We start from the raw sequence: 57,092 nt of genomic DNA, 5'->3' as shown, positions 1-57,092 counted from the left end.
ATGAACGCGGCTGGACATCCATGTACCTGGACCAGGTGACGCAGGCGGATGAGGGCTGCGACCTCCGCTTCCTCGAAGCCGGGGCGCCCACGCCGGAGCCCGACATCTACTGAGGGGCGGATCCGGGCGACCATCGCGGCGCCCGGTCCGCGCGGCGCCTCACGCCCCGGCCCATAGGCGCCGGATGCCGCCCGCGACGGTGTTGCGCGGCGGGGGCGCCGCCGGGGGCGGGCCGCCGGCCATCAGGTTGCGCGGATTCTCCCGCAGCGCGATGCGCGACAGGATGGCGAGCGCGGCGGAATAGTAGTCCGGGCTGCGCGCCACGCTCGGCAATGGCCGGGCGATGCCCCGGTGCCAGCCCGTCGCCGTCGTCACCTCCGCCACCGCATTGATGCCCGAGGGCGCGGAGTAGGGCGCGACCTGGCCGGTGCGGAGGTCGGTCCAGGCAGGGCGCAGGGAGAAGGCAGGGTCGTTCCAGAAATTGTTGGCCGCGCGCACCGCGGGCTCGTCCGTCATGCCCGCCCAGGCCATGTGGAGCGGAACCCGGACGGCGTCGTAGCTGAAGCGCGTCGGCCAGCCCGCTGCCGGCCGGGCCTGGCCGCCACCGCCGCGGGCGATCTCCACCCAATCTGCCGGCAGGCCCCAGCGGCCGAAGCGCATGCCGCGCAGCATCTGCACGCCATCGCCCATCACCCGCTGCCAGGCCCGGTCGGGCACGGCGCGGCTCAGCGCGAACAGGGCGGGGAAGGCGTAGTAGGACGGGTTCACCACCACGCGGTCATTGTGGTTGAAGCCCTGCATCGCCGGCAGCAGCACCATCCGGCCATTCACCTCCACCACCAGGCGGGACAGCACGGCCTGGCCGATCGCGATGCCGTCGCGCCGGTATTCCGCATCCCGCCAGCGATCGGCGGCGCGCAGCAGCGCCCAGGCGATGTAGAGGTCGCCATCCGTCGCATTGTTCGGGTCATCCACCCGCACCCGCTGGTCCGGGCGGAAGCGCCAGGAATGCAGCCCGTCCGGCCGCCGCAGGGTCCGTCGCGTCCACTGGTAGACGCGGTCGAAGGTCGGGCGGTCGTCGAAGACCTCGGCGAAGAGCATGGCGTAGCCCTGGCCTTCGCTGTGGGAGATGCCCTGGTTGCCGGTATCCACCACGCGCCCGTCATTCAGCACGTAGCGGTCGCGGAAGGCGCGGTACTGCGCCGCGGGGTCGTCCGGCCCCGTGGCTTCCTCCCCCCCGCTGGTCGCGGCGCCGCAGGCGGGCGTCAGCACCAGCGCGGCGGTGGCGCCGGCCAGGACCAGGCGGCGCGTGAGGCGGGAGAGGGGCGCGGCGGGCGCGGCATCCTGGGCAGGCAGGGTCAGGGCTTCGCTGAGCATGGCATCGATCCTCGGAATGGCGTGTGTCGGATGCGTCTGTGGGGCGGCGCGTCAGGCGACGCGGAAGGTGATGCGGGCGCGGAGCCCGGTGCCGGGCGGGGCCCAGATGTCGATCCGGTGGCCCTGCGCCTGGATGAGGCGGCGGCCGATCGCCATCGGCAGTTCGCGGATGAGGCGGGACCGGTGGCCCTGTTGCAGCGTGCCGACCGAGACGCGCTGGATGACCAGGTCCATCACCGTCTCCTCCCGGCCGGCGGTGACGCAGAGTTCTGCCCGCGCGGGGCCGGCGCAGTTCGCCTGGCCGTGCAGGGCCAGCATCTCCAGCGCCCGCAGCAGGCGGGTGGCATCGACCAGGCAGGTCTGTTCCGCCGGCGCCAGGTTGCGCAGCCCGCAGCGGATGCCCTGGTCCGCAAGGCCGGCCACCACATCCCAGGCCAGGACGCGGAGCAGGGTCGGCACCACTGCCAGGGGCGTTTCGGCCGCGGCGCCGACGGCGGCGCTCAGCAGGCCCTCGACCAGGGAGAAGAGGCTGGGGCGCGGGGCCTCATGGTCCCATTCCGTCATCGTGAGCGGCGCGGCTTCCTCCCGCCCTGCCGCGTCCAGCACTGCCGCCATCTCGCCCCGCAGCCGCTGCATCATCGCCTGCAGGCCGGGTTCCGACCCCGCGCGGGGCATGGGCAGCTGCACGCGGCGATCGCCGGGCGGCGGTTCCGCCCAGCCGAGGCGAGGCCCGTCGGACCGGCGGCGTCCATAGGTCGGACGACCGGGGTGCATCGCCTGGCGCGGCAGGAGGCCGGGCTGGGCCAGGGGCGCGCTGTCGGCGGCCAGCGGGGACGGCGCAGCCTGGGCCAGCGGGGCGGTCGCCAGGGCAGTGGGCGAGGCAGGCATGGAAAGGGCGTCGGCGAACATGGGTGTTCTCCCTCGTCGTCATCGATGCGGGTGTGGGGGGGGGCGGCCCCGGGCGGGGCTGCCGGCTATTCGGCGTGGAGCAGCAGCCGCGCGCGCAGCCCGCCGGTCGGGATGGTCCAGGCATCCAGCCGGCCGCCGAGTGCGGCAACCAGGCGGCGCGCCACGGCGACGGGCAGGCCGCGTTCGGGCCGCGGCTCCGGCTCCGCCGCGTCGGGCCGGAGCAGGAGGTCGAGCCTCGCCTGCCCGGCCCCGGCATCCAGGGAGAGCGTCGCCGTGCCCGGCTGGCTGCCGAGGGCGCGGCGGCCCAGCAGGTCGATCACGCGCAGCAGCCGGGCGCTGTCGATGTAGAAGGCCGGGTCGGCATCGGGCTGCAGCGTGATGCGGCGCGAGCAGGTAGCGCCGAGGCTGCGAAGCTGCGCCGCCACCGCCCCCATCAGGGCATGGGCGGAAACCGGATCCCGCCGCGGGGCCTCCCGCCCATCCTCCAGGGCCCGCGCATCGGCCAGGTCTTCGGCGAGCCCATCCGCCAGCCGGTCATCCATCCGGCTGTCCACGGGTGGGCGGGGCGTGGCCCGGCGCTCCGACGGGTGGCAGGGACGGGCTGCAGCCAGCGGCAGGGCGGGGAAGGGCTCCGGGGCGGAAAGGTGGACCAGCGGCAGGCCGGTCATCGACGCCGTGAGGGGCGCGGCCGGCAGGCTGCGCGGCTGCGGTGGCTGATGGGGTTGGTCGGCGCCGCGGCGCTGGGCGGCGCTGGCCAGCGCCTCCGACACCAGCTGCGCCAAATCGGCGCCCCGCATCGGCTTCCGCAGCACCCCGAAGGCGCCGATCCGGGTGGCGGCCAGGCCCTGGGCGACCGATGCGTAGCCCGTCACCAGCAGCACCTCCAGCGCCTCCGCATCCCGCCTTCCGGCCAGGGCGGCCTCCGCCAGCGCGATGCCATCCATGCCCGGCATCCGGATATCGGTGACCAGCGCGCCCACATCCGGCCGGCTGGCGAGGATGGAGAGCGCCATGCGCGCCGATCCCGCCGACAGCACCGACAGGCCGCGCCGCCCAAGCGCCACCGTCAGCTCCTCCAGCACCTCCGCCTCGTCATCCACCACCAGCACGGACAGCGCTTCCCGGGCAGGCATGGGGAAGTGGAACCGGAGGCTGACGCCAGGCGCGAAGTCCTGTTGTCCAAGGGCGCTGGATGGTCCCATCGGCATGGTCATGGTGCGGCTCCGTTCTTCATCGGGTGGGCCGGGGTACCGGTGGTCCGGCGCCGTCCCGTGGTGTCGGACCGATGAATGAGACAGCGCCGCGTCGTCGTGTTGTCGCCTTTCGTGTTAACTAATCGCCCACTGATTGAGACGGTCTCTCGACGTCAGCCGCCGTCTTCCGGTAAACCTCAATGTCGAGGAGGGTCTCCATCGGCGGAGACATCCTGCGTCTGGGGAGACGAAGGATGACGTCGCAGACTGGAGGGCGGGCAGGAGGCCCAGGGCGCGGTGTGCCGGGCCGGGGCTTCGCCGAAGGCCAGGCAGCCTTTGCGGAAGCGACCCCCGCGATGACGGAAGCGCCGGGTTCCGCGCTGACGCCGCTGGTGCTGCTGGCCGACGACGAACGCGAACTCACGGATGAAATGGCGGCCTATCTGCAGCGCTACGGGTTGCGCACGCTGGTCGCCAATTCCTTCCAGGCGGCGCTCGCCATCCTCGACACGCACCGGCCGGACGCGATCATCCTGGACCAGCGGCTGGGCCCGGTGGACACGCTGCCGCATCTGCCGGAATTGCGCGCGCGCACCGATGCGCCGATCCTGATCGTGACCGGCAACCGGGAGGAGACGGATCGTGTGCTGGGGCTCGAACTCGGCGCCGACGATTTCCTGGTGAAGCCGGTCTCCGGCCGCGAACTGGTGGCGCGGCTGCGCGCGCGGATCCGCCGGCCCGGCAACGCCGCCGCCGCCCCGCCGCGGCGGGACCGTTGGCGCCTGCAGCCCGTGGAGCGCCGCCTGCTGCGCCCCGACGGCACCGTGCTGGACCTGACGACGGCGGAATTCGACCTGCTGGCGGTCATGGCATCCCAGCCCGGGGAGGTGCAGACGCGGGAGGCGCTGACCCAACTGGTGTTCCGCCGTCCCTGGCGGCCCGGCGACCGGGCGGTGGACAATGCGGTCCTGCATCTCCGCCAGAAGCTGGCGCCGGAGCTGGGGGAACGCTGCATCGTCACCATTCGTCAGGTCGGCTACGTCTTCATCGGCTTCCCGAATTCCTGATTTTTCTTCGGCATATCAATAAGTTGATGCTCGCCGTGGGGTTGTGCGGCGTCGCGCCGGCGGCGACACGGCGCGACATAACCGGCTGATCGGGGGCGCGTGGCCGGGACAGGCGGCGACAAAGCCCCCGGCATGGCGCCCCGCCCTGGCCCGGCGACGACAAATCCCCCGCCAGGCCCCTGGTTCCGCCCCGGCGACGACATTCGCCGGGCGCGGCGACAATCCGGTCAACACTTCGGCGATAATCCTGGTGATGATGAACGCCCCTTCCGGTGGCGCGGGCGCCCCCGCAGCCGGAACGGCATGGCGCCAGCGGCGTTGGCCCCCCCGACCGAAGGGGGTTCTGGATGCCGAGGCGACGCAGGAAGCAGGGCGAGGAGGCGGTGCGGGAGCCCCTCTGGTGGCGCGACGCCGTCATCTACCAGCTGCACCCGAAGTCCTTCATGGATGGGAATGACGACGGCGTCGGCGATTTCGCGGGGCTGATCGCGCGGCTGGACCACGCCGCCGGCCTTGGCGTGGATGCGATCTGGCTGCTGCCCTTCTATCCGTCACCCCGCAGGGACGACGGCTACGACATCAGCAACTACCGCGCGGTCCACCCGGACTACGGGTCGCTCGCCGATTTCAAGCGGCTGATCCGGGAAGCCCATGCCCGCGGCCTCAAGGTCATCACCGAACTCGTCATCAACCACACCAGCGACGAGCATCCCTGGTTCCGCCGCGCCCGGCGGTCCCCGCCCGGGTCCTGGCAGCGGGACTTCTATGTCTGGTCCGATGACGACCGGCGCTACGACGGCACGCGCATCATCTTCCTGGATACGGAGAAGTCGAACTGGACCTGGGACCCGGTCGCGAAGGCCTATTTCTGGCATCGCTTCTACAGCCACCAGCCCGACCTGAACTTCGACAACCCGCGGGTGCTGGAGGCGGTGCTGCGCGTGATGCGCTTCTGGCTCGACCTCGGCGTTGATGGCCTGCGGCTCGATGCCGTGCCCTACCTGGTGGAACGCGACGGCACGAACAATGAGAACCTGCCCGAGACGCATGACATCCTGAAGCGCATCCGCGCGGCGCTCGACGCCGACTACCCCAACCGGATGCTGCTGGCGGAGGCGAACCAGTGGCCGGAGGATGTGCAGGCCTATTTCGGCACCGGCGACGAATGCCACATGTGCTTCCACTTCCCGCTGATGCCGCGGATGTACATGGGCGTCGCGCAGGAAGACCGCTTCCCCATCACCGACATCCTGCGCCAGACGCCCGACATCCCGGAGGGATGCCAATGGGCGGTGTTCCTGCGCAACCACGATGAACTGACGCTGGAGATGGTGACGGATGCGGAGCGCGACACGCTCTGGTCCGTCTATGCCGCGGATCGCCGCGCGCGCATCAACCTCGGCATCCGCCGTCGCCTCGCCCCGCTGATGGAGCGCGACCGAAGGCGCATCGAACTGATGAACGGCCTCCTGCTCTCCATGCCCGGCACGCCTGTCATCTACTATGGCGATGAGATCGGGATGGGCGACAACGTCTATCTGCGGGACCGCGACGGCGTGCGCACGCCGATGCAATGGTCGCCTGACCGCAATGGCGGCTTCTCCCGCGCCGATCCGGCGGCGCTGGTGCTGCCTGTCATCCAGGACGCCACCTATGGCTACCAGGCCGTCAATGTGGAGACGCAGGCGCGGGACGCGCATAGCCTGCTGAACTGGACACGCCGGATGCTGGCGGTGCGCCGCCGCACCCGTGCCTTCGGCCGCGGCGCGATGCGGCTGCTCTATCCCGGCAACCGCAAGGTGCTGGCCTATGTCAGGGAGTGGGAGGGGGAGGCGGTGCTCTGCGTCTTCAACCTCTCCCGCGCCGCGCAGGCGGTGGAACTGGACCTGGCCGCTCACATCGGCCGCGTGCCGGTGGAGATGCTGGGCGGCACGCCCTTCCCGCCGATCGGGCCGCTGCCCTACGTCCTGACCCTGCCGCCCTATGCCTTCCACTGGTTCCTGCTGGCGGAGGGGGCCGCACTGCCGGCCTGGCACGTCCCGCCGCCGGAGCCGCTGCCCGAACTCCGCACCCTGGTCGGCCGCCCGGGCGGCGACTGGCTACCCGGCGAGGCCCGGCAGGTGCTGGAGAGGGAGGTCCTGCCCGCCTGGCTGCCGCGCCGCCGCTGGTTCGGATCGAAGGATGCGCAGCCCGGCGGCCTGGCCGCCCGCTTCGCCTATGCGGTGCCGATGCAGGCGGGCCCGGAACCGCTGCTGCTGGCGGAGGTGGAGGCTGCGGGGGAACGCTGGTCCCTGCCGCTGGCCCGGATCGGGGAGGAGGATGCGGCCAAGCCCGCGGGGCAGCTTGCCCTGTCGCGCCTGCGGCACGGATCGCGCATCGGGCTGCTGACCGATGCCGTCGCCACCGATGGCTTCGCCCGCGCCGTGCTGGCGGCCTGCCAGGCTGGCCGCGTGCTGGCGACGCCGGAAGGGGAGCTGCGCTTCCAGCCGACCCCGGCCCTGGCCGAGCTGGTGCTGCCGGACACGCCGGAGGTCCGGCGCCTCGGTGTCGAGCAATCCAACACGACGGTGATCCTGGGGGAGGCGGTGGTGCTGAAGCTCCTGCGCCGCATCCAGCCGGGCCAGCATCCGGAAGCGGAAATGGCGCGGCACCTGACGGAAGCGGCCTATCCCGGCACCCCCGCCTTGCTCGGCCAGGTGGTGCGGGTGGCGCCGGACGGCACGCCGCATACGCTGATGCTGCTGCAGGCCTTCGCCCGCAACCAGGGCGATGCCTGGGCCTGGACGCTGGATTGGCTGGCCCGCAGCGTGGACGACGCCGCGCTGACGGAAGCCGAGCCGGAAGACCCGCTGGCGGGCTACCTGCCAGTGGCGGAGGCCATCGGCCGGCGGCTTGCCCAGCTTCACCTGGTGCTGGCCCGGCCCAGCGAGGATCCGGATTTCGCGCCCGTGCCCCTGGATGCCGCGATGGCGCGCGGCATCGCAGCCGAAGCGGCCAGCGGGCTCGATCGCGCGCTCGGGCGGCTCGACCGTCCCGGCCTGCTGCCACCCGGCCCGGCGGCCGATGCCGCGCGGCGGCTGGTGGCGGATCGCGCCCGCCTGGTGGAGGCCATCCGCGCCTTGGTGCCCGACCCGGCCGGGCTTCTGGCCACGCGCTGCCATGGCGATTTCCACCTGGGCCAGGTGCTGGTGGCGACCGGCGATGCGGTGATCCTGGATTTCGAGGGCGAGCCCGCACGGCCCCTCGCCGCCCGGCGCGCCAAGTCCAGCCCCTGGCGGGACGTGGCGGGCCTGCTGCGCAGCCTGGACTATGCGGCGGCGGTGGCGGCGGCGACGGAGGAAAGCGGGACGGCGACCGCCGCGTCCTCCACCCGGCGGGCGGCGCTGATCACGCGCTGGCGCGGCGCGGCGGAGGCCGCCTTCCTCGCCGCCTACCGCGCGGCGTGGGAGGGGGAGGCCGGGGTGGCGACGGCGGGTGCCGCGACGCTGCTCGACCTCTTCCTGGTGGAAAAGGCGGCCTATGAGGTCGGCTACGAACTGGCGAACCGCCCGGCCTGGCTGCCGGTGCCGGTGCTCGGGTTGGCGGCGGTTCTCGACCGGCTGGTGCCGGCGGCGGAAGGCTTGCAACCCTGACGGGAAAACTCACCTTGACGTGATTAAAGTATACACTTAGACGTGAGCGCGCTGCCTCTCATTCCCGTGAGGCGCTGGCGCCGCTCCCGTCCCGCGGCGTCCCTGCATCCAGGCCGGGAGCCCGCCATGAACATCAACCTGCTCGTCCGCGGCCAGTCCAACGCGATCCTGCTGATGGAAAGCAATGGCTGGTCCGGTGCCGGGACCATCACCCGGGAAGTCCAGCGACTGCTGGGCTTCGATGGGGTGAAGGACACGGTGTCGCTGGTCTATGACCGGTTCGACGCCAACAGCAGCACCGCCTTCGGCGGCACCGCGCTGATCGGGGATTGGCTGAAGCCGGCCGGCACGGGCTGGCAACTGGGGTCGCAGGAACAGGCCCTGCTGAACGAGATCGCGGACATGTCCGTCGCCCAGCGCGCCGACCCGACCGCGGTGCTGTGGCTGCACAGCGAATACGACAGCGCGAATGCGTCCCTGACGACGGAGCAATGGGTCTCCGCCCTGCGCTACGACGCGGCGCTGGTGCGGGCCGCGCTGGGGCAGGGAGCTGCCACCGTCCCCTACAACTTCGTCTCCGCGATGCCGTACTGGGGCACGGAGGAAGGCCACCAGGCGATCCGGCGCGGCATGGAACAGCTGGCCGCCGATGCGTCCTTCAATGCCAGCATCGCGGCGCGCATGCAGGACATCAACGCGACGACGGATGACTGGGACAGCAACCCGAACACCATCGAGTATGGTGGCGGCCACATCGACGCGGGCGACGCCGCGCAGACCGTGCTGCGCGCGGCGCGCGGCATCGCCGAAAGCCTGGCGGAGTACGCGAAGGCGGGCTCCATCGTCGCGCAATCCGGTGGCGATATCGCCGACAAGGGGCCGCAGGTGGTTCGCGCGACCCTCACCGCCGCTGACCAACTGCGCATCGACGTCGCACATGATCACGCCGCGGGCTTCCAGGCCCTGGATGCCGATGCGGCGACGGGGCTGGGCTGGTGCGTGCAGGGCGCGGGCGGCACGGTCTGGGGCAAGGCGGCGACGCTGGTGGATGGGGACACGCTGCTGGTCGCCTTCTCCGGCCCCGTGCCCGCCGGCGGCACGCTGTTCTACGGCTATGGCTATGGCCGCCTGGCGGGGGCGGATGGGTCGGGCCGCGGCAACGCGGTCTACGACGACCAGGGCATGCCGATCTGGGTCGCCGCTGAGGGGCTGAGGATCGGCGCGACAGTGACGCCCCCGCCCGCTGTCACCAACCTCACCCTCACCGGCACGGCGGGCGATGATGCGCTGGCGGGCGGCGCGGGCGCGGACACCATCGGCGGCGGCGCTGGCAGCGACGACCTCCAGGGCGGCGCCGGCGATGACCGGCTGGCGGGCGGGGCGGGCGATGATGGCCTGACGCTCGGTGCCGGCGCGGATGTCGTCGTCTTCACCAAGGGCGATGGTGTCGATTGGGTGGTGGATTTCACGCCCGGCACGGACAGGCTGGAACTGCACGGCTTCGCCGCCGCGCAGGTTTTCACCAAGGCGGCCAGCTACTGGGGCATGGCGGGGCTCGATGTCCTGCTGCCGAACGGGGAGAAGCTGTTCCTCCAGGGCGTCACCGCGCTGGGCGCCAGTGACCTGGTGCTGAAGGACGTGCCGGTGGTGGTGCCGGCGGGCCTGGTGCTGGCCGGCACGGCGGGGAATGACACGCTGAAGGGTGGTGCGCTGGCGGACAGCCTCTCCGGCGGGGCGGGCCATGACTACCTCCAGGGCTTCGCCGGGCACGACACGCTGGCCGGTGGTGCGGGGAATGACGTGCTGCTGGGCAATGATGGCAATGATCTGCTGCTGGGCGGCGATGGCGACGACCAGCTGCGCGGCCACGCCGGCAGCGACATCCTGACCACCGGCTTGGGCGTGGACCGCGTCTACATCGCGAAGGGCGATGGGCAGGACCGCGTGACGGACTTCACGCTGGGCACCGACAAGGTCGTGCTATCCGGCATCACGGCGGCGGACGTGACGGCGAAGGTCGCGGTGGTGTCCGGCATCGCCGGCCTGCAACTGACGCTGTCCGACGGCACCTCGCTGTTCCTGGAGGGGCTCAGCGCCGTGACGGCGAAGCAACTGGGCCTGTCCGGCAGCTTCGCGGCGGGCAGCACCGCGCTGCCGGCGACGACGGCGACGGTCCTGGGCACGGCGGGGGATGACTGGCTGAAGGGCGGCACCGGGGCGGATTACCTCCAGGGCGGCGCCGGGTCGGACGATTTGCAAGGGCTGGGCGGCAATGACGTGCTGCGGGGCGGGCTTGGCGATGATGGGCTGACGGGCGGGGCGGGGGCGGATCTGTTCGTCTTCGCGAAGGGCGATGGGCAGGATTGGGTGGTGGATTTCGCCCGCGGCACGGACAGGCTGCGGCTGGAGGGCTACGCGGCGGGCGACCTGACCCAGGCGGTTGAGACGCGCTGGGGGATGGTCGGCCTGGCCATCGACCTCGGCACCGGGGGGGATGAGGTGTTCCTCCAGGGCGTCACCGCGGTGCTGGGGGCGAACGACCTGATTTTCGCCTGACCCTTACGCCCGGCCCGGGGTTTGCTTAACTGCAAGCCATGATCGGGACCTCACTCGCCTTCATCCTCAATGGCCGGCCGGTCGCGCTGCCGGCCGGCACCTCCCCCACCACCTCCGTGCTCGACTGGCTGCGCGCCAGCGGCATGACCGGCACGAAGGAGGGCTGCGCGGAGGGCGATTGCGGCGCCTGCACCATTGTCCTGGAGGATGCGGACGGCACCCGCACCCCCATCAATGCCTGCCTGGCCATGCTCGGCCAGATGCAGGGCCGCGCGATCCGCACGGTGGAGGGCCTGCGCGCCCCCGATGGCGGCGCCCACCCCATCCAGCGCGCCATGGCCGAAAGCGACGGCACGCAATGCGGCTTCTGCACCCCCGGCATCGTCATGACCGCCTGGGCGCATGCCCGCGAAGGCGGGGAGGTGCATGAGGCCCTGGCCGGCAACCTCTGCCGTTGCACCGGCTACCGCCCGATCCTGGATGTCTTCGCGACCCTGGCCGATGACGGCGCCGCCCCGCCGGCCCTGCCCGAACCCGCCCCCGCGCGCTTCGACGCCCCCGGCCAGGTCTTCCACCTGCCCGCCACCCTGCCCGAATTGCTGGCCCTTCGCGCCGCCCATCCGCGGGCCTGGCTGCTGGCTGGCGGCACCGATCTCGGCCTTCGTGTCTCCGACCACCGTGAACAGCCGCCCGCCATCATCTGCCTGCTGAACGTGCCGGAGCTGCACCGTCTGGAAGCGACGCCCGACGCCATCGAGGCCGGCGCCGCCGTGCCCTATGCCCGGCTGCTGGCCCTGTTCCGCCGCGAAGCCGGCTTCGGCCCCTATGCCGGGCTGCTCGCCCGGCTGGGATCGCGCCAGATCCGCGGCCTCGGCACGCTCGGCGGCAATCTCGGCACCGCGTCGCCCATCGGCGATGCGCTGCCGCCGCTGCTGGCGCTCGGCGCCTCTGTCACGCTGGCGTCGCAGGCCGGCACGCGGACGCTGCCCGTGGCCGACTTCCTGCTGGGCTATCGCAAGAACGCGCTCGCGCCCGGGGAGGTCATCCTCTCCGTCACGCTCCCGCGTCCCGACCCCGCCGCGCTCTTCGCCTGCGAGAAGATCAGCAAGCGCCATGACCAGGACATCGCGACGGTCGGCGCCGCGATGCTGCTGCTTCTCGATGCCGGGCTGGTCGTGGAAGCGCGCCTGGCCTTCGGCGGCGTCGGCCCCATCGCCGCCCGCGCATCGCGGACGGAGGCCGCGCTGCTCGGCCGCCCCTTCGACGAAGCCGCCGTCAACGATGCCGCGGAGGCGCTGATGCAGGATATCGCCCCCCTGTCCGACTGGCGCGGCACCGCCGATTACCGCCGCCTGGTCGCGCAGGGCGTGCTGCGACGCCTCCATCTCCGCGCCACCCAGCCGGGCCTGCCCGCCGACATCATGGAGGTGGTGTGATGGACGGCACGCTCCCCCGCCGCGGCGCCGGCGCCGCGCTGCGCCATGACAGCGCCCTGAAGCACACCACGGGCGAGGCCCGCTTCGCCGATGACGCGGCGGAAGCCCCCGGCACGCTGCATGGCGCGCTGGTGCTGTCCGATGTCCCGCACGGCCATGTCACGGCGCTGCACCTCGATGCCGCCCGCGCCATGGAGGGTGTCGTCGCCATCATCGGCCCCCGGGATATCCCGGGGAAGAACGACATTGCGGCGGTGGGCTCGGGCGAGCCGCTTTTCGCCGATCCGCTGGTGGAATTCGCGGGCCAGCCTTTGGCCCTTGTCCTCGCCACCACGCGCGACCAGGCGCTGCGCGCCGCCGCGGCCGTGCGCGCCGATATCGCGCCGCTGGACCCCGTGCTGTCCATCGAGGCCGGGCTGGACCGCGCGCAATACGTCATCGCGCCGCAGACCATGAAGCGCGGCGACGCCGCCGCCGCCATCGCCGCCGCACCCCGCCGGATGGAGGCGGAGTTCCGCGCCGGCGGGCAGGAGCATTTCTACCTCGAAGGCCAGATCGCCATCGCGACGCCGGGCGAGGATGGCGACATCGCCGTCATCTCCTCCACCCAGCATCCCTCCGAAGGCCAGCATGTCGTCGCCCGCGTGCTGGGCTGCGACTACAACCGCGTCACCGTGATCTGCCGGCGCATGGGTGGCGGCTTCGGCGGCAAGGAGAGCAATGCGAGCTGGGTCGCCGCCGCCGCCGCCCTCGGCGCGCGAGTCAGCGGCCGGCCCGTGAAGCTGCGCCTGGCGCGGCGCGCGGACATGATCGCGACGGGCAAGCGCCATCCCTTCCTGTATCGCTGGACCGCGGGCTTCGATGCCGCGGGCCGCATCCTCGGATTGCAGGCGCTGCTGGCGGCCGATGGGGGCTGGAGCCTCGACATGTCCGGCGGCGTGGTGTTCCGCGCCATCACCCATGCCGTGAATTGCTGCGACGTGCCGGATGTGGAGATCACGGGCTGCGCGGTGAAGACCAACACCGTCTCCCACACCGCCTTCCGCGGCTTCGGCGGCCCGCAGGGCGCGCTGCTGATGGAGGATGTGGTCCATCGCGTCGCCGCCGCCTGCGGCCTGGCCCCGGATGTGGTCCGCGCGCGCAACTTCCTCGGCAGCAACGGCAATTCCGACGAGCTGCCCTATGGCCAGAAGGTGGAAGGCGACCTGATCGCCCGCGTCTGGGCGGAAGCGAAGCAGGACAGCGAATGGGATCGCCGCCGCGGTGAGATCGCGGCCTTCAACGCGCGCCACCCGACGCTGCGCCGCGGCCTCGGTTCCATGGTGCTGAGCTTCGGCATCTCCTTCGGCATCATGCATCTCAACCAGGCCGGCGCGCTGGTGCATGTCTACACCGATGGCTCCATCCGCCTGAACCATGGCGGGACAGAGATGGGGCAGGGGCTGTTCGTGAAGATCGCGCAGGTGGTCTCCGATGTCTTCGGCACGGACCTCGAACGCGTCGCGATCACCGCGACCAGCACGGCGGAGGTGCCGAACACCGCGCCGACGGCGGCCAGCACGGGCAGCGACCTGAATGGCTGGGCCGCGCATAACGCCGCCATGACCATCCGCGACCGCATGGCGAATGTCGCCGCCGCCCGCTGGGGCATCGCGCCCGCCGATGTGGTCTTCGCGGACAACCGTGTCTGGGCGGAGCGTGCGGGATCGAACCGCTTCCTCGAATTCGGGGAGTTGGCAAAACTCTGCTTCCTGGCACGGGTGTCGCTGTCCTCGACCGGCTACTACCGCACGCCTGACATCCACTGGGACCCCAAGGCGATGCGGGGGAATCCCTTCTTCTACTTCTCCTATGGCGCCGCGGTGTCCGAGGTGATCGTCGATACGCTGACGGGGGAACACCGGTGCCTGCGGACCGACATCGTCCAGGATTGCGGCCGCAGCCTGAACCCCGCCGTCGATCGCGGCCAGATCGAGGGCGCCTTCGTCCAGGGCATGGGCTGGCTGACCTGCGAGGAACTCTGGTGGGACCAGGCCGGGCGGCTGCGCACCGTCGGCCCCTCCACCTACAAGATCCCCGGCAGCCGGGACGTCCCGCCCGCCTTCAGCGTCCGCCTGCTGGAAGGGGTGCCCGCGCGCAGCGAGACCATCTTCCGCTCCAAGGCCGTGGGCGAGCCGCCGCTGCTGCTGGCCATCAGCGTCGCCAACGCCATCAAGGACGCGATCGGGGTGGAGGGCCTCGACCTGCCCGCCACGCCCGAACGGGTGCTGATGGCGATCCGCGCGAAGGGCTAGGGACGCGGGGGCGGAGAGGGTTATGCTCCCTGCGCTACAGCAGGGAGGAAGCCATGGCCGAGGACAGCGCTGCCGCGATCCGTCCCTTCTTCGACGGGGCGACCAACACCGTCACCTACCTGGTCTGGGACCCCGCCACGAAGCGCGGCGCCGTGGTGGACCCCGTGCTGGACTGGGACAACCGGAGCGGGGAGGCCGATACCGCCTCCGCCGCCGCCGTACTCGCCGCCGCCGAGACGGAGGGCGTGACCATCGACTGGGTGCTGGAGACCCATGTCCATGCGGACCACCTCACCGCCGCCCCCTGGATCAAGGCCCGCACCGCCGCGCGCATCGGCATCGGCGCGGGCGTGAAGCAGGTGCAGACCATCTTCCGCCCCGTCTTCGCGCTGTCGGATGTCCTGCCGGAGGGTGGCGATTTCGACCACCTCTTCACGGATGGGGACCGTTTCGCGCTGGGCGACCTCCAGGTGGAGGTGCTGCACGTGCCCGGCCATACGCCCGCCTGCGTCGCCTACAAAATCGGCGTCGCGCCGGAAGCCCGGTCCAACCAGCCCGCCGATGTTTTCGTGGGCGACACGCTCTTCATGCATGATGCCGGGACGGCGCGGGCTGATTTCCCCGGGGGCGATGCCCGCACGCTCTACCGCTCCATCCGCCGCATCCTCGCCCTGCCGCCGGAAACCCGGCTCTGGATCTGCCATGACTACAAGGCGCCGGGCCGTGACGCCTTCGCCTGGCAGTCCAGCGTCGCCGCCCAGCGCGCGAACAACCCGCATGTGAAGGACGGGATGAGCGAGGAGGATTTCATCGCCTTCCGCACCGCCCGCGACGCGACGCTGGCCGCGCCAACGCTGCTGCTGCCCTCCATCCAGGTGAACATCCGTGCGGGGCGGTTCCCGGCGGCGGAGGCGAATGGCGTCCGCTACCTGAAGATCCCCGTGACCGCGAAGCGGGGCGCCAGCCTGGGGTAGGGGCGGCTTGCCGAGGGCGGACCGCACCCGCATCCTTCGCCGCCACACCCAGGGAGGACTCCCCAGAATGCGTCTCGGCATGGTCGGCCTCGGCCGCATGGGCGCCAACCTCGTCCGCCGCCTCGCCCGCGCCGGCATTTCCTCGGTCGTCTGGGACCGGGACCCCACCGCCGTCGCCGCACTGGCCGCCGAGGGTGCGGAGGCGGCCACCGACCTTGCCGACCTCGTCCGGCGCCTGGAAGGCCCGCGCGCCGTCTGGGTGATGCTGCCCGCCGGCGCGGCGACCGAGGACGCCATTGCCCAGCTTGCCACGCTGCTTTCCCCCGGCGATGTCGCCATCGATGGCGGCAACGGGATGTGGAAGGACGCCATCCGCCGCGCCGCCCTGTTGCGGGAACGGGGCATCGACATGCTGGATATCGGTACCTCCGGCGGCGTCTGGGGCCTGGCGCGAGGCTACTGCCTGATGATCGGCGGGCCGGAGGCGCCCGTCCGGCGCCTGGACCCGATCTTCGCCGCGTTGGCCCCCGGCGAGGCCGCCGCTTCCCCCACCCCTGGCCGCGCTGCGGGCGCCGACCCGCGCCCGCCGCACGGCTATGTCCATGCCGGCCCCAACGGCGCGGGGCACTTCACGAAGATGGTCCACAACGCCATCGAATACGGGATGATGCAGGCCATGGCGGAGGGCCTGGAACTGCTGGAACAGGCGGGCAGCGAGACGCTGCCGCCGGAACACCGCCTCGACCTCGACGTGCCGGAAATCACGGAAGCCTGGCGCCGCGGCTCCGTCGTCGCCTCCTGGCTGCTGGATTTGACGGCGCAGGCCCTGGCGGCGGATGGGGCGCTGTCCTCCTATTCCGGCCGCGTCGGCGACAGTGGCGAAGGGCGCTGGGCGGTGCAGGCCGCGCTCGACTCCGCCGTGCCCGCGCCGGTGCTCTCCGCCGCGGTCTATGCCCGGTTCCGCAGCCGCCAGTCCGGCCCCTTCGCGGACCGAGCCCTGTCGGCGATGCGCAACGCCTTCGGCGGCCACCTGGAGCCGAAATGACCCCTCTGGTCGTCCTCATGGGCGTCTCCGGCGCGGGGAAATCCACGGTCGGCCAGGCCATCGCCGATGCGTTGGGACTGCCCTTCGCCGATGCCGATGATTTCCACCCCGAAGCCAACATCGCGAAGATGAGCCGGGGCGAATCATTGAACGACGACGACCGTTGGCCCTGGCTGGCCGCCATCGGCGCGCATCTGGCCGCGCATCGGGGCCGGGGCTGCGTCGTCACCTGTTCCGCCCTCAAGCGCGTCTATCGCGATGCGCTGCGCCAGGCGGCGCCCGACTTGCGGCTGGTCTTCCTGACCGGCGATGCCGCCCTCGTCGCCGCCCGCCAGGCCGCACGCCAGGGCCATTTCATGCCGGCAAGCCTGGTCGCCAGCCAGTTCGCCACGCTGGAACCGCCGGCGGCCGACGAAGCCGCCATCACCCTCGATGTCGGCGCCACGCCCGCCGCCCTCGCCACCGCCGCCATCAACGCCCTGCAAGAGGCCACGACGCCATGAACGGCATCTACCCCATCCTCTACGCCTATTTCACCGCGGATGGCCGGCTGGACGAGGCCGCGATGCGCAAGCAGGTGCGCTGCTGCCTGGCCGGCGGCGCGCATGGCATCGCGGTGCTGGGCCTGGCGACCGAGGTCAACAAACTCTCCGCGGCGGAAAAGCGCGACGTGGTCCGCTGGTCGGCAGAGGAGATCGCCGGCCGCGTGCCCCTCGCCGTCACGGTCGCGGAAGCCACGGCGCGGGAGGCCGCGGATTTCGTGGTGGAAGCCGCTGATCTGGGCGCCGCCTGGTGCATCCTCCAGCCGCCCCCCGTGCGCGGCCTGCCGGAAGCCGAATACATCGCCTGGTACGGGGAGGTCGCGGCGATGGTCGCGCGCCGCAGCGCCATCCCGATCGGCATCCAGAATGCCGCCGCCTATATCGGCGTGGGTCTCTCGGCCAATGGCGTCGCGACGCTGGCGCGCAACCACGTCAACGTCACGCTCATCAAGGCGGAGGACAGCGCCGTCGATGTCCAGCGGCTGATCGAGGTGACGGGCGGCGGCCTGACGGTCTTCAACGGCCGCGCGGGCATGGAACTGGTGGATTGCCTTCGCGCGGGATGCGCGGGGCTGATCCCGGCCCCGGAATGTGCCGACATCCAGGCCGCCATCTACAACCATTTCGTCTCTGGCAATGAGGCGGCGGCGGAGCGGGAGTACCAGCGCATCCTGCCGCTGATCGCCTTTGCCATGCAGGGGGTCGCCATGTTCCTCTGCTACGGCAAGCGCGTCACCGCCTGGCGCATGGGGCTGGGGGAGGTGATCGAGCGCACGCCCGCCCTCGCCCCCACGGCCTTCGGCCTGGCCTGCGCCCGCCGCTTCGCCGATTCACTGGGCCCCTATCCCGGCGCCTGAAGCCGTGGTCTGATCGGCACCGAGGAAGCAAGCTGCCAGGGCGTCCGCCGCGGGAATGATCCCCGGGGCCGGAGGAACTTCCCATGCGTATCGCGCTGCTCGCCGACATCCACGCCAACCGGGAGGCCTTCGAGGCCTGCCTCGACGACATCGCCCGCCGGGATGTCGATCGCCTCGTGCTGCTGGGGGACCTTGTCGGCTATGGCGCCGATCCCGCCTGGGTGGTGGCGAAGGCGCGCGCATTGCTGTCGCAAGGCGCCGTCATCCTCCGCGGCAACCATGACGAGGCCACCGCCTTCGCGCGCGGCGGGATGACGGCCGATGCCGCCGCCGCCATCGCCTGGACCCGCCACGCCGTGAGCGCGGAGGACGCGGCCTTCCTCGGCGCCCTGCCGATGGAGGTGGAGGAGGATGACCGCCTCTATGTCCATGCCGATGCCTCCGCCCCCGATCGCTGGATCTATGTGCGGGATGCCGATGATGCGCGCCGCAGCCTGGAAGCCTGCACCGCGCGGCTCATCTTCTGCGGTCATGTCCATGCGCCGGCGCTCTATGGCCTGACGGCGACCGCGAAGCTCGTCCCCTTCAAGCCTGTCACCGGCGTCTCCGTGCCGCTTCCCCGCCCGCGTCGCTGGCTGGCGGTCTGCGGCGCTGTCGGCCAGCCGCGGGATGGCGACCCCGCCGCCGCCTGGCATCTGTTCGATGTCATCAGCGGGGAGATCACGCTGCACCGCGTGCCCTATGACGTTGCCACGGCCAGCGACAAGGTGCGCCAGGCCGGCCTGCCGGAAAGCCTCGCCACCCGCCTGCTGCGGGGACGCTGAGATGATCCGCCTCGTGGAAGGCGAGGTGCTTGATGGCTTCACCATCGGGCGCCTGCTGCATGTCGGCGGCATGGCCGCGCTATGGCAGGTGACGCACCCGGACCACGATTCCGACCTGCTGATGAAGGTGCCCCGCCTGGCGGAGGGGGAGGATCCCGCCGCCATCGTCAGCTTCGAGATGGAGCAGATGATCCTGCCCCGCCTCGGCGGGCCGCATGTGCCGCGCTTCATCGCCAGCGGCGGCTTCGACCGCCAGCCCTATCTGGTGATGGAACGCATCCCCGGCCGCAGCCTGCTGCCGCTGATCGACGACTTGCCCCGCCCCATCGAGGAAGTCGCCGATATCGGCGCACGGGTGGCGGAGGCGCTGGACGCGCTGCATCGCCAGCACGTGGTGCACCTGGACGTGAAGCCCTCCAACATCCTGATGCGCGACAGCGGAGAGGCCGTACTGGTCGATTTCGGCCTGTCGCGCCACGCGCAACTGCCCGATCTGATGGAGGAGGAGTTCCGCCTGCCCTATGGCACCGCGCCCTACATGGCGCCGGAACAGGTCATGGGCATCCGGTCCGACCCGCGCAGCGATCTGTTTGCGCTGGGGGCCATGCTGTATTTCCTGGTGACAGGCACGCGCCCCTTCGGCGATCCGCAGCGTTTGAAGGGCCTGCAGCGCCGGCTGTGGCGGGACCCGGTGCCGCCCCGCGCCCGGCGCGCGGAATGCCCGGAATGGATGCAGGAGATCATCCTGCGCTGCCTGGAAGTGCGCCCCGAGCGCCGCCACCCCACCGCCGCGCAACTGGCCTTCGACCTGCGGCACCCCGATCAGGTGGCGCTGACCGCGCGGGCCACGAAGCGGCGCCAGGATGGCTGGGCCGCCACGCTGCGCCGACGCTTCCACCCCGACCATCGCGTGCGCTTCGACCGTGCCGTTGCGGTGATGGTGGAGGATGCACCGATCCTGGCCGTCGCGGTTGATGTGACAGAGCAGGATGAAGCACTGTCGGCGACGCTGCGCGGCACATTGGAGAAACTGCTGGCCACCATGCCGGGCGCGCGCCTCGCCTGCCTCAACGTGCTGCGGCAGAACCGCATCGCGCTGGACAGCACGCTGGATGATTTCGGCCGCAACAAGCATGTGCAGCGCCTGGTCGAGTTGAAGCACTGGGCCGCGCCGCTCGGCCTGCCGGAAGGGCGCATCACCTTCCATGTGCTGGAGGCCGTGAACCCCGCCCACGCCCTGCTGGATTATGTCCGCATGAATGGCGTGGACCATCTGGTGATGGGCGCGCGCGCCGTGTCGCTGAAGCGCAAGCTGCTCGGCAGCGTGAGCGCGGAGCTGGCGGCGGAGGCGCCTTGCAGCGTGACGGTGGTGCGGGCGCGGAGTTAACGCGGAGCGCCGAACTTCCGCACCAGCGCCACCCAGGCGGCGAAGCCATCCGGCATCGCGCTCTCCCGCCAATTCTCGTCGGGCGCGTGGAAATCCTCATCCGCCGTGGCGAAGGAGAACATGACGGTGTCGATGCCGAGCACCCGCTGCACGATATCCGTCAGTGGCAGCGTGGCGCCCATGCGCACGCGCAGCGGCCTGCGTCCTGTCGTCGCCTCCAGCGCTGCCTCCGCCGCCAGCAGCAAAGGATGGTCGCCCGGCACGGCGGTGGCCAGCGATCCGTCGCGCGCGGAGGTCACGGTCAGCGTCGCGCCCGGCGGGCAGTGCCGGCGCAGATGCGCCTCCACGGCCGCCGCCACGCGCTTCGGCTGCTGGCCGGGCACGATCCGCATGGAGAGTTTCGCGAATGCCTCCGCGGGGATCACCGTCTTGCCGCCGGCGCCGGTATAGCCGCCCCACATCCCGTTCACGTCGAGCGTCGGCTTCAGCCAGAGCCGTTCGAGAAACCCCGCGACATCGCGCCCGCTTGGCGCGATGCCGATCGAGGCGTCATGCGCCGCCACATCGTACGGAATCGCGGACAGCGCGGCGCGGTCGCCCTCCGTCACCGGCGCCGCGCCGTCACCGAAGCCCTCGACCAGGATCGTGCCCTGTTCGTCGTGCAAGGTCGCGACCAGCCGCGCCATCGCGTGCAGCGCGTTCGGTGCGACGCCGCCGTAGCGGCCGCTATGCAGATCCTTCGCCGCCGTGCGCAGCGAAATCTCCATCGCCATGTTGCCGCGCGTCGCCACCGTCATCGTCGGCAAATCCGCCCGCCAGCGCGCGCCATCGGCGGAGAGCACCGCATCCGCCCGCAGCCAATCGCGATTCTCATCGAGGATGCGCGCCAGGGACGCGGAGCCGCATTCCTCCTCCCCCTCCAGCAGCACCGTGACGTTGAAGGGCAGCCGCCCTTCCTCCGCCAGGAAGGCGCCGAGCGTCTCCATCGCCAGCAGCGACGGCCCCTTGTCGTCGGAGACCCCGCGCCCGTAGAGCCGCCCGTTGCGCGACGCCAGCACGAAGGCGGCGGAACTCCAGGCCGCCACCGGATCGGGTGGCTGGACGTCGTAATGCCCATAGACAAGCAGCGTCGGCGCCGTGGCCCCCGCGCCATGCCAGCGCGCCGTCACGGCGGGGTGGCCGCCCGCGCCCAATTCCCGCGCGCCCTCGAACCCCATCGCCGTCAGCCGCGCGATCCACCAGGCGCGCGCCTCCGCCATCCCCGCCGCATAGGCGGGATCGGTCGAGACGGATTGGCAGGCCACCAGCGCCGCCAGCCGCGCGACGAACGCTTCCTGCCCGGCCAGCAGCCGGGCCAGCACCGCATCACCCATCAGATCGAATCCAGCAGCGCCTGGAAGGTATCCCGAGACTGTTCGCGGCGGCCTTCCTCGATATCCGCGATCAGCCGGCCAACGGCCGACAGGGCAGGGGTCGGGATGCCGAGTTCCGCGGCCAGGCGCGGCGTGATGTTCAGTTGCGACGCGGCTTCGGTCTTGCGCTTGCGCACCGCCAGGTCGCGCCAGATGCCGCTATGGGTCTTGGCGGATTGGGAGGTGAATTCGCGCAGCCAGGCCACCACCGCGATGCCATCCGCATCGGGCCGCCTCGGTGCGAAGGCCATCGGTTCATAGCCGCCGAAGCCCCGCGGCGTGACGCCGCGTGCCAGCGCCACGGCGACTACTTCCCGCCCCAGCGCCAGCCAGGCCTTCATGCGGGCGGGGTCGGCGAAATTCTCCGTCATGCTGTCATGGGTCAGGGCGGTGGCGAACAGCATCGCGCCATAGCCCATCTTGCCCCAGAGATAGGCCCAGATGTCCTCCGTCAGGATCGCATCGGGCTCGAAGATGCGGCACAGATCGAACATCGCCCGCGTGCGGTCCCGCACGCTGCCATCGATCTCACCGACAACGACCGAGCCGCGGCTGCCATAGAGGATCTCCCCCGGCCCGTGCCAATCCGCGGAGAAGTTGACGAAGCAGCCCATGGTGCGCTCGGCGCCGACCGCTTCCGCGATCTCCACCTCGTTCAACCCGTTCTGGGCGGAGAAGACGTAGCCGCCAGGCGCGACGTGCGGCGCCAGCATCGGCAGCGCATCCTTCGTCGCCTGCGCCTTCACGGCAAGGACGATGCGGGAATAGGTGCCGGTCAGTTCGGCTGGTGTCACCGCCGGGATGACCTGCGTGAATTCGTCCACCGGGCCGAAGATGTGCAGCCCCGTGGTGCGGCAGGCCTCGACATGCTCGGCCACGGTATCGACCAGCAGCACCTCATGCCCCGCCCGCGCCCAGTAGGCGCCGAGCGTCCCGCCGATGGCGCCCGCGCCCCAGATGACTATCGGGTCTGCCATGGTCCCTCCAACGCTTCGCGGGTCTCGGCCACGCCTTCGTCCCAGATGCGCTGGGTCACGTCATCCGGCAGTTGCCACGGCCCGCCGAAGGCTCCGTCGCCCAGGATCTCCCGCACCTTCGCGGGGCCGCTCGCCTTCATCAGCGCGAGATCCGGCCTGGGCTTCACGCCTTCCGGCGCCTTCGCATGGGCCAGGCGCGTCCAGGGAAAATTCTCGAACCAATTGCCATGGCTGGCTGAGGGATCGGCCGCCATCGCCGCCGCCCAGGTGCGTGGCGCGTTGTACCAGTTGTGGAACTTGATGGAGAGCTCCGGCCGCTCCGTCATCATCTCCTGCGCCAGCGCGCCCACCGGCGCATTCCCCCCATGGCCGTTGACCAGCAGGATGCGCTTGAAGCCGACGCGCGCCACGCTCTCGATCAGGTCGCGCGCCACCGCCAGCAGCGTCTCCACCCGCAGGCTCACGCTGCCCGGAAACGCCGCGAAATAGGGCGCCAGCCCGAAGGGCATCGCCGGATAGACCGGCACGCCGAGCGGCGCCGCGGCTTCCACCGCCACCCGCTCCGCCAGGATCGCATCGACGCAGAGCGAGAGCTGCGCATGCTGTTCCGTGCTGCCGAAGGGCAGCACGACGCGGTCATCGAGGCGCAGATACGCCTCGATCTCCATCCAGTTGCAGTCGGCGATCCTCATCGTGTCGCCGGCGTCACGTCCCACGCATAGGTTTCCTCATCCGCCCGGCCCGACGGCATGGAGACGCGGTCCCGCCGCATCGCCCAGGCGGAGCCGACGGAGGCCAGCGGCAGGGAGACGCGTTCGCGGTTGAACAGCGCCCCGATCTGCTGCAGCAGTTCCCGCCGCTTGGCGTCGTCCAGCTCGAACTCCGAGGCCTGGATCAGGCGGTCCATCTCCGGGTTCGAATAGCCGTGCCAGTTGAAGGCGCCGAGCCGCAGCGTCGGGTTGTTGGTGTGGGCGTTGGAGGAATAGGTGTAGCTGGCCTCCCCCGTCAGCGTGCCCCAGCCCGCCATGATGTTGGACAACTCGCCGCGCGCGCGGGCGGGGAAGATCACCGCCGCGGGCTGGCCGGCGGCCTGCACCTCGATCCCGATGCGCGCCAGCATCTGCGCCATGGCGGTGCCGACGCCGCGGTCGCCCGGCAGGCGGTCATTGCTGAAGTTCAGCACCATGCGGAAGCCGTTCGGGAAGCCGGCTTCCGTCAGCAGCTGCCGGGCGCGGGCCAGGTTCGGCGTCGGGATCGGCAGGGCCGGGTTGAAGCCGAAGATGTTCGGCGTAACCATCTGCCCCTGCGGCGTGCCCATGCCCTCCATCGCGATCTCGGCCAGCGCGCGGCGGTCGATCGCCAGGTCGATGGCCTCCCGCACCCGCGGGTCGCGATAGGGGTTGGCGGCCAGGCGGGAGCCATCCCGCGCCGTCACCTGCGGGGTGTTCTCCCGGAAGTCGAACTGGAAGTTGAAGACATAGACGGTGTCGGCCTTCACGACGGAGAGCGTCCGGTCACGCTCCAGCGTCGCGACATCGGCGGCCGGCACGCGGACGATCATGTCCACCTGCCCGGTGCGAAGCTGTGCCACGCGGTTCGCGTCGTTCGGGATCTCCCGACGCACATGCCGCGCCCAGGCCGGGCGGCCGGACCAATGGCCTTCGAACCGGTCGACGATGAACTGTTCCCGCGGCGTCCAGGACACGAAGCGGTAGGGCCCCGTGCCGATCGCGGCGCGGCCCGAATTGAAGGCCTCGTTGCTCGCCTCCGGCGTCAGCCCCGCGGTGGCGCGGGCGGAGACGACGAACAGCCGGATGAAGTCGTTCGGCAGGGTGGGGGAGGGTCCGCCCGTGATGATGTGCAGCGTGTGCGGATCGACGATGCGGACATCGGTGATGCGGCGCACATAGATGCGCGTCGGGTTCGGCCCCGACAGGGTCTGCATCCGCCGGATGGAGGCGACGACATCCTCCGCCGTCATGTCGCTGCCGTCATGGAACTTCACGCCGCGGCGCAGCTTGAATTCCCAGGTCGTCGCATCGATCGGGCGCCAGGATTCCGCCAGCCCCGGCTCGATCTGCAATTGCGGGCCGGAATGGGTCAGCGTGTCGAAGATGTGCTTCAGCGCCTCGCTATGCGTGCCGGTGGCGGTGAAGTGCGGGTCGATCGATTCCGGCCCGGCGCGCACGCCCATGGTCAGGGTCTGCGCGTTCGCCGCGCCCACGAGCATCGCGCCCATGGTGGCGGACAAGGCAAGGTGGACAAATCTGCGGCTCATCGACGTGTCTCCGGGGGCTTCATTCAATCACATGCTAGGAACGGCTTGCGTCCGCTGTCCATGCCCCGATACTGCGAAGGATGCTCGGCTTCATCATTCAGCGGCTGCTCCAGGCCGGCCTCGTCATGCTGGCGATGTCGGCGCTCGTCTTCATCGGCGTATACGCCATCGGCAACCCGATCGACGTCCTGATTTCCCCGGACGCGACGCAGGACATCCGCGCGGCCGCCATCAAGTCGATGGGGCTGGACCTGCCACTGTGGCAGCAATACCTGGCCTTCCTGGGGCGCCTGCTCTCCGGCGATTTCGGGCGATCCTTCGTCTTCGGCACGCCGGTGATCGACCTAGTGCTGGCGCGCCTGCCGGCGACGCTGGAACTGGCGCTCGCCTCCGTGCTGATCGGCGCCTTCATCGGCATCCCGCTCGGCATCTATGCCGGCTACAAGCCGGAAAGCCCGATCGCGCGCGGGATCATGGCGGTCTCCGTCCTCGGCTTCTCGGTCCCCACCTTCTGGGTCGGCCTGATTCTGATCCTGTTCTTCGCCGTCCATCTGGACTGGCTGCCCGCCGGCAACCGCGGCCCCACGGCGGAGTTCCTCGGCGTGCAATGGTCCTTCCTGACGAAGGAGGGGCTGACCTTCCTGATCCTCCCCGCCCTGAACCTCAGCCTGTTCAAGCTGGCGATGATGATCCGCCTGGCACGGGCGGGCACGCGGGAGGTGATGCTGACCGACACCGTGAAATTCGCCCGCGCGGCCGGGCTGTCGGAGATGACGATCCTCCGCCGCCACGTGCTGCGCCTCATCTCCATCCCGCTGGTGACGGTGTTCGGGCTGGAATTCGGATCGACGCTCGCCTTCGCCGTGGTGACGGAGACGATCTTCTCCTGGCCTGGCGTCGGCAAGCTGATCATCGAGAGCATCACCTCCCTCGACCGCCCCGTGATGGTCGCCTACCTGGTGCTGGTGGCGTTCCTGTTCGTGACGATCAACCTGGTGGTGGATTTATCCTACGCGCTGCTCGATCCGCGGTTGCGCCGTGGTGGTCGCGGGGCATGAGGGCTTTCTGGCGGGAATACCGGGAGAACTGGATCGCCGTCGTTGCGCTGGCGGTGGTGGTGGTCATCGTCCTGGCGGCGCTGCTCGCGCCCTGGATCACGCCGCAGAACCCCTATGATCTGGCCTCGCTCGACCTGATGGATGCGCGCAAGCCGCCCGGCTTCGTGGGGTCGGAGGGCTATGTCCACTGGCTCGGCACCGATGCGCAGGGGCGGGACTTGCTGAGCGCGATCATCCACGGGCTGCGCATCTCGCTCCAGATGGGCATCGCCGCGGGGCTCTTCGCCATGACCATCGGCGCGACGCTCGGCATTCTCTCCGCCCATGCCGGCGGCTGGGTGGAGGCCGCGATCATGCGGGTGGTGGACCTCCAGCTCTCCTTCCCGGCCATCCTGCTCGCCCTGGTGCTGGTGGCGGTGCTGGGGCAGGGGAAGTCGCAACTCGTCATCGCGCTGGTGGCCGCGCAATATGCCTATTTCGCCCGCACCGCCTATGGCGCCGCCACCGCGGAACGCCAGAAGGATTATGTGGAGGCGGCCCATGCCACGCCGCTGCCGGGCTGGCGCATCGTGCTGCGCCACATCCTGCCGAACTGCCTGCCGCCGCTGATCGTCGTCGGCACCGTGCAGGTCGCCAACGCCATCGCGCTGGAGGCGACGCTGTCCTTCCTCGGCCTCGGCCTGCCGCCGACGGAGCCTTCGCTCGGCATGCTCATCGCCAACGGCTTCCAGTACATGATGAGCGGCCGCACCTGGATTTCCGTCTATCCCGGCATCGCGCTGATCGTCCTGATCGTCGCCATCAACATCGTGGGCGACCAGATACGCGACCAGTTCAACCCGAGGCTGCGTCGTTGAACCCTCAGACGCCGGGCGCGGCCTCCGGCCGCTTGGCTTCGCGCCTACGCGCGGTTGCGCGGGTTGCCGTGTTCCCCTGTGCGCGCCGGCCGCCGTGCGGCCGGTTGGAGCCAGCTGCATGAGCGCATCTCCACTTCTCGAGGTCCGCGACCTCCGCACCCATTTCTTCACCCGCGCCGGCGTGGTGAAGGCGGTGGAGGGCGTCTCCTTCTCCCTCGAGAAGGGCGAAATATTGGGCCTGGTCGGGGAAAGCGGGTCCGGCAAATCCGTCACCGGCTTCTCCCTCATCGGCCTGGTCGATCCCCCCGGGCGCATCGCTTCCGGCTCGATCAAGTTCGAGGGCCGCGAGCTCGTCGGCCTTCCGCCCGCGGAGATGCGCGCGCTGCGCGGCAAGCGCATCGCCATGGTCTTCCAGGACCCCGCCGCCACGCTGAACCCCGTGCTATCCATCGGCCAGCAGATGACGCTGGCGGTGCAGGCGCATGGCCGTGCCAGCGATGCCGCCGCGCGAGACCTCGCCGCGCGCACCTTGACGCGCGTCGGCATCCCCGACGCCGCGGCGCGGCTCGATGCCTATCCGCATGAATTCTCCGGCGGCATGCGCCAGCGCGTCGCCATCGCCACCGCGCTGCTGCACGGCCCCGACCTCATCATCGCGGATGAACCGACGACGGCGCTCGACGTCTCCATCCAGGCGCAGATACTGGCGGAGATGAAGTCCCTGGCGAAGGAAACCGGCACCGCCCTGGTCTGGATCAGTCATGACCTCGCCACCGTCTCCTCGCTCGCGGACCGCGTGCTGGTCATGTATGCCGGCCGCATCGTGGAGGCAGGCGCCGTCGGCGAAACGCTGCGCGCGCCCCGCCACCCCTACACCCGCGGCCTGCTGGACAGCCTGCCCGCCATGGCGCGGCCGGGCGAGAAGCTGAACCAGATCCCCGGCACCACGCCCTCCCTGTTGTCCCTCCCACCCGGCTGCCCCTTCGCGCCACGCTGCCCGCGTGCCGATGCGGTCTGCGCGACCGATCCGCCGGATGTCGTCACCGCATCCCGCCTGGTGCGCTGCCACCACCCGCTGGAGGCCGCATGAACCAGATTCTGGTGGCCGAGGGCGTCACCAAGCGCTTCTCCCCCAGCCTGTCGCTCGGGGATCGCATCGCCGGCGTGCTCGGCGCCCATGTGGACAAGCGTGCCGTCCATGCCGTGACCGATGTGTCCCTCAGCGTGACAGCGGGGGAGACCCTCGGCCTGGTCGGTGAAAGCGGCTGCGGGAAGTCCACGCTCGGCCGCATGCTGGCCGGCATCATGCCGCCGACGGAAGGCCGCGTGCTGGTCAGCGGCACCGCGCCCATGCGCGGCCGCCACAAGGCCACGACGCGCATCCAGACGGTGTTCCAGGACCCCTTCGCCTCGCTCAACCCGCGCATGCGGATCGGCGACAGCATTGCCGAAGGTCCCGTCACCCATGGCCTGACCAGCCGCGCCGATGCGCCGAGGATGGTGGCGGATTGGCTCGCCCGCGTCGGCCTCGACCCCGCCTTCGCCGCGCGCTTCCCGCACCAATTCTCCGGTGGCCAGCGCCAGCGCGTCGCCATCGCGCGCGCGCTCGCGATGCAGCCGGATGTGCTGGTCTGCGACGAACCCGTCGCCTCGCTCGACGTGTCGATCCAGGCGCAGATCCTGAATCTGTTCCTCGATCTGCGGCGCGACCTCGGCCTGACCTGCCTGTTCATCTCCCACGATCTGTCCGTGGTGCGCCATGTCAGCGACCGCGTCGCCATCATGTATCTTGGCCGCATCGTGGAGGCCGGCAGCGCGGCCAAGGTCTATGCGAGCCCGCGCCACCCCTACACCCAGGGCCTGCTCGACAGCGTGCCGAAGCTGCGGCTTTCCATCGACGATGTCGCTGATTTCAAGCCCATCGCCGGCGAATTGCCCTCGCCCTTGTCACCGCCCAGCGGCTGCGCCTTCCACCCGCGCTGCCCGAAGGCGACGGCGCTGTGCCGTGCCGAACGCCCCGCGCTGACGGCGCGAGAGGATGGGACGCTGGTCGCCTGCCATCACGCCTGAGGCGTGCCGCGCATCCAGGGCAGGACGCTTCGCTGGGCGACCATCGCCCCAAGGAAACCGATCCCCAGCACGACGACCGCGACCGCCGCGGGGTCGGGGCGCTGCTCACCCGCGGCCGGCCCTGCCTGGTGCAGCACGCCCAGGATCACGGCCAGCGCGCAGACCACGCCGAGGCACAGAACCACCAGGTACCGCGGACCGTGGCGATACACCGCCCAGGCCGCGACGGCGAAGGCAGCCCAGGAGAGGTGCCGCTCGTCCAGCCACTCCACGCTCGGGAAGGGCACGACCTGCATCAGCAGCGAACGCCACGCCACAAGCGTGAAGGCCATCACGCTGGCGCCCGCCCAGCCCCACCACACCCGCCCGCGGGCCAGGCCCTGCGCCAGCACCCCCAGTGTCCCGTGCAGCACAATGCTGGCCGCCAGGGGCACGACCCAGCCGATGGAGGGCGTGACGAAGCCCGGGAAGCGGATCGCATTCCCCACCAACTGCCAAAGGCCCCAGCAGGCGGCGAGCGTGCCATAGGCGATGCCGAGCGCGAACCAGCGCCCGGTGTCCCGCCGCAGCAGCCACCACAGCGCCGCCAGCTTGCAGCCCTCCACCAGCGCGCCATCCAGCAGATAGGCCGTGTTGAGCCACCACTCCAGCATGGCCGCGGGCATGAACGCCGGCAGCACGCGCTGCGTCACCATACCCAGCGGGATCAGCAGCCCGAAGGCCAGCAGCGATGCCGCCAGCGCCGCCAGCCATACGCGGCCGGACCGCAATCCGCGCAGCGCCTCCGCGATCACAGCGCCACCGCCGCCACGGCCAGCAGCACGCACGCCACGGGATGCAGCGGCAGGATCTTGCGAAAGCTCTGCACCCGTGTGGCCTCATCCCCGATCAGCGCGACCTGCGGCAGGAAGGACGCGACCACCAGCGTCCAGACGCCGAGATAGACCGGCAGCCGCCAGATGCCCGGGCTGGAAGGTGCGACGACATAGCCCGCCACCAGGCAGAGCACGGCCAGGCCATGCAGCCCGACAGGCCAGAGGATCAGCCGCCGCCCCGCCCCCTGCCGCGGGTCACGCGCCTGCCCCTTCCGCCACGCCAGCAACGCGACCGCAGCGATCGCGACCTGCACTGCCGCGAAGGCCACGCGCCACGCCCAGGGAAAGGGCTCCGGCTCGATCGGCACGGCGCTCCCTCAGAACGCGACCTTGTCGCCGCCCTTGAGGCTCAGGATCTCCCGCGCCTCATCCGGCGTCGCCACCTCCATCCCCAGCCCCTCGATGATCTGCCGCGCGAGTCGCACCTGCTGCGCGTTGCTTTCCGCGAGCCTGCCCGGCCCGGCCCAGAGGCTGTCCTCCAGCCCGACACGCACATTCCCGCCCATCGCCGCCGCCATCGCCGCGATGCGCAACTGCGACGCGCCCGCGCCGAGCACGCTCCACTTGTACTGGTCGCCGAACAGCCGATCGGCCGTGCGCTTCATGTGCAGCACATCCTCGGGATGCGCGCCGATGCCGCCCTGGATGCCGAAGACCGTCTGGATGAACAGCGGCGCCTTTACCAGGCCCTGGTCGAGAAAATACTTCAGATTGTAGAGGTGCGCGGTGTCGTAGCACTCGAACTCGAAGCGCGTGTCGTTCTCCGCGCAGGTGGTCAGGATGTACTCGATATCCGCGAAGCTGTTGCGGAACACGATATCCTTATTGGCGAGGTAGTCGGCCTCCCACTGGTGCTTGAAGCTCTTGAAGCGGTTCAGCATCCCGAACAGGCCGAAATTCATCGACCCCATATTGAGCGAAGCGACCTCCGGCTTGAAGGCCGCCGCCGGGGAGACGCGTTGCTGGATGGACATGGTCGGCGCGCCGCCCGTCGTCAGGTTCAGCACGGCGTCGGTGCGCTGCTTGATCACCTTCAGGAAGGGCGCGAAGGCCTCCGGCGTCTGGTCCGGGCGGCCATCCTTGGGGTCGCGCGCATGCAGATGCACGATGGCGGCACCCGCCTCCGCCGCGCCGATCGCGGCATCCGCGATCTCCTCCGCCGTCACCGGCAGGTGGGGCGACATGGAAGGCGTGTGGATCGCGCCCGTCACCGCGCAGGTGATGATGACTTTGCGGCTCATGCCTGCTTCTCCTGCTTCCGCTTATGCGCGGCCAGTGCCGCCAGTCGCTTGTCCCGCCGCGCACTCCGCGCCGCGATCTCCTCGCGGGATGGACTCTCGCCCCACGCCTTCACCACCGTCGCGCAGCCCTCCACGCCGAACACGGCGGGGGAGGGCGGCTTCTCAATCATCCTCTGGAACAGCCCGGCGTAGCGCGCGCAGTAATCGGCCATGCCGCCCGGCGCATTCAGCTCGATCGTCGCGAGGGGGCCGAGGAAGGACCAGCGCAGGCCGAGCCCTTCCGCCACCGTCACATCCAGGTCCCGCGGCGTGACATAGCCTTCCTGCACGAGGCGAAACGCCTCCGCCAGCAGTGCACCCTGCAGGCGATTGAGGATGAAGCCCTCGATCTCCTTCAGCACCGTGATCGGCGCCTGGTCCACGCTTTCATGCACGGCGCGCGCGGCGGCGATCGTCTCCGCGGAGGTCCAGGGCGCGCCCGACAATTCCACCACGGGCACGAGGTGCGGCGGGTTCACGGGATGCGCCACCAGGCAGCGCGCGCGGCCCGGCAGCGCCTCCGTGAACGCCGAGCACGGGATGCCGCTGGTGGAGGAAGCCAGGATGCAATCGGGCGCCGCCAGCCGGTCCAGTTCCGCGAAGATCGCGATCTTCTCGGGCAGTCGTTCCGGCCCGTTCTCCTGCACGTATTCGGCGCCGGCCAGCGCATCCGCCAGCACGGGCACCACGCGGATGCGCGCGGCGGCGCCCGCGGGGTCCTCGCACAGCCCCTGGCGGTGCTGCTCCGCAAGCCCTTCGGCGCAGAGCGCCGGCGCCGCCTCCAGCGCCGCGGCGACGGGGTCGTACAGCGCGACCTCCCAGCCCGCGCGGGCGAAGACCATCGCCCAGGCGCGGCCGATCAGCCCCGCGCCCACCACTGCCATTCTCCGCGCCATGCAGCCGCACCCCCCGAGAGCTTGGGCGCCACGATACCCCTCGGCAGGCGCGCCGCAACCTCAGTCGCGCGCCGGCACGGCCATCAGCAACAGCGCATCCGCGAGGAAGGCCAGCGCCGCCGTGGCTGCCGCGCCTTGCAGCACCAGCACCTGGTTCTGGTTCTGCAGGCCGATCACGATCGGCGTCCCCAGCGTCGCCGCCCCCGCCAGCGCCCCCACGGCGGTGGTCGCGACGGCCAGCACCAGCGCCACGCGCAAGCCATCCAGCACCAGCGGCCAGGCCAGGGCCAACTCGACCTCCTGCAAGACCTGGCGGGGGGAGAGGCCCACCGCCTCCGCCGCCAGCCTGGTCTCCGGTGGTACGGCTTCCAGCGCGCCCACCGTCGCCCGCAGCACCGGCATGATACCGTAGAGCATCAGCGCCAGGATCGTCGGCGCCCAGCCGAAGCCGAAGGCCGGCACCGCAAGCGCCACCACGACGATGGGCGGCACCGCCTGCGCCACCGCGGCCGCCGCATCCGCCGCCGGCCGCAGGCCGCGCCCGCCCGGCCGCGTCACCACTACCCCCAGCACAAGCCCCAGCAGCCCCGCCGGCAGCACACCCGCCAGCGACAGCGCCGCATGGTCCAGCGCCAGGTCCAGCAGCCGCGCGGCGGGGTAGGGCCCCTGCGTGCCCCCCATCAGCCAGGCGGCTACTTCCGGCATCGCCAGCACCGCCAGCCCCAGCGCCAGCAGCAGCGCCGGCACCCCGCGCCGGAAGCGCTTCACCGTCGCGCGCCCAATATGCCCTCGGCGCGGACGGAGCCTTTCTCCCCCTCCATCCCCAGCGCCTCATCCCCGCTTTCCGCGAGGACCGACAGCGCATCCGCCAGGCTCGCATTCCGCGCCAGCATCGCCGCCCCCACCGGCGCCGGCCGAGGGTCCAGCGCGCCGCGCGCCGGCAGCAGCGACAGCCAGCGCAGCCCCGGCTGCCCGCCGCCCAGCAATTCCCGCACGAAGGGCGCGGCATCCGGCGCCACCAGATCGGCCGGCGCGCCATCGGCCTCGATCCGCCCGTCCCGCAGCACGACGACATGGCTGGCGAGTTCCAGCGCCTCCTCCGGATCATGCGTCACCAGCAGGATGGTCTTGCCCGTCTCCGCATGGATGCGCCGCGTCTCCGCCCGCAATTCGCGCCGCGTGATCGGATCGACCGCACCGAAGGGCTCGTCCATCAGCAGGATGTCCGGGTCCGCCGCCAGCGCGCGGGCGATGCCGACGCGCTGGGCCTGCCCGCCGGACAGCGCCCGCGGCAGCCGCACCCCCATGGCGGGATCGAGCCGCAGCAGCGCCAGCAATTCCTCGACCCGCCGCGCGATGCGGGGCGCATCCCAGCCCAGCAGCCGCGGCACCGTGCCGATGTTCTCTGCGACCGTCCGATGCGGGAACAGCCCGACGGATTGCATCGCGTAGCCGATGGACCGGCGCAGCGCCGGGGCGGGCAGCGTCGCCACATCCTGCCCGCGCACGCGCACCTGCCCGGCACTCGGCACCACCAGCCGGTTGACCAGCCGCATCAGGGTGGATTTGCCGGACCCCGATGGCCCGACCAGCGCGCAGAACTCGCCGGCCTTCACATGCAGCGTCACGTCCCGCAGCGCGTCGGTGGTGCCGAAGCGGACGGTCACGCCCTCGATGGCGATGACGGGTTGCGCGATCATGCGGGCCTCGCCAGCCGGTTCTCCGCCGCGCGGGCCAGCGTATCCGCCGCCAGCGCCAATAGCAGGATGGGCAGGGCGCCCAGCAGCATCAGGTCGGTGGCGAACTGGCTCAGCCCCTCGAACACCACCGCGCCGAGGCCGCCGGCGCCGACCAGCCCCCCCAGCGTCACCAACCCGATGGCCTGCACCACCGCCACCCGCAGCCCGCCGGCGAAAACCGGCAGCGCGAGGGGCAGCCGGACCTCCGCCAGGATGCGCCCTTCCGTCATGCCCATCGCCTCCGCCGCCTGCACCGCCGCGGGGTCGGCGGAGGCCAACCCACCCGAGAGGCTCCGCCACAGCGGCAGCGCCAGATAGGCCGCCGTCGCCAGCACCGCCGGCAGCCACCCGACCGCGCCGAGCCCCAGGTCACGCAATGCCGGCACCGCCCGCAGCAGCGCCGCCAGCAGCGGGATCAGCAGGGCGAAGAGCGCAATGGCCGGCACCACCTGTACGCCCGACAGCGCCGCCCCCATCACCGCCCCCAGCCGGGGCCGCCGGAACCCCGCCCAGGCCAGCGGCACAGCCACCAGCAGCGCCAGGGCGAGCGCCGCGCCGGCCAGCGCCAGATGCGTCCAGATCGCCGACTGCAAGGCATCGGCCCGCGCCGTCGCCTCCACCACCAGCGACAGCCGGTCGAGCCCGCCCATCGCCCAGAGCACCGCGGCCCCCACGGCCACCGCCAGCCCCATCCACGCGCCACGCATCGCCACCAGCGAAAGCCCCGCGACGATGGCCACCCAGAATCCCGCGCCGAAGCTGGCCCGCGCGGCCGGCGCCAGGTCGGCGAGGCGGTCGTTCGCCGCCGCGCCGGCCAGCCCCAGCACCGCCACCACGCCCAGCGCCGCGGCCGCGGCACCCGCCCAGCCCGGCAGCCGCCGCCACGCGCCCAGCGCCAGCAACACCACTGGCACCGCCACCCAGAAGCCCGCGGCATCCAGGGCGGAAACGCCTTCCCCTGGCAGCAGCCGGTTCGGCGCCACGCCGAGGAAGGGCAGCGGCAGCAGCAATGCCGCGATGGCGATGAGGGCGAGGATCACCGGCCGAGATGCGCCCGTGCCACCGCCTCCGGCGTCCGCCCCTCCACCGCCACCTGCCCGTTCAGGCGCTGCAGAACCTCCTGCGTCAGCCCCGCGAAGACCGGCGCCAACGCGGTGCGGATGGCGGGAAACCGTTCCAGCACGGCCTGGCGCACCACCGGCGCGGGTTCATAGACGATCTGCGCCTGCCTGTTGTCCTGCATGACGACAAGACCGAGCGGCTGGATCGCGCCATCGGTGCCATAGACCATCGCGGCATTCACGCCGGACAGGCCCTGCGCCGCCGCGCGCATCGTCACCGCCGTGTCGCCACCGGGCAGGATGGTGATGCGGTCGCGCGGGAAGGTCGCGCCATAGGCACGCTCGAAGGCCGGCAGCGCCACCGGGCTTTCCACGAACTCGGCGGAGGCCGCGAGCCGCAATTGCCCCGCCTTCGCGAAGAACTGCTCCAGCGTCGCCAGCCCCTCGCGCTGCGCGACATCCCGCCGCACGGCGATGGCCCAGGTGTTGTTGGCCCGTGCGCGGTCCAGCCAGACCAGCCGGTTCGCCGCCAGGTCCAGCCGCGCCACCAGCGCCGCGCCCTGGTCGCCGTCGCGCCAGGCCGCGTCCTCCAGCCGCTCGAAGAAATAGGCGCCATTGCCGGTGTATTCGGGATAGAGGTCGATCTCCCCGGCCAGCAGCGCGCCCCGCACGATCCGCGTGGGGCCCAGCGCCAGCCGGGGCTCCACCGTCAGCCCCGCGCCCCGCAGCGCCTGCACGATCAGATTGCCGAGCAGCGCGCCTTCCGTATCGATCTTCGACGCGACGACAACCCGCTGGTCCCGCCCCGGGTTCTGCCTTTGGGCCATCACGGCGCGCGGCGCGGCCAACAGCCCCGCCGCCGCCAGCCCCCATCCGCGCCGACCCCAGTTCCGCGTGTCCGCCATGTCGATGCTCCCTTTCGGAGAGTCCTCGCATGTCGGGGTCGGGTGGTTACTGTCCAGACACAGCTGCGCGCGCGGGCGGGGGGCCTATCGTCGGCCGTCGAGTGCCTTCCACAGCCCGATGATGGCGGATCGGGCGGTTTCCTCATCCGCCGACAGGCGCATGAGCCTGCCGTCCCGGGACATGAGATGGATTTCGGACCCCTGGTCGGATGTCAGCAACGATGCCGCGATGAGTTCCGGTGCAGGGTGGTCGCGGCGTGCCGGCGCGCGCGCCTGGCCGTGGTTTTTCGGCGTCATGGGTGGCCCTCTTGCCGTCTCGCCGTGATTTTCGCGGCCTATGGCAACAGCTTGGCCTGTCTCGGTTGCGCCTTCGTGAATCGCCGACGCAACCCGACAATGTTCCGCCCGCGGTTTACCGTTTCGCGCGGCCGTTGCGGCGCGGCGCGGGCGCCGCTTCCGGGCTGTCGGGCTGCGCCGGCAGGGCAGGGGGCGCCGCCAGCACCTGGCGCAGCCGCGCCATCATCGCCAGCGCGCGGTCGCCCAGCTCCTCCTCCGGCCCCGCCACATCGGCGACGGTGGCCAGGGCGCGGCTGCGGTCGGCGGCTTCCGGCAGCAAATCGGGCAGGGTCGCCAGCGCCTCCTCCGGCGCCATCTCCACCACCACCGTCTGTTCCCGGATCAGCGCCTGGCGCGCCGCGGCGGAGAGGGAGGCGAAGGGTTCCTCCCCCGTCAGCAGCGCGTTGGACCGGGCAAGCCGGTTGCGCCGCACGCCGCCGCGGGCCTTGGCCAGCAGGATCATCATGCGCACCACCGCCTCGGCGTATCCGCCTTCCGCGATGCGGGACAGGGCGGCGCGCACATCGGGCGTGTCGTCCAGCATCCCCACCACGCCATCCTGCACCACATCCACGGGCGCGGAGGCGACGCCGAAGGCCGCAAGGCTGCCATACACCGCGTGGAAGGCGCTTTCCTGCCAGGCGTCGCGCATGTCCCGCCAGCGGTCGATGGATTGCTCCACCGCATCCGCCCAGGCGCGTTCCATGGCGACGAAGGGATTGTCCGGGGCGACCGGCGCGCGGTTCTGCTTCACCGTGGCGGCCAGCCCGGCCAGCGGCTTCATCGCCGGGTTCTGGTCGCTGACCAGGTAGCGCCGCGCCCGCATCGGGTTCATCTGCCGCCGCGCCTCGGCCGTCTTCTCCGTCGCGAATTGCCGGATCACCGGGGACGCGAAGGTGTCGTAGGCCATCTGGTTCATTGCCGAGATGCGCGCCACCGCGGGGAAGGCCTCGTTCGCCGCCTCGCCGCTCACGGCGCGGATATCGGCCACGCTGCGCTCCACCAGTTCCACCTGGTAGCCGGCATTGAGGCCCGAGCCCTCCGCCCCCGTGATCCGCATCTCATAGAGGCCCGGCGCCACGCTCTCGATCAGGTCGAGGGTGTTGGCGATCTCGGTATGCTCCTTGTTGGCGATCTTGCCGGAGACGAAGATGCCGAGATGGCCGATATCGTCATGCACGAGGTAGACGATGGTCTGGCCGAGCGTCTTGATCTCCTGCTCGTCGCGATAGACGTCGGCGATCCAGCGCAGCGCCTGGCCGGGGGGCGTGATGTTGTCGCCTGCGGAGGCGAAGACCACGATCGGCGACTTCACCGACCGCATGTTGAAGCTGGCACCCTTGCCGGCGCTGATCTCGCCGCGGGCGAAGCGGTCGCCGATGAACAGGTTCTCGACGATCCAGCGGATCTCGTCCCGCGTCATCAGGAAGTAGCCGCCCCACCAGCGCTCGAACTCCAGGAAGCGCTCGGCCTCCGTATCCGCCTTCTCGTACAGGTTGTAGTACTTCCGGAACCAGGTGTTGCCGGGCGACAGGCTCTCGAAATTCGCGACCAGGTTGGCGCCGTCGAAGGTGCCGTTGCCGAGGTCCGCCAGCATCGCGGCGGGCCAGGAGCCACCGGCCAGGCCGCCGGTGTAGCGCATCGGGTTCCGCCCCTTCTCCCCGGCCCAGTAGGACAGCGGCGCGCCGTTCAGCACCAGGGGGCCGGTCAGGTCGGGCTCCGACGCGCCCAGCATCATCACCGCCCATCCGCCCTGGCAATTGCCGATGACGACGGGCTTCTGCGCCTGCGGGTGGCGTTCATGGATGGTGCGGAGGAAGGTGGCCTCCGCGCTGGTGATGTCGAGGATCGTCTGCCCCGGCTCCGGGTCCCGGAAGAAGATGACGAAGTAGACCGGGTGGCCCCGCCGCAGCGCGACACCCACCTGGCTGTCCGACTTGAAGCCGCCGATGCCCGCCCCGTGGCCCGCGCGCGGATCGATGATGACGAAGGGGCGCATGGTGGGGTCGGTGGGCTTGAAACCCTCCGGCGGCTTGATGCGGACCAGGGCGTAGTTGCAGCGGCGCGGCAATTCGCGGCCATCCACCACCATGTCCCAGTCGAAGACCAGCACGGGCGGGCAGCCCGCCTTTTCATGCGCCACGAAGGCGTTGCCGGCCTGGCGCATCGTGTCCCAGAACAGGATCGACCGCTGCGTCGCGTCCACCGCATAGGCCATGGCGTCCTGCGCCAGCGCCACCGGCGACTTGCCCGCCAGCGCCGCGGTCGGCAGGCGTTCACTCGGCGCGGAGAAGGTGGGCCGCATCACGGGGGCGAGGGCCGCCATCTGCCTTGCCGCCACGTCCCCCATCTGCCGCGCCTGGTCGAGGAAGCGGGCCATGGTCTCCACGCCCCTGGCCATGAGGTCAGGGCTCCCCGGGCGGGTCGTTGACGTGCTCATCCTTGTTCTTCCTTGCCGTCTGGCGTCCGGTCATGCCCGGGCGGGTTGCAGCCCCAACGGGCCCAGCGGGCCGCCGGTTCGCCAGCACCAGGGCTTCTGCCGTGCAATTTGCTGCGCTGCAACATAATTCCGTGACAGTCTAGGCGGCACGTGTGAACCGATCCTGGTGGAAGGCCGCGATGGGCAGGTTCGTCGCCCCCCGCGCCAGCAATTCGGCCACCGCCGCCCCCGCCGCCGGTGAGAGCTGGAAGCCGTGGCCCGAGAAGCCGAAGGAATGAAACAGCCCCGGCATCGCCCGGCTCTCCCCGATGATCGGAACCTCATCCGCCGTCCGCGCCTCGATTCCCGCCCAGCTGCGGACCATCCGCGCCCCCTTCATCACCGGGAACAGCTCGCAGGATATGCGCGCCGCATGGGCCAGGCTGCCGAACAGCACGGTGGAGGTCTCCGCCGCCACGTCGTTCACGCCCTGGTGGCCGCCGCCGATCACGACCGTCCCGTTCGCCACCTGCTTGAAGGAGAGGGAGCGGGAGGTCGCGCCGACGGTCGGATCGCAGAAAGGCGGGAGCCTCTCCGTCACGATCATCATGCTGGCCTTCACGCCGCAGGGAATTTCCTCCCCCACCATCCGCGCGACGCGCGTCGCCCAGGCGCCCGCGCAATTCGCCACGCGCTCGGCCTCATGCCCGCCCTGGTCGGTCTCGACGATGATGGTGCCATCCGCGGTCGCCCGCAGCCCGGTGACGGCCACCCCCTCGATGATCCGCACCCCCGCCTGTTCGGCAGCGCGCCGGAAGGCCATGACGGTGCGCATGGGGTCGGCGGAGCCATCGTCCCGCGTCACCAGCGCGCCAATCACGTGCGGCGCCACGGCGGGCAGCAGGCGCCGCACCTCCGCCTGGTCCACCACTTCCTCATGGCTCCAGCCGAGTGCCTTCACGGCGGCGACCCGCGCCTCGTTCTTCGCCATGTCGGCGGGGCTTTCGGCGACCTTCACCTGGCCGGTGGCGCGAAAGCCGCAATCATCGCCGACGATCTTCTCGATGCCCGCCCACATCTCCGCCGAGACGACGGAGAGCGCGATCTCCCGCAAATCCCGCCCGAGCCGCCTGACGCCGCCCGCATTCACGCCGGAGGAATGCCGCCCGACATGGCGGCGTTCGAGCACCGTGACCTGCCAGCCTGGCGTGCGTTGCAGGTGCAGCGCGGTGGAAAGCCCGTGCAGGCCCCCGCCGATGACGACCGCCTTTTTCATCGGCCCGGCCGATTCAGATGTCCGCGCCATGCGGCGCTCCCATCATCGGACGGGCTCGTCACGATGCGAGCGCCGCGAGTTCACCCAGCGTCAGTGGCTTGGTCGGAAAGCGCGTGCGGAAGGGATCGACGCCGGCCGGATCGACGCCGCGCGCCGCCGCGATCACCCCATGCACCGCCGGCCCGCAGATCCTCCCCTGGCACGGCCCCATGCCGGCGCGGGTGAATGCCTTGGTCTGGTTGGCGCCGAGGCAGCCCAGTGCCACCGCGCCGCGCAGCCTGCCCGCCGTCACTTCCTCGCAGCGGCAGATGATGGTGCTGTCCTCGATCGCGGCTTCCGGCAGCGGCGGGAACAGCGCATCGAGGAACCGCCGCGGCGCCCGCTGCCGCTTCCATTCCAGCCTTGTCCGCCCGGCCTCCGCATTGCGCTGGTCCACCGTCAGCCGGCCGAGCGCCCGTGCTGCCTCCATCGCCGCCAGCCTTCCCGCCAGCGCGGCGACCTTGGCGCCACCGATGCCGCCGGAATCGCCAGCGACCAACACGCCCTCGACGGTCGTGTTGCCCCATTCGTCCAGCGTCGGCCGCCAGCAACGCTGTCCTGCATCCCATTCATGGGCGCAGCCCGGGATGGCGCGCGTCACCTGCGTGTTTGGCACCACGCCATCATGCAGCAGCAGCAGATCGGCCGGTCGCGACCATCCATCGATGACGATCCGCTCCAGCCTGCCATCGCCTTCCGCCACCAGCCGCGTGGCGCGGCGGATCGGAATGCCGGCGTTGCGGATGCGCTGCTGCCAGGCCAGCCCCTTCACCAGGTATTCCGGCGCCCGCAGCGCGTTGGGCAGATGCCACGCCGCCCGCGCCAGCCCACCGGGCGGGGAGAGGTCGATGACCCCCTGCACCGTCCCGCCGCGCGCCACCACCTGGTTGGCATAGAGCCACAACAGCGGCCCCTGGCCCGCAATCCAGGCCTTCCCTTCCGGCACCATCCCCGCCGTCTTCAGCGCGATCTGCGCCGCGCCCACGGTCATCACCCCCGGCAGGGTCCAGCCCGGGATCGGCACCGGCCGCTCCGTCGCCCCCGCGCAGAGGATCAGCCGCTTCGCCGAGATGCTTCGCGCCGCACCCCCTTCGGACCAGAAGACCTTCCCCCCCGGCTCCACCGCCCAGAGTGTCGCATCCGGCCGGTAGTCCGCGCCGGAAGCCCGGAACGCCGCGGCGAGTTTCGCGCCATCGCGGTCCTGCCCATCCTTCACTGTCCGCGCTTCCACCGCGCGATGCACCTGCCCGCCGGGCCGCGCATTCTCGTCCAGCACCAGCACGGAGAAGCCACGCGCCCGCGCCTCCGTCGCCGCCGCCATGCCGGCAGGCCCGGCGCCGAGGACCAGGATATCCACCTCGCTCACGCCGCATCCTCCGACTGATGAAAATGCCGCGCGCCGCGCTGCATCGCCGCCACCATGCCCGGCCGCACCGGCGCCAGGCAGGCCTGGACGTTCTGCTGCCCGTCGAGTTCCACCAGGCAATCGAAGCAGGCGCCCATCAGGCACAGAGGCCCGCGCTCCGTCCCCGTCACCGGTGTCTGCCGGAAGGCCGTCACCCCCGCGGCCAGCAGCGTCACCGCCAGGCTCTCCCCGGCCCGGGCGGGAATGTCCCGCCCCTCCCAGCTGATGGTGCAATCCGTGGGTTCAGTGCGACGAAACATGGGTCATCCCCCGGAAGCGGTCCGGATGCAGGTCGATGGCGAATTCGGGCAGATGCCCGGCGAGGATCCCCGCCGCCAGCGGCCCCGCATGAACAGCGGCGAGCGTCACGCCGGAGTGGCAGGTGGCTACGAAGCAGCCGCGATGTGTGGCGCTTTCCGCATAGGCGGGAAAGCCATCCGGCGTCATCGGCCGCAGTGCCGCCCAGGCGCGGTTCATGCGGGCGGCCTTGATGGCGGGCAGCACGCGGATCGCCCGCGCGGCCATGCGCGCCAGCGCGGCCGTCGTCGTCGCGATCTCGAAGCTGCCGTCATCCTCGTTGGTCACGCCGATCTGGATGGTGCCGTCGCCGGTCTGGCGCAGCGCGCTGGCGGGCAAGGGCAGGATCGGGTCCAGCCTCTCCGTCACGATGTTCTGGCCGCGCACGGGCCGCACCGGCACATCCATCCCGACCATCGCCGCGATCGGCGTCGTCGCCACCCCGGCAGCGATCACCACACGCGAAGCCTCGATTGCGCTGCCATCGGCGCGTGTGATCCGCCAGAACCCCGCGGCATCATCGATGCCCGTGACGGCCGCCCCCGGCAAATGCCGCCCGCCCGCCCGCAGCAGCCCCGCCTGCATCCCGTGCAGCAGCACCAGCGGATCGGCATGACCGTCGGAGGGATCGAAACTCGCCCCCAGCACCTCCGGCCCCAGCGGGCAGCCCGGCATCAATTCCAGCAATTCCCGCCGGTCCAGCATCCGCAGCGTCGCGTGGCCATCATTGTGGCGGCGGCGGACAAAATCCGCCTTGGCCGCCAGCTCCTTCTCATCCAGGCAGAAGCCGAGGCCGCCCGTCGCGCGGTAATGCACATCCCGCCCCGCCAGGCCCGACACCCGCGCCGCAAGGTCCGGCCACAACCGGATGCTCTGCCTGGTCCAGTCGCCATAGGCGGGCATGCCATCACCCTTGGACTGGCCCCAGACCAGGCCGAAATTCCCGCGCGCCGCCCGCAGCGCCACATCACCCTCATCCAGCACCGCCACGCGCGCGCCCAACGCGGCACAGCCATAGCCGATGGCCGTGCCGACCATGCCGCCACCGATCACCGCGACGTCGAAGCGTTCCATGGTTGCGAGCGTGGCCCGCATGGCCCCATCCTGCAAGCCATCAAGGGGTGGGGAACAGCACGGTGACATCAAGGACATGGCTGGCGCTGGCGGCAACACTGCCGCTGCTGGCAACAGCGCCGGTCGCGGCGCAGGCACTTCGCGTCGGCATGATCGCCGACACCATGGGCACCACGGACCCGCACCGCGCCACCGCATCCCAGGACAAGGCGCCGATGTCCTGGGCGCATGACGGGCTTCTCCGCTTTCCCCCCGGCAGCGCCGACCCCGCCGCGATCGAGCCCGATCTGGCGGAGCGCTTCGAACGATCCGCCGATGGCCGCACCTTCACCTTCCACCTCCGCGCCAATGTCCGCTTCCACGACGGCAGCCCGCTGGAAGCCGAGGACGTCGCCTTCTCCCTCCGCCGCGCCGCCCATGCCGCGCGCAGCAGTTTTGCGGGTGACTACGCCGCGATGACGGCGGTGGAGGTGGTGGATTCCCGCACCGTTCGCGTCACGCTGCGCGAAGCCGTGGCGGGCGCGCAGGGCCTTTTCGCCAACTACCATGGCGGGCTCATCGTCTCCCGCCGCGCCGATGCCGCGGGCTACCAGCAGGGCACGGGCCCCTTCCGCCTGGCCAGCCATGGCGGCGCCCAGGCGCGCATGGTGGCCTTCGACGACCATTGGCGCGGCCGCCCCGCGCTGCGCGCCATCGACATCCGCTTCATCAACTCCGACGCCACGCGCGAACTCGCCTTCACGGCCGGTGAACTCGATCTCATCAGCGGCCGGCGCGAACAGCGCTGGGTGGAACGCATGAAGGCGCAGCCGAACACGGTGGTGGACGTCTTCTCCCCCGGCGAATTCCGCACCCTGCTCATCAACACGCGCAGCCCGCCGCTGAACGACCCGCGCGTGCGCCGCGCGCTGCAACATGCGCTCGATGTCCCCGGCATCGCGCGCTTCGTCGGCCTCGATGTCGCGACGCCCTGGCCGAGCCCGGTGCCGCCCGGCTACCTCGGCGCCACGCAGGACGTGCCCCGCTTCGCCCCCGACCCCGCCCGCGCCCGCGCGCTGCTGGCGGAGGCCGGGCACCGCGACGGCATCACCATCCGCGCCGTCGTCTCCTCCATCAACTCCCAGCTTCCCATCATGGAAGTCGTGCAGGCCCAGCTCCGCCGCGCCAACATCCGCCTCGACATGGATGTGGTGGAACACCCGACCTACCACGCCCGCATCCGGGAGAACCTGTCCCAGCTCACCTTCTACGGTGCCGCGCGCTACCCGGTGGCAGACAGCTACCTGAGCCAGTTCTACCACTCCCGCAGCGCGCCCGGCCTGCCCACCATGTCGCTCAACTTCGCGCATTGCGCCGCGGCCGATGAGGAAATCGACGCCGCCCGCGCCGAACCGGATGAGGCCCGCCAGATGACGCTCTGGGCCACCGCCCAACGCAAGATCCTCGACGCGGGCTGCAGCGTTCCCCTCTTCGACCTCAAGCAGGTCTGGGTCCGCCGCGCGAACGTGAACCTGGGCTACACCCTGACCGGCGCACTCAACCTGGGACCGGCGGTGACGTTCCAGACACGGGTGGAGTGAGGCGCGGGTTGCCCGGGGAATGGGCGCTGCCCCTTCCCCGTACCCCTACCCCGCAAAGGGGCAGCGGCCCCTTTGAACCCCCTTCAATCGATGGGGGATGGGAGGGGCAAGGCGGGACCGCTGGACAAGAAGGCGCTCCGTGCCCCTCCCATCCCCCATCGATCCAAAGCCTGGGGTCCAGGGGCCCGCTGGCCCCTGGCGGGGAGAGGTCTGGAGAGGGGCCGGCGCCCATTCCCCGGGCAACCCGCGCCTCACTCCACCCGCGTCACGGAAATGCCGCGCAGGCCTCCCAGCCGATCTCGCGGGCCTGGGCGTGGGCGCCGTCCACCCATTCCTGCACGAAGGGATGGGCGAGGACGGCGTCGGCGTAGGCTTGCGCGTCGGCGGCCAGCGGCACGGAGTAGGTGCGGAAGCGCGACGCCATCGGTGCCCACATCGCATCCGCGAAGCAGAAGCGGTCGCCGAACAGGTAGGGCCCGCCGGCGCCCCATTTGGAGCGCGTCTGCCGCCAGGATTCCTGCACGCGCGCGACCTGCCCGGCAACGCCGGGCCGCCCGAGCAGCTTGGCGTTGGACGGTACGCCATTCGCGATCGGCCAGCGCTTCACCAGGTTCATCGGCATCGCGGCGCGGAGTTCGGCGAAATGCGCGTGCATCTCCCCGGCCGAGGATCGCGCCGCGGTGCGGGCGGGCAGGGAGGCGGGCCAGATGTCGCAGCCCGGGGCCTTCTCCCAGAGATATTCCGCGATGGCCCAGGTATCCGTGATGGCGAGGTCGCCGTCGAACAGGATGGGGATGAGGCCGGTGGGCGAGATCTCGGCCAGCTTCGCCTTGCTGTCGTCGCGCGAGAGGAACAGCGTCTCCGCCTCGAATGGCAGGCCGGAGAGCTTGCAGGCGAGCCAGCCGCGCATGGTCCAGGTGGAGGACCATTTCCCGCCGATGATGAGCTTCACGCCGTCAGGCCTCCATCACGCCGATGTCATCATGCCGAGAGGCCACGCGCCTGCGCGGCAGGATGGCGCATTCCCCGACTGCCCGGCGATGCCAGGCCGCGCTGTCGGGACGCGCGAGGATGGACGGAAGCCCCGATCCATCGCAACCCCGCCATGTTGACGCGACGCGCGCCGCGCTGAACCATCGCGATGACCGGCACAAGGACAACGAGACCCCATGGACAGCATCGCGACCAAGGTTGACCAGGCGGCGGAAGCCCATGGCGAAGCGGCGGTTGGCTTCCTGCGCGACCTGATCCGCCTGCAGGCGCAGGGGGAGGAAGCGGTCCAGGCGCGCATCGCCACGGCGTGCGAGGAACTCGGCTGCGTCGTGGAAAAGCGTCGCTACAAGCCGGCCTCCGTCATGCTGAAGGAGGAATTCGCATCCGATGCCGCCATGGCGGCGGAGGAGCGTGAGGCTGTCCTCGCCCGCTTCCCCGGCAGCGGCGGTGGCCGCAGCGTGATCTTCTTCGCGCATCCCGATGGGGAGCCGTTCCAGCCCCAGCATGGCTGGGTGCATGACCCGCTGGCCGGCGAGATCGACAAGGGCCGCATGTACGGCTGGGGCGTGGCGGATGATCTGGCCGGCGTGGCGACGATGGTGGAGGCGCTGCGCGCGGTCCTCGCCGCCGGCGTTAAGCCGAAGGGCGATGTCATCATGGCCAGCACGCCGTCCAAGCGCCATGCGCGTGGCGTCCATGCGCTGCTGCATGGGGGCGTCCATGCCGATGCGGCGGTCTACCTGCATCCCGCGGAATCCGGCGTCGGCATGCGGGAGGTGAAGGCGCTGGCCTCGGGCCAGCTCATCATCCGCATCATCGTGAAGGGTCGCCTGCCCGACACGCAGGAACCCGGCCACGCCGCCTTTGCGCACACGGCGATCAACCCGATCATGAAGGCGCAGCAGGTCCTGGCGGCGCTGGCCGCGCTGGATGCGAAGCGTGGCGCGCGCGTGCACCATCCCGCGCTGGACGCCGCCATCGGCCGCAGCACGAACCTCCTTGTCGGAGACTTCAAGACCCTGGGCGATGGCCGCGCCGCGCGCGTGCCGCCGGCGGTCCAGCTTTCCTGCGCGCTCGCCTTCCCGCCCGGGGAGAGGCTGGCCGATGTGCAGGCGGAGGTCGAGGCCGCGCTGGCCGAAGCCCGCGCCGCCGATCCGGAGCTGAATGTCGAGGCCATCTTCCTCTCCGGCGTCACCGGCGCGGAAGTGCCGCTCGACCACCCGCTCTGGGTCGAGACCTCGGCCGCCGTGCTGCGCGGCACCGGCACAGCGCCGCACATCAACCCGCTGCACACCTCCTCCGACATCCGCAACCCGATGGTGCAGTCGGGCATTCCCTGCGTCGGCCTCGGCCCGCTCTGCGGCGACCTGACGCAGAATGGCGGTCGCGACGAATGGGTGGATGTCGCGGATTACCGCCGTGGCGTCGCGGTGGTGGCGGCGCTGATCGCGGGGTGGTGCGGCGCCGCCTGAGAGGTTTTCCGCTTCCCCGGAGCGCCGCGGCTTGCGCATGCTGGCGGCAGACCCGGGGAGACACCGCCGATGATGCCGCCCATGCCCATCGCCGAACCCGCCTGGCTGCGCGAGTTCAAGGCCTTCATCATGCGCGGCAACGTCATCGACCTTGCCGTCGGCATCGTCATCGGCGCCGCCTTCACCACCATCGTCGGCAGCCTGGTGGAGGATCTGATCAATCCCCTCATCGGCTTGCTGGTGGGCGGCATCGATTTCTCCAACCTCTTCATCGTCCTCACGGGCGAACGCCGGCCGAGCCTGGAGGCGACGCGCGAAGGTGGTGCGGCCGTGCTGGCCATCGGCCGCTTCATCAACGCCATCATCAAGTTCCTGATCGTGGCGATGGCGATATTCTGGCTGCTGAAGATCCTGACGAAGCTGCGCGTGCGGGAGGAAGCCGTGAAGGGCCCGACGCCGTCCGAGAAACTGCTGGCGGAAATCCTGGAGGAGTTGCGGAAGAAGCCCTGATCAGGGCTTCCATTCCTCGCCGGACCAGTGTTCAGGCACATCGACGGCACCGCCGAGGATCGCGATCCGCAGCGCCTCGCACCGCGCCGCCAGCGCCGGCGCCACATCGGCGGCATAGGCCAGGCGCACCGCGGCCGGGTCCTCCAGCCCGATGCGCCGGTCCTCCCAGCGATCGGCCAGGAAGGCGCCGATCGCGGCGTCCATCGTCACGCCGTTATCCGCGACCGCGGAGGCCAGGAAGACCGCATCCTCCCGCGTCCAGTCATGCACATTGCCGATGGCGCGGATGCCTGCTTCGCGGCAGGCATCGATGGCGCCGGGGCGGCCGGCATCCAGCATCTGGAACTGCACCGCCGCCCCCGCGCGGGCCTGCGCCGCGGTCCAGGCCCTGGCCAGCGCGGGGTCGTGCTGGTTGCCGCAGAAGCCCGTCAGCAGCCGGGCACCTGGCCGTGCATGGGCAAGCCCTGCGGCGAAGCCGGCGCGGCCGCGCCGCCCCGGCGGCACCGGTTCGCCGGACAGATGCGCCGCCACGCCGTTCGGCATCCACCATCCCGCCAGCGCCCCGGCCAGGAAGGCGGATTGCTCCTGCAGCACCTCGAAGCACGCGATGTTCGGCCCGCTTATGCGCCCCTGTGTCACGGCGAAGGCCACGCCGGGGAAGGCTGGCGCCACCTGCTGCACCGCCTCCTCGCCTTGCCCGCCATGGGCGATGACCAAGTCGCTGCTGCGCGCGGCGGCCTCCACCGTCTCCGCGCGCCGCGCGGGTTCATGCTGCCAGGCTTCCGCCACCGTCACGGGCAGGCGCGCCGCCGCGCGGCGAAGGCCGGCCACCCCCGCGGCATTGAACGCGCCGCCGCCGGGTTGGCCGAAGAAGATGGCGGTGACGCGGGGCTGGGTGCTCATGCCCACACGTCCCGCGCCCTCAATTCGCCGTCAAGCCGAGTGCCCTGACCGCGCCGCCCACCGTTCGGACCTCCTCCGCCACGAAGGCGGTGAATTCGGGCGGGGTCATCGCGCGCATGGCGATGCCGTGTTCGTCGATCCGCGCCCGCACCTGCGGGCTGGCCAGGGCGGCCATGGTTTCCGTGTGAAGCCGCTGGGTGATGGCGGGCGGCAGGCCGCGCGGCCCGGCCAGGCCAAGCCAATTCTCCGCCAGCAGGCCGGGGAAGCCGGCTTCCGCCGTGGTCGGCACCTCTGGCGCCATGTCCTGCCGGGCAGGGGCGGTGATGGCGATGGCGCGCAGCCTTCCCGCTCGGATGTTCTCCACATTCTGCGGCAGCGTGTCGAAGGACAGCGGGATGGCGCCGCCGAGGAGATCCGCCTGCATCGGCGCGCTGCCGCGATAGGGCACATGCGTCAGCTGCGCGCCGGTGCGCTGCATGAACTGTTCCCCGAAGATGTGGGCGACGGAACCGGCGCCGGATGTCCCGAAGCCCGGCGGCACGCGCTGCGCCTTGATCCATTCCACCAGCCCCGCCAGGTCGGTGGCCGGCACCAGGCGGGGGTTCACGACGATCACCAGCGGCGTCGCGCCGAGATAGGCTATGTGGGTGAAGCCGCCGACGGGATCATAGGTCACGGACGGATAGATCGGCGGCGACATCACGATCGGCGCGGTGTTGGACAGCATCAGCGTGTAGCCATCCGCCGGCTGCGTCGCGACATAGGCGGCGCCCAGCGTGCCCCCCGCGCCCGGCCGGTTGTCCACCAGGACCCGCTGCGGCAGGCGCTGCGACAGCACATCCGCCAGCACCCGCGCGACAATGTCGGACGACCCGCCGGGAGGAAAGGTGACAATGATTCGAATGGGTCGGCTGGGCCATTCGGGGGTCTGCGCCCGCGTCGGCATGGGCAGCAACGGGGCAGCAAGTGCCGCAATAAAGGGCAATTGGCGACGGCGCATGGGCAAGACTCCGGATGGCGCTGGAACCCCGCAAACCTCATGCCGAGGCCATGATCAACTGTCATGATTCACTGACATCGGAAAGTGTAAGGTTCCGATAGTGATTGCTGGCGGAGTCGCCACGGCGGGTGCTAGGGTTTTGTTCAATGATCCTCCACCCCTCCTTCGACGTCGCGCGGCAGGCCCCCCCGGGCCCGAAGCACCCGCACGCCCGGGTGGCTTTCGTCCGATGACCGCCGGCGGCATCTCCATCCATGCCGTCGATGTGGCGCATGGCCGCCCCGGCACGGGCATGCGCGTCGAGATCCACCGCCTGCTGCCGGATGGCGAACGCCGCGTCCTCGCCGATGGTGTGCTCGGCGCCGACGGCGCGCTGGACCATCCCGTGAAGACGGGGGAGGGCGTGGAAGCCGGGGTGCATGAGGTGCTGTTCCACCTCGGCGCCTTCTTCGCCAGGACCGCCGAACGCCCGCCGCCGCCCTTCCTGGAAGTGGTCCCCTTCCGCTTCCGCGTCTTCGACGCCACGCTCCACTACCACCTGCCCATCAAGTTCACGCCCTGGGGCTTTTCGCTCTACAGAGGCGCCTGAACAGGCAAGGGCTCGGGCCGTGCGGCTTCTGGTCATCAACAGCAACACGACGGACAGCGTCACGGCCCGCATCGCCGCCGCCGCGCGCGGCGCCGCCCGCCCCGGCACGGTGGTGGAGGCCGTCTCCGCCCCCTTCGGCCTGCCGCTGATCGTCAGCCGCGCGGATTGGCTGGTGGCCGGTCCGGCGACGCTGGCGGCGCTCGCCGACCGGCGCGGCAGCTATGACGCCGCCATCATCGCCTGCTTCGGCGATCCGGGCCTCGATGCCGCCAAGGAACTGGCCGGCGTCCCCGTCATCGGCATCAGCGAGGCCGCCTTCCACGCCGCCTGCATGCTCGGCCGCCGTTTCGGCATCGTCAGCTTCACCGCCGCACTCCGCCCGATGTTCGAGGATGTGCTGGCCCATCACGGCCTGGCGTCCCGCTGCGCCGGCTTCCGCATGGGCCCCGCCTTCGCCGGCGACCCCGGCCTGGTGGCGGAGCAACGCGCCGCGCTGCTGGTCGATCTCTGCCGCCAATCGGTGGAACAGGATGGGGCGGAGGCCGTGATCCTCGCCGGCGGTCCGCTCGCCGGCCTCGCGCCGGTCATCGCATCCCAGGTCCCGGTGCCCCTGGTGGATGGCACCGTCGCCGCGGTGCGCCTGGCGGAGGCGCTGGTCGGCCTGGCGCCGCCGCACGCCGCCGCCGCGCCCCGGCCGCGCGCGCTGACCGGCTTCGGCGATCCGCTCGCCCGCCTCTACGCGGGCTGACGGCACGGCGATTGCTCCCCTTCCAGCGCGTTTCAACACCGGAAGGCCCGCATGACCCCGAACCGCCGCCGCCTGCTGCTTGCTGCCGCCGCCACCCTCGCTGCCCCCCGCTTCGGCCATGCCCAGGCCGCCTGGCCCAACCGGCCCGTCCGGATCCTGAACCCCTACGCCCCCGGCGGCACCAGCGACCTCATCATCCGGCCGCTGCTGGAACGGCTGGAACGCGCCTTCGGCCGGCCCTTCGTGGTGGAGAACAGGGCCGGCGCCGGCGGCGCGCTGGCAACCGGGGAAGCCGCGCGCGCGGCGCCCGATGGTCACACGCTGCTCGTTTCCAACACCGGCCCGCTGGCCGTGGCGCCCTTCCTCTTCACCAACCTGGCCTATGACCCGAAGCGTGCCTTCACCTGGGTCGGCATGCTTGGCGGCGCGCCCATCGTCTGCGCGGTGAAGGGCGATGGCCCGATCCGGGACCTGGCGCAGTACCGCGCCCTGGCGGCGCGGAGGGCGGAGGAAGTGTCCTTCGGCTCCTCCGGCATCGGCTCCGTCGGCCACCTGACCGGCGTGATGTGGGGCATGCAGGCCGGCGTCCGGATGCTGCACGTGCCGTTCCGCGGTGCGGCGGAGGCGCAGCAGAGCGTGCTCGGCAACAACACCACCTCGCTGTGGGACACCTCCGGCGCCAATGCGGGGGCGATCCGCGGCGGGCTGCTGCGCGGCATCGCCGTCTCCTCCGCCCAGCGCATCAGCGCGATGCCGGAAGTGCCGACGGTGGGGGAGGCCGGCTTCCCCGACGCCGTCGCGACCAACTGGTTCCTCATGGCCGCCCCCGCCGGCATGGACCCGGCCATCGCGGCCAGGGTGAATGAGGTGCTGCAACAGGGCCTCAACGACCCCAGCGTGAAGGACAGGCTGGAGAGCATCGGCGTCGTCTCGCTTGGCAACCCATCGCCGGCGGAGATCGCGGCCTTCGTCGCCGCGGAAGCCGATCGCTGGGGCCCGGTGGTCCGCGCCGCCGGCGTCCAGCCGAGTTGATCGCAACCGGGCGGCCGGGCCTTCGCGCCGCCCGGCCGTCCTGGCAGCATGGGCGTGAAACATCGCCGAGGTGACCGCCCATGCCGAGCAAGCCCACCCCCTTGGCCCGGCGCCTGGTCCTGCTGTCCATGGTTGCCGCGCCGTCGCTGGCACTCGCCCAGGCGCAACCCTGGCCGACGCGCGCCGTGCGGATCATCGTCCCCTTCCCCGCTGGCGCGGGCACGGACACGCTGGCGCGGGCCTATGCGCAGCGCCTGTCGGAGCTCTGGGGCCAGCCGGTGGTGGTGGAGAACCGCGCCGGCGCCGCCGGCATCATCGGGACGGAGGCCGCCTTCCGCGCGCCCCGCGACGGCTACACGATCCTGATGGCCAATTCCTCGGTCCTCGCCATCGGTCCCGCCATCAACCCGACCCTGCCCTATGACCCGGTGGGCGGCTTCGATCCCGTGGCGCTGGTGGGCTCCAACGACAACGCCCTGGTGGTGCGCGCGCAATCGCCCTTCCAGACCGTGGCCGATGTGGTCGCCGCGGCGCGCGCGCGGCCTGGCGTGCTGACCTACGCCACGCCGGGCACCGGCACTTCCGGCCACATGGCGGGGGAGTTCTTCAAGCAGCTCGCCGGCATCGACATCACCCATGTCCCCTATCGCGGCAGCCCGCAGGCGCTGACGGATACGCTGGGTGGCCAGGTGGACATGACGATGACGACGCTGAATTCCATCGTCGCCGCCGTGCGCAACGGCCAGGCCCGGGCGCTGGCCACCACCGGCCGCACGCGGGACCCCCTGTTGCCGGAAGTCGCGACCTTCGCCGAACTCGGCTTCGCGGGCTATGAGGCCAGCGGCTGGCTCGGCTTCGTCGTCCCCGCCGGCACGCCGGCCGAGATCACCCGGAAGATCGCGGCCGATATCCGCCGCATCTATGACGACGCCACCTTCACTGCCCGCATCGCCAGCCAAGGCATGCGCCCCATCATCAGCACCCCCGAGGAATTCCGCGCCATCCTCGCCCCGGAGCTGGCGCGGTGGCGGGAGGTGGCGCAGCGGGCCGGCGTGAAGCCGGAGTGACCCGGCTGCAGGCGATCCTGCGCCTCGCGGCGCCGACGGCCCTCGGGTCCATCCTCCAGGCCGGGGCGCAGCTGGTGGAAATGTGGCTGGCGGCGCGGCAGGGCACGCCGGCGCTGGCGGGCTGGGCAGTCGTGCTGCCCTTCGCGCTGCTGATGCAGATGATGTCGGGCGGCGCCATGGGCGGCGGCGTCGTCTCCGCCATCGCGCGCTCGCTCGGCAGCGGGCGGCCGGACCAGGCGGCGGGGCTGGTGCTGCATGCCGGGCTGATCGCCGTGCTGGCGGGCCTCGCCTTCGCCATCCCGCTGGCGGTCTTCCCGAGGGAGGTGCTGGGCCTGGTCGGCGGCCCGGCAGCGGCGGAGGCGGCGGCCGCCTATTCCATGTGGCTCTTCGGCCTCGGCGCCGTGCCGTCCTGGATGGCGAATACCCTCGCCTCCGTCCTGCGCGGCGGCGGTCGCCATGCGCTGGCGGCGCGGGTGCTGGTCATCGCCTGGGCGGCCTATCCGCCGATCGGCTGGCTGCTGGCGGAGCCTTTCGGCATGGGCCTCGCGGGCCTCGGCGCGGCCTTCGGCGGCGTGTTCCTGCTGGCGTCCCTGGCGATGATGGTGGTGGTCTGGCGGGGCGGCGCGGGCTTCCGGCCGACGCTGCGCGTGCGGCCCTCCGGCGCCATGTTCTGGCGCATCCTCTCGGTCGGCCTCGTCGCCTGCGTCATCGCCGCCATCGCCAACATGACAACCATCCTGGTGACGGCGCAGCTTGCCCCGCAGGGCGCCGCCGTGGTGGCGGGCTATGGCATCTCCGCCCGGCTGGAATTCCTGATGATCCCGCTGGTCTTCGCCGTGGGATCGGCGCTGACGGCACTGGTCGGCCGCGCCGTGGGCGCGGGGGATTGGGCGGAGGCGCGGCGCATCGCCTGGACCGGCGGCGCGCTGGCCTTCGGCGTCGCCTTCTCCATCGGCGTGGTGGTGGCGATCTTCCCGGCCTTCTTCGCCCGCCTGTTCAGCGGCGATCCGGCGGTGGTGGCGGTGGCGACGCAGGCGCTGGGCATCATCGGGCCGGCCTATGGCGGCTTCGGCCTCGGCATGGCGCTGTACTTCGCCTCCCAGGGTGCCGGGCGGATGCGCTGGCCGCTCGCCGCCGCGCTGTCCCGCTTCGCGCTCGCGGTCGGCGGTGGCTTCGTGCTGGCCCACGGGCTGGGCCTCGGCCTGACCGGCCACTTCATCGGCGTGGCCCTCGGCATCACCGCCTATGGCGCCGTCATCGCCGCCAGTATCCGCCCCTCCCTCTGGCGCTGAACCCCTACGGCCGGCATCCTCGCCGCGGAGGAAACGCCATGATCCTGGAAATCGCCGCATGAGCCGCCCTGTCGCGCTGGTGACGGGCGCACGCCGCGGCATCGGCCGCGCATCCTGCGTGGCCCTGGCCCGCAAGGGCTACGACATCCTCGGCTGCGACCTGGCCGAGGATGGCTTCGCCGAGACCGCGGCGGCCGTCGAAGCCGCCGGCACGCGCTTCGACTGGACGCTTTGCGATGTCGCGGATCTCGATGCCGTCGCCGCCATGGTCGCCTGGGCGTGGGAGGCCGGGCAGGGGCTGGAGGCGCTGGTGAACAATGCCGGTGTCGGCGCCATGCAGCGGGGCGACATCCTCGATGTCACGCACGCAAGCTGGGACCGCTGCATGGACATCAACGCCCGCGCGCCCTTCTTCGTGACCCAGGCGGTGGCGCGGCGGATGGTGGCGGAAGGCGCGCCGCAGCGTGGCAACCGTGCTGTCGTCTTCGTCTCCTCCGCCAACGCCCTGATGGCGTCCCCCGACCGCACCGAATACACCGCCAGCAAGACCGCCGTCAGCATGGTGGCGCGCTGCTACGCTTTCCGCCTGGCGGAGGACGGCATCCCCGTCTTCGACATCCGCCCCGGCGTCATCCGCACCGACATGACGGCACCCGTTGTGGCGAAATACGAACAGCGCATCGCCGATGGCCTGTCCCCCATCCGCCGCTGGGGCCAGCCGGAGGATGTCGGCAACGCCATCGCCGGCCTGGTCAGCGGCGCCATCCCCTTCAGCACCGGCGACGCCTTCCACATCGATGGCGGCCTGCACATGCACAAGCTGTGAAGCTCGACGCTTCCCTGCTGCGATTCGAGGACGCGGCCATCGGCCTGCAATTCGAGACCGGCGGCATCGTGGTGACGGAGGCGCATATCGTCGCCTTCGCCGGCCTCACCGGGGATTTCTTCGACATCCACATGGATGACGACTACGCCCGCGCCCTCGGCTACCCCGGCCGTGTCGCGCATGGCCTGCTCGGCCTCGCGCTGTGCGATGGCCTCAAGAACCGCGCGCCGGTGAAATTCGCGGCCATCGTGTCGCTGAACTGGCGATGGAGTTTCGCAGGCCCGATCCTGGTGAATGACCGCATCGCCGCCCGCATCACCGTGCTGTCGAAACGCGCCACGAAGAACCCGGCCCGCGGCATCATCACGCTGGGCTTCGACCTGCTGAACCAGAAGGATGAGGTCGTGCAGCGGGGTGAGAACGACCTGATGGTCCACACCCGCGCTGCGCCCTGAGGCGACGCTACCGCGCCGCCTTGCGGATGTTCCACGCGATGATGATGCCCGGCATCGCCAGCACGTCGCTGATCCGTGGCGTGACGGCGGATGGCAGGTACCACTGGCCGAAGGGCACATAGGGCACCAGCCGGTACGCGCTGGCATGCAACTCATCCAGGATGCGCTTCCGCTCCTCCGCCGTCGCGGCATAGGGGAAGCTGTCGATCAGCGCCTGGTGCGCCGCGTCGCAGGGCCAGCCCGGCCAGGCCGCATCGCAACTCGCCGCCATCGGCACATTGCCCACGGGATCACTGGCGCCGAGGCCGTTCCAGAAGGTCAGGCCGATATGCCAGCCACCCTCCGCCGGCGGCCGCCTATTCGCCCGCCGTCCGGCCATGGAGGCGAAATCCGTCGCCTGCACATCCGTCCGGAACCCCACCGACTGCATCTGCTGCGCCAGCACCAGCGTCGCCGCATGCATGAAGGGGTTGTCGGTGGGGTCCATGATGACGATCGGCGCGCCATCATACCCGCTCTCCCGCAGCAATTGCCGCGCCCGCTCCCGCGCCGCCGGCGAACCCAGCCCCGCCGGCACGCCCGCATTCGTCTCCTGCGGCGACCCGCAGACGAAGAAGGCGTGGCACACCTGGTACAGCGACGGCTCCGGGAACATGGCCTGGAGGAATTCCTCCTGGTTCACCAGCTGCATCAGCGCCTGCCGGGCGCGCGGGTCGTTGAAGGGCGGGTGGATGTGGTTCATGCGGATCATGCCCGGCGCGCCGAGCGTGTTGGTCCGGATGATCCGCATCCCGCGCCGCTGCAGCAACGGAAGAAAGTCCACGCCGGGGCTCTCGATGTAGTCGAGTTCCCCCTGGATCAGCGCCAGCGCGGAGGTCTGCGCATTGGCGATGTTCAGCCATTCCACGCGATCGACATGCGCGACCTTGCCGCCCGCCGTGCCGGAAGCAGGTTCCCGCCGCGGCACATAGGCCGGGTTGCGCCGGTAGACGACGGTGCTGCCCGGCACCCATTCCTCACGCACGAAGATGAAGGGCCCGCTGCCGATGGTGTCACGGATCGCGGTGAAGGGGTCGGCCGCCGCGATGCGCGCCGGCATGATGGCCGGCATGTTGCCCGCAGGCTTCGACAGCGCATCCAGCATCAGCGCATAGGGCCGGCGCAACTGCCACACGATGGTCCGGCCATCCGCATCGGCGGCCAGGCTCGTGGTGATGGCGATGATCTGCCGCCCATGCGGATCCCGCGCGCCCCAGCGCCGCAGGGACACCACCACATCCTCCGCCGTCACCGGCGCGCCGTCATGGAAGGCCAGGCCCTCGCGCAGCGTGAAGCGCCAGGTCAGCGCGTCGGCCGAGACGCTCCAGGCGCCGACCATCTGCGGCTGCGGCCGCTGCTCGGCATCCCGACCGAACAACTGATCGTAGATCATCTGGGCGTGGGAGGAGACGACGCCGGCGGTGGTGTTGATGGGATCGAGCGTCTGGAGGTCCGCATTCGGCACCATCCGCAGCACGCGGTCCGGCGGTACCGTCTGCGCCTCCGCCCCCGCCGTCATCAGCGCCAGCGCGACCGCCAGCCAGGTCTTCTTCATGCGTGCTCTCTCCCGATCGTCATTCCAGCCGCGCGCCTTCCGGCACGCGCATGCCGCGCTGCACCGCGGGCCTTTGGCCCATTCGTTCGAACCAGGCGGCAAGATACGGTGTCGCGGCCAGATCGCGTTCCGCCCAGTGATGCTTCGCCACCCAGGGATAGGCCGCGACATCCGCGATGCTGCATTCCACGCCCGCAAGATACCGCACCGCGGCCAGCCGGCCCTCCAGCAGCCGGTAGACGCGATCCACCAGCGCGGTCGTATGCGCCCGCGCGGCTTCCGGCTTCTCCGGCGCCAGTTCGGTCCAGTGATGCGCCTGCCCGGTGAAGGGGCCGAGCGAGGTCAGCGCCACCATCAGCCAGGACAGCGTCGTCGCCCGGTCCTCCCCCCACAGCACGCCGTGGCGTTCCGCCAGGTGCAGCAGGATGGCGCCGCTTTCGATGATGGCGCGCCCGTCCTCCACCAGGATCGGGATCTTGCCATAGGGATTCAGCGCCAGGATCTCGGGCGCGAATTGTTGACGCGCACGGATGTTCACGCCCGTGACGGCGTAGGAGAGGCCGCATTCCTCCAGCATGATGGAGACGCGCTGCGAATTCGGCGTCGCCCATCCGTAGAACTGCAGCATGCTGGCCCCGCGACCGTGTCGCGGGACCCTGCCACCATGCCGCTGGCAGGCGCAAG

The 57,092-nt window shown here is 71.2% G+C and carries 51 protein-coding genes (1 of these 51 only partly in view); 26 read left to right on the top strand and 25 right to left on the bottom strand.

Features of this window, described 5'->3' with window-relative positions; all coding sequences use genetic code 11:
• On the top strand, positions 1-113 hold the 3' portion of the coding sequence (araD, locus tag BM041_RS16405) for an L-arabinonate dehydratase (protein ID WP_092960964.1). 1,618 nt of this gene lie to the left of the window's left edge; the window shows 113 of its 1,731 coding nt (coding positions 1,619-1,731); its start codon lies beyond the left edge, outside the window; the stop codon is at positions 111-113.
• A 46-nt stretch (positions 114-159) separates the two neighbouring features.
• Here araD and BM041_RS16400 read toward each other — a convergent pair whose 3' ends face one another.
• From BM041_RS16400 to BM041_RS16390, 3 genes are all read right to left on the bottom strand, one after another.
• Complete coding sequence (locus BM041_RS16400; protein WP_092960963.1) at positions 160-1,377, bottom strand: glycosyl hydrolase family 8; 1,218 nt, start codon at positions 1,375-1,377, stop codon at positions 160-162.
• A 51-nt stretch (positions 1,378-1,428) separates the two neighbouring features.
• The gene (locus tag BM041_RS16395; RefSeq protein ID WP_092960962.1) at positions 1,429-2,286 is read right to left on the bottom strand and encodes a hypothetical protein; all 858 of its coding nucleotides are present in this window, start codon (positions 2,284-2,286) and stop codon (positions 1,429-1,431) included.
• A 65-nt stretch (positions 2,287-2,351) separates the two neighbouring features.
• A complete protein-coding gene (locus BM041_RS16390) occupies positions 2,352-3,419 on the bottom strand; it encodes a response regulator (protein ID WP_175533976.1) in 1,068 nt (355 codons plus the stop codon).
• A 416-nt stretch (positions 3,420-3,835) separates the two neighbouring features.
• On the opposite strand from BM041_RS16390, the gene BM041_RS16385 reads away from it, so the two are divergent.
• From BM041_RS16385 to BM041_RS16335, 11 genes are all read left to right on the top strand, one after another.
• The gene (locus BM041_RS16385) at positions 3,836-4,546 is read left to right on the top strand and encodes a response regulator transcription factor (protein ID WP_175533975.1); all 711 of its coding nucleotides are present in this window, start codon (positions 3,836-3,838) and stop codon (positions 4,544-4,546) included.
• Positions 4,547-4,893: 347 nt separating this feature from the next.
• On the top strand, positions 4,894-8,178 hold the full coding sequence (treS, locus tag BM041_RS16380) for a maltose alpha-D-glucosyltransferase (protein ID WP_092960959.1): 3,285 nt from the start codon (positions 4,894-4,896) through the stop codon (positions 8,176-8,178).
• Positions 8,179-8,304: 126 nt separating this feature from the next.
• Positions 8,305-10,734 (top strand): calcium-binding protein, encoded by a 2,430-nt coding sequence (locus tag BM041_RS16375; protein WP_092960958.1) that lies wholly within the window; start codon positions 8,305-8,307, stop codon positions 10,732-10,734.
• A gap of 38 nt (positions 10,735-10,772) precedes the next feature.
• Positions 10,773-12,170, top strand: coding sequence for a xanthine dehydrogenase small subunit (locus BM041_RS16370; RefSeq protein WP_281244616.1), 1,398 nt, complete (start codon positions 10,773-10,775; stop codon positions 12,168-12,170).
• Positions 12,170-14,464: a xanthine dehydrogenase molybdopterin binding subunit gene (gene xdhB, locus BM041_RS16365; protein WP_092960957.1), complete on the top strand. Its 2,295-nt coding sequence runs from the start codon at positions 12,170-12,172 to the stop codon at positions 14,462-14,464. Before BM041_RS16370 ends, xdhB begins: the two co-directional genes overlap by 1 nt.
• 53 nt (positions 14,465-14,517) lie before the next feature.
• A complete protein-coding gene (locus tag BM041_RS16360; protein WP_092960956.1) occupies positions 14,518-15,438 on the top strand; it encodes an MBL fold metallo-hydrolase in 921 nt (306 codons plus the stop codon).
• A gap of 67 nt (positions 15,439-15,505) precedes the next feature.
• Positions 15,506-16,483 carry a phosphogluconate dehydrogenase (NAD(+)-dependent, decarboxylating) gene (gnd, locus tag BM041_RS16355; protein WP_092960955.1) on the top strand — a complete coding sequence of 326 codons (978 nt, stop codon included), beginning with the start codon at positions 15,506-15,508 and terminating at the stop codon, positions 16,481-16,483.
• Positions 16,480-16,986: a gluconokinase gene (locus BM041_RS16350; RefSeq protein WP_092960954.1), complete on the top strand. Its 507-nt coding sequence runs from the start codon at positions 16,480-16,482 to the stop codon at positions 16,984-16,986. Before gnd ends, BM041_RS16350 begins: the two co-directional genes overlap by 4 nt.
• The gene (locus tag BM041_RS16345) at positions 16,983-17,882 is read left to right on the top strand and encodes a dihydrodipicolinate synthase family protein (RefSeq protein WP_092960953.1); all 900 of its coding nucleotides are present in this window, start codon (positions 16,983-16,985) and stop codon (positions 17,880-17,882) included. Before BM041_RS16350 ends, BM041_RS16345 begins: the two co-directional genes overlap by 4 nt.
• An 83-nt stretch (positions 17,883-17,965) precedes the next feature.
• Complete coding sequence (locus tag BM041_RS16340) at positions 17,966-18,706, top strand: metallophosphoesterase family protein (RefSeq protein WP_092960952.1); 741 nt, start codon at positions 17,966-17,968, stop codon at positions 18,704-18,706.
• 1 nt (position 18,707) lies between these two features.
• Positions 18,708-20,093 carry a bifunctional serine/threonine-protein kinase/universal stress protein gene (locus tag BM041_RS16335; protein ID WP_092960951.1) on the top strand — a complete coding sequence of 462 codons (1,386 nt, stop codon included), beginning with the start codon at positions 18,708-18,710 and terminating at the stop codon, positions 20,091-20,093.
• On the opposite strand, the gene BM041_RS16330 is transcribed toward BM041_RS16335, so the two are convergent.
• From BM041_RS16330 to BM041_RS16315, 4 genes are read right to left on the bottom strand one after another with little or no spacing between them, the layout of a single operon-like run.
• Positions 20,090-21,466: a M20/M25/M40 family metallo-hydrolase gene (locus BM041_RS16330; protein ID WP_092960950.1), complete on the bottom strand. Its 1,377-nt coding sequence runs from the start codon at positions 21,464-21,466 to the stop codon at positions 20,090-20,092. The two genes, BM041_RS16335 and BM041_RS16330, sit on opposite strands and share 4 nt — an antisense overlap.
• The gene (locus tag BM041_RS16325; RefSeq protein ID WP_092960949.1) at positions 21,466-22,482 is read right to left on the bottom strand and encodes a ketopantoate reductase family protein; all 1,017 of its coding nucleotides are present in this window, start codon (positions 22,480-22,482) and stop codon (positions 21,466-21,468) included. The genes BM041_RS16330 and BM041_RS16325 overlap by 1 nt, the downstream gene beginning before the upstream one ends.
• A complete protein-coding gene (locus tag BM041_RS16320) occupies positions 22,467-23,198 on the bottom strand; it encodes a creatininase family protein (RefSeq protein WP_245762128.1) in 732 nt (243 codons plus the stop codon). The genes BM041_RS16325 and BM041_RS16320 overlap by 16 nt, the downstream gene beginning before the upstream one ends.
• Positions 23,171-24,760: an ABC transporter substrate-binding protein gene (locus BM041_RS16315; protein ID WP_092960947.1), complete on the bottom strand. Its 1,590-nt coding sequence runs from the start codon at positions 24,758-24,760 to the stop codon at positions 23,171-23,173. Before BM041_RS16315 ends, BM041_RS16320 begins: the two co-directional genes overlap by 28 nt.
• An 80-nt stretch (positions 24,761-24,840) precedes the next feature.
• Here BM041_RS16315 and BM041_RS16310 point away from each other — a divergent pair, with 80 nt between their 5' ends.
• The 4 genes from BM041_RS16310 (at position 24,841) to BM041_RS16295 (ending at position 28,745) form a co-directional block, all read left to right on the top strand.
• The gene (locus tag BM041_RS16310; protein WP_092960946.1) at positions 24,841-25,818 is read left to right on the top strand and encodes an ABC transporter permease; all 978 of its coding nucleotides are present in this window, start codon (positions 24,841-24,843) and stop codon (positions 25,816-25,818) included.
• Complete coding sequence (locus BM041_RS16305) at positions 25,815-26,675, top strand: ABC transporter permease (protein WP_092960945.1); 861 nt, start codon at positions 25,815-25,817, stop codon at positions 26,673-26,675. The genes BM041_RS16310 and BM041_RS16305 overlap by 4 nt, the downstream gene beginning before the upstream one ends.
• A 118-nt stretch (positions 26,676-26,793) precedes the next feature.
• Entirely contained in the window at positions 26,794-27,765 is a 972-nt protein-coding gene (locus BM041_RS16300) for an ABC transporter ATP-binding protein (protein ID WP_092960944.1), read from the top strand.
• Complete coding sequence (locus BM041_RS16295) at positions 27,762-28,745, top strand: ABC transporter ATP-binding protein (protein WP_092960943.1); 984 nt, start codon at positions 27,762-27,764, stop codon at positions 28,743-28,745. Before BM041_RS16300 ends, BM041_RS16295 begins: the two co-directional genes overlap by 4 nt.
• Here the strand turns inward: BM041_RS16295 and BM041_RS16290 are convergent.
• The 13 genes from BM041_RS16290 to BM041_RS16225 form a co-directional block, all read right to left on the bottom strand.
• Positions 28,736-29,572, bottom strand: a complete 837-nt coding sequence (locus BM041_RS16290; RefSeq protein ID WP_139226088.1) for a hypothetical protein — start codon at positions 29,570-29,572, stop codon at positions 28,736-28,738. The genes BM041_RS16295 and BM041_RS16290 overlap by 10 nt on opposite strands.
• Positions 29,536-29,928 (bottom strand): hypothetical protein, encoded by a 393-nt coding sequence (locus BM041_RS16285; protein WP_092960941.1) that lies wholly within the window; start codon positions 29,926-29,928, stop codon positions 29,536-29,538. The genes BM041_RS16290 and BM041_RS16285 overlap by 37 nt, the downstream gene beginning before the upstream one ends.
• A gap of 9 nt (positions 29,929-29,937) precedes the next feature.
• Positions 29,938-30,861 carry a BKACE family enzyme gene (locus BM041_RS16280; RefSeq protein ID WP_092960940.1) on the bottom strand — a complete coding sequence of 308 codons (924 nt, stop codon included), beginning with the start codon at positions 30,859-30,861 and terminating at the stop codon, positions 29,938-29,940.
• The gene (locus BM041_RS16275) at positions 30,858-31,784 is read right to left on the bottom strand and encodes a 3-hydroxyacyl-CoA dehydrogenase (RefSeq protein ID WP_245762127.1); all 927 of its coding nucleotides are present in this window, start codon (positions 31,782-31,784) and stop codon (positions 30,858-30,860) included. The genes BM041_RS16280 and BM041_RS16275 overlap by 4 nt, the downstream gene beginning before the upstream one ends.
• 72 nt (positions 31,785-31,856) lie before the next feature.
• A complete protein-coding gene (locus BM041_RS16270) occupies positions 31,857-32,564 on the bottom strand; it encodes an ABC transporter permease (RefSeq protein WP_245762126.1) in 708 nt (235 codons plus the stop codon).
• Complete coding sequence (locus BM041_RS16265; protein WP_092960938.1) at positions 32,561-33,496, bottom strand: ABC transporter ATP-binding protein; 936 nt, start codon at positions 33,494-33,496, stop codon at positions 32,561-32,563. Before BM041_RS16265 ends, BM041_RS16270 begins: the two co-directional genes overlap by 4 nt.
• Complete coding sequence (locus BM041_RS16260; RefSeq protein ID WP_092960937.1) at positions 33,493-34,575, bottom strand: ABC transporter permease subunit; 1,083 nt, start codon at positions 34,573-34,575, stop codon at positions 33,493-33,495. Before BM041_RS16260 ends, BM041_RS16265 begins: the two co-directional genes overlap by 4 nt.
• The gene (locus BM041_RS16255) at positions 34,572-35,501 is read right to left on the bottom strand and encodes a glycine betaine ABC transporter substrate-binding protein (RefSeq protein ID WP_217648743.1); all 930 of its coding nucleotides are present in this window, start codon (positions 35,499-35,501) and stop codon (positions 34,572-34,574) included. The genes BM041_RS16260 and BM041_RS16255 overlap by 4 nt, the downstream gene beginning before the upstream one ends.
• Before the next feature lie 412 nt (positions 35,502-35,913).
• Complete coding sequence (locus tag BM041_RS16245; RefSeq protein WP_092960935.1) at positions 35,914-38,277, bottom strand: DUF3141 domain-containing protein; 2,364 nt, start codon at positions 38,275-38,277, stop codon at positions 35,914-35,916.
• 139 nt (positions 38,278-38,416) lie between these two features.
• Positions 38,417-39,532 carry an NAD(P)/FAD-dependent oxidoreductase gene (locus BM041_RS16240; RefSeq protein WP_092961182.1) on the bottom strand — a complete coding sequence of 372 codons (1,116 nt, stop codon included), beginning with the start codon at positions 39,530-39,532 and terminating at the stop codon, positions 38,417-38,419.
• Positions 39,533-39,590: 58 nt separating this feature from the next.
• Positions 39,591-40,937, bottom strand: a complete 1,347-nt coding sequence (locus BM041_RS16235; protein WP_245762125.1) for an FAD/NAD(P)-dependent oxidoreductase — start codon at positions 40,935-40,937, stop codon at positions 39,591-39,593.
• Complete coding sequence (locus tag BM041_RS16230; RefSeq protein WP_092960934.1) at positions 40,934-41,236, bottom strand: (2Fe-2S)-binding protein; 303 nt, start codon at positions 41,234-41,236, stop codon at positions 40,934-40,936. Before BM041_RS16230 ends, BM041_RS16235 begins: the two co-directional genes overlap by 4 nt.
• Positions 41,220-42,368, bottom strand: coding sequence for an NAD(P)/FAD-dependent oxidoreductase (locus BM041_RS16225; protein ID WP_217648742.1), 1,149 nt, complete (start codon positions 42,366-42,368; stop codon positions 41,220-41,222). Before BM041_RS16225 ends, BM041_RS16230 begins: the two co-directional genes overlap by 17 nt.
• Positions 42,369-42,409: 41 nt before the next feature.
• Here BM041_RS16225 and BM041_RS16220 point away from each other — a divergent pair, with 41 nt between their 5' ends.
• Entirely contained in the window at positions 42,410-43,927 is a 1,518-nt protein-coding gene (locus BM041_RS16220) for an ABC transporter substrate-binding protein (protein ID WP_245762124.1), read from the top strand.
• Between the two features lie 265 nt (positions 43,928-44,192).
• On the opposite strand, the gene BM041_RS16215 is transcribed toward BM041_RS16220, so the two are convergent.
• Positions 44,193-44,879, bottom strand: coding sequence for a glutathione S-transferase N-terminal domain-containing protein (locus BM041_RS16215; RefSeq protein WP_092960932.1), 687 nt, complete (start codon positions 44,877-44,879; stop codon positions 44,193-44,195).
• A 217-nt stretch (positions 44,880-45,096) separates the two neighbouring features.
• Here BM041_RS16215 and BM041_RS16210 point away from each other — a divergent pair, with 217 nt between their 5' ends.
• A complete protein-coding gene (locus BM041_RS16210) occupies positions 45,097-46,392 on the top strand; it encodes a M20 family metallopeptidase (RefSeq protein ID WP_092960931.1) in 1,296 nt (431 codons plus the stop codon).
• Positions 46,393-46,464: 72 nt separating this feature from the next.
• On the top strand, positions 46,465-46,902 hold the full coding sequence (mscL, locus tag BM041_RS16205; protein WP_245762142.1) for a large conductance mechanosensitive channel protein MscL: 438 nt from the start codon (positions 46,465-46,467) through the stop codon (positions 46,900-46,902).
• Here mscL and BM041_RS16200 read toward each other — a convergent pair whose 3' ends face one another.
• Together BM041_RS16200 and BM041_RS16195 are read right to left on the bottom strand one after the other, a co-directional pair.
• On the bottom strand, positions 46,903-47,805 hold the full coding sequence (locus tag BM041_RS16200) for a BMP family ABC transporter substrate-binding protein (protein WP_092960929.1): 903 nt from the start codon (positions 47,803-47,805) through the stop codon (positions 46,903-46,905). It abuts the gene before it with no gap.
• A 19-nt stretch (positions 47,806-47,824) separates the two neighbouring features.
• Positions 47,825-48,751, bottom strand: a complete 927-nt coding sequence (locus BM041_RS16195) for a Bug family tripartite tricarboxylate transporter substrate binding protein (RefSeq protein WP_217648741.1) — start codon at positions 48,749-48,751, stop codon at positions 47,825-47,827.
• A 283-nt stretch (positions 48,752-49,034) separates the two neighbouring features.
• Here BM041_RS16195 and BM041_RS16190 point away from each other — a divergent pair, with 283 nt between their 5' ends.
• The 7 genes from BM041_RS16190 (at position 49,035) to BM041_RS16160 (ending at position 54,814) form a co-directional block, all read left to right on the top strand.
• Positions 49,035-49,394, top strand: a complete 360-nt coding sequence (locus BM041_RS16190; RefSeq protein WP_092960927.1) for a hydroxyisourate hydrolase — start codon at positions 49,035-49,037, stop codon at positions 49,392-49,394.
• 19 nt (positions 49,395-49,413) lie between these two features.
• Positions 49,414-50,142, top strand: a complete 729-nt coding sequence (locus tag BM041_RS16185; RefSeq protein WP_092960926.1) for an aspartate/glutamate racemase family protein — start codon at positions 49,414-49,416, stop codon at positions 50,140-50,142.
• Positions 50,143-50,193: 51 nt separating this feature from the next.
• On the top strand, positions 50,194-51,174 hold the full coding sequence (locus tag BM041_RS16180; protein WP_092960925.1) for a Bug family tripartite tricarboxylate transporter substrate binding protein: 981 nt from the start codon (positions 50,194-50,196) through the stop codon (positions 51,172-51,174).
• A gap of 101 nt (positions 51,175-51,275) precedes the next feature.
• On the top strand, positions 51,276-52,241 hold the full coding sequence (locus BM041_RS16175; protein ID WP_217648740.1) for a Bug family tripartite tricarboxylate transporter substrate binding protein: 966 nt from the start codon (positions 51,276-51,278) through the stop codon (positions 52,239-52,241).
• Entirely contained in the window at positions 52,238-53,533 is a 1,296-nt protein-coding gene (locus BM041_RS16170) for an MATE family efflux transporter (protein ID WP_245762123.1), read from the top strand. The genes BM041_RS16175 and BM041_RS16170 overlap by 4 nt, the downstream gene beginning before the upstream one ends.
• Before the next feature lie 58 nt (positions 53,534-53,591).
• On the top strand, positions 53,592-54,359 hold the full coding sequence (locus BM041_RS16165) for a 3-ketoacyl-ACP reductase (RefSeq protein ID WP_092960923.1): 768 nt from the start codon (positions 53,592-53,594) through the stop codon (positions 54,357-54,359).
• Positions 54,356-54,814 (top strand): MaoC family dehydratase, encoded by a 459-nt coding sequence (locus BM041_RS16160; protein ID WP_245762122.1) that lies wholly within the window; start codon positions 54,356-54,358, stop codon positions 54,812-54,814. Before BM041_RS16165 ends, BM041_RS16160 begins: the two co-directional genes overlap by 4 nt.
• Before the next feature lie 7 nt (positions 54,815-54,821).
• On the opposite strand, the gene BM041_RS16155 is transcribed toward BM041_RS16160, so the two are convergent.
• Entirely contained in the window at positions 54,822-56,408 is a 1,587-nt protein-coding gene (locus BM041_RS16155; protein ID WP_175533974.1) for an ABC transporter substrate-binding protein, read from the bottom strand.
• Between the two features lie 19 nt (positions 56,409-56,427).
• Positions 56,428-57,036 (bottom strand): glutathione S-transferase family protein, encoded by a 609-nt coding sequence (locus tag BM041_RS16150; RefSeq protein ID WP_092960921.1) that lies wholly within the window; start codon positions 57,034-57,036, stop codon positions 56,428-56,430.
• Between the last annotated feature and the right edge of the window lie 56 nt (positions 57,037-57,092).

Source organism: Falsiroseomonas stagni DSM 19981, assembly GCF_900114315.1.
Classification (GTDB): Bacteria; Pseudomonadota; Alphaproteobacteria; order Acetobacterales; family Acetobacteraceae; genus Falsiroseomonas; species Falsiroseomonas stagni.
Note: the sequence above shows the minus strand (reverse complement) of the source record. Positions and strands in the feature narration are given on the sequence as shown.

What these genes read in the sequence shown, in the direction of transcription:
- BM041_RS16400 (WP_092960963.1), bottom strand. Translation starts at nt 1,377, where the DNA reads ATGCTCAGCGAAGCCCTGACCCTGCCTGCCCAGGATGCCGCGCCCGCC.
- BM041_RS16395 (WP_092960962.1), bottom strand. Translation starts at nt 2,286, where the DNA reads ATGTTCGCCGACGCCCTTTCCATGCCTGCCTCGCCCACTGCCCTGGCG.
- BM041_RS16390 (WP_175533976.1), bottom strand. Translation starts at nt 3,419, where the DNA reads ATGCCTGCCCGGGAAGCGCTGTCCGTGCTGGTGGTGGATGACGAGGCG.
- BM041_RS16385 (WP_175533975.1), top strand. Translation starts at nt 3,836, where the DNA reads ATGACGGAAGCGCCGGGTTCCGCGCTGACGCCGCTGGTGCTGCTGGCC.
- treS (WP_092960959.1), top strand. Translation starts at nt 4,894, where the DNA reads ATGCCGAGGCGACGCAGGAAGCAGGGCGAGGAGGCGGTGCGGGAGCCC.
- BM041_RS16375 (WP_092960958.1), top strand. Translation starts at nt 8,305, where the DNA reads ATGAACATCAACCTGCTCGTCCGCGGCCAGTCCAACGCGATCCTGCTG.
- BM041_RS16370 (WP_281244616.1), top strand. Translation starts at nt 10,773, where the DNA reads ATGATCGGGACCTCACTCGCCTTCATCCTCAATGGCCGGCCGGTCGCG.
- xdhB (WP_092960957.1), top strand. Translation starts at nt 12,170, where the DNA reads ATGGACGGCACGCTCCCCCGCCGCGGCGCCGGCGCCGCGCTGCGCCAT.
- BM041_RS16360 (WP_092960956.1), top strand. Translation starts at nt 14,518, where the DNA reads ATGGCCGAGGACAGCGCTGCCGCGATCCGTCCCTTCTTCGACGGGGCG.
- gnd (WP_092960955.1), top strand. Translation starts at nt 15,506, where the DNA reads ATGCGTCTCGGCATGGTCGGCCTCGGCCGCATGGGCGCCAACCTCGTC.
- BM041_RS16350 (WP_092960954.1), top strand. Translation starts at nt 16,480, where the DNA reads ATGACCCCTCTGGTCGTCCTCATGGGCGTCTCCGGCGCGGGGAAATCC.
- BM041_RS16345 (WP_092960953.1), top strand. Translation starts at nt 16,983, where the DNA reads ATGAACGGCATCTACCCCATCCTCTACGCCTATTTCACCGCGGATGGC.
- BM041_RS16340 (WP_092960952.1), top strand. Translation starts at nt 17,966, where the DNA reads ATGCGTATCGCGCTGCTCGCCGACATCCACGCCAACCGGGAGGCCTTC.
- BM041_RS16335 (WP_092960951.1), top strand. Translation starts at nt 18,708, where the DNA reads ATGATCCGCCTCGTGGAAGGCGAGGTGCTTGATGGCTTCACCATCGGG.
- BM041_RS16330 (WP_092960950.1), bottom strand. Translation starts at nt 21,466, where the DNA reads ATGGGTGATGCGGTGCTGGCCCGGCTGCTGGCCGGGCAGGAAGCGTTC.
- BM041_RS16325 (WP_092960949.1), bottom strand. Translation starts at nt 22,482, where the DNA reads ATGGCAGACCCGATAGTCATCTGGGGCGCGGGCGCCATCGGCGGGACG.
- BM041_RS16315 (WP_092960947.1), bottom strand. Translation starts at nt 24,760, where the DNA reads ATGAGCCGCAGATTTGTCCACCTTGCCTTGTCCGCCACCATGGGCGCG.
- BM041_RS16310 (WP_092960946.1), top strand. Translation starts at nt 24,841, where the DNA reads ATGCTCGGCTTCATCATTCAGCGGCTGCTCCAGGCCGGCCTCGTCATG.
- BM041_RS16305 (WP_092960945.1), top strand. Translation starts at nt 25,815, where the DNA reads ATGAGGGCTTTCTGGCGGGAATACCGGGAGAACTGGATCGCCGTCGTT.
- BM041_RS16300 (WP_092960944.1), top strand. Translation starts at nt 26,794, where the DNA reads ATGAGCGCATCTCCACTTCTCGAGGTCCGCGACCTCCGCACCCATTTC.
- BM041_RS16295 (WP_092960943.1), top strand. Translation starts at nt 27,762, where the DNA reads ATGAACCAGATTCTGGTGGCCGAGGGCGTCACCAAGCGCTTCTCCCCC.
- BM041_RS16280 (WP_092960940.1), bottom strand. Translation starts at nt 30,861, where the DNA reads ATGAGCCGCAAAGTCATCATCACCTGCGCGGTGACGGGCGCGATCCAC.
- BM041_RS16275 (WP_245762127.1), bottom strand. Translation starts at nt 31,784, where the DNA reads ATGGCAGTGGTGGGCGCGGGGCTGATCGGCCGCGCCTGGGCGATGGTC.
- BM041_RS16265 (WP_092960938.1), bottom strand. Translation starts at nt 33,496, where the DNA reads ATGATCGCGCAACCCGTCATCGCCATCGAGGGCGTGACCGTCCGCTTC.
- BM041_RS16255 (WP_217648743.1), bottom strand. Translation starts at nt 35,501, where the DNA reads ATGGCGGACACGCGGAACTGGGGTCGGCGCGGATGGGGGCTGGCGGCG.
- BM041_RS16245 (WP_092960935.1), bottom strand. Translation starts at nt 38,277, where the DNA reads ATGAGCACGTCAACGACCCGCCCGGGGAGCCCTGACCTCATGGCCAGG.
- BM041_RS16240 (WP_092961182.1), bottom strand. Translation starts at nt 39,532, where the DNA reads ATGAAAAAGGCGGTCGTCATCGGCGGGGGCCTGCACGGGCTTTCCACC.
- BM041_RS16230 (WP_092960934.1), bottom strand. Translation starts at nt 41,236, where the DNA reads ATGTTTCGTCGCACTGAACCCACGGATTGCACCATCAGCTGGGAGGGG.
- BM041_RS16225 (WP_217648742.1), bottom strand. Translation starts at nt 42,368, where the DNA reads ATGCGGGCCACGCTCGCAACCATGGAACGCTTCGACGTCGCGGTGATC.
- BM041_RS16210 (WP_092960931.1), top strand. Translation starts at nt 45,097, where the DNA reads ATGGACAGCATCGCGACCAAGGTTGACCAGGCGGCGGAAGCCCATGGC.
- mscL (WP_245762142.1), top strand. Translation starts at nt 46,465, where the DNA reads ATGCCGCCCATGCCCATCGCCGAACCCGCCTGGCTGCGCGAGTTCAAG.
- BM041_RS16200 (WP_092960929.1), bottom strand. Translation starts at nt 47,805, where the DNA reads ATGAGCACCCAGCCCCGCGTCACCGCCATCTTCTTCGGCCAACCCGGC.
- BM041_RS16195 (WP_217648741.1), bottom strand. Translation starts at nt 48,751, where the DNA reads ATGCCGACGCGGGCGCAGACCCCCGAATGGCCCAGCCGACCCATTCGA.
- BM041_RS16190 (WP_092960927.1), top strand. Translation starts at nt 49,035, where the DNA reads ATGACCGCCGGCGGCATCTCCATCCATGCCGTCGATGTGGCGCATGGC.
- BM041_RS16180 (WP_092960925.1), top strand. Translation starts at nt 50,194, where the DNA reads ATGACCCCGAACCGCCGCCGCCTGCTGCTTGCTGCCGCCGCCACCCTC.
- BM041_RS16165 (WP_092960923.1), top strand. Translation starts at nt 53,592, where the DNA reads ATGAGCCGCCCTGTCGCGCTGGTGACGGGCGCACGCCGCGGCATCGGC.
- BM041_RS16155 (WP_175533974.1), bottom strand. Translation starts at nt 56,408, where the DNA reads ATGAAGAAGACCTGGCTGGCGGTCGCGCTGGCGCTGATGACGGCGGGG.
- BM041_RS16150 (WP_092960921.1), bottom strand. Translation starts at nt 57,036, where the DNA reads ATGCTGCAGTTCTACGGATGGGCGACGCCGAATTCGCAGCGCGTCTCC.